The sequence below is a fragment of the Methanobrevibacter gottschalkii DSM 11977 genome, assembly GCF_003814835.1.
Classification (GTDB): Archaea; Methanobacteriota; Methanobacteria; order Methanobacteriales; family Methanobacteriaceae; genus Methanocatella; species Methanocatella gottschalkii.
In genome coordinates this window covers 519,043-576,713 of record NZ_RKRG01000001.1, presented here as the reverse complement: position 1 = coordinate 576,713, position 57,671 = coordinate 519,043, and the positions used below count along the sequence as shown (strand labels likewise).

Here is a 57,671-nt window from a genome sequence, read left to right as displayed (position 1 = left end):
GAAGAGTTTACAATAACTTCAATATCATTTGCGAATACAGTTTCATCAACTGGAACTTTAGGAACAATATTTTTCATCGGAGCACTGATATTAAGAACAACATTACCGTTTTCATCCACATTAAATTTATATCCATTACCGTTTAAATTTAAAACAGGAATGATTTCACCATTTTCATCGGCAACATAAGATATTTTAGCTGGCAAATTACATATATACTCAGTGACATTTTTCCCATCTGTAAGCTTAAATACTGGTTCTTCTCCTTCAGAAATTAAAATAATCCAATTATCTGGAGAAGGTATTTGGAAATTAGATACAGAGTTTGGAATTACGGGTTTTGAATTATTACCCCAATAATTATTGTTAAACAGGAAAGAGTTATTAAATGCATTATTACTTGCAATTTTATTGCCTGATATGAACATTACAGAATTTGAAAAAGATACTATAGAATTTCTAGATTGCATCATAATCATCAAATTAGCAATATTATTAAATGTACATCCATCGAACTTATATATTGGATTTTGAAGCATTCTAGAATATATAATGAATTGATAACCTTCGAATGAAGAATTAACTGCTTCAATATTAGATCCTGAGTAAACATTATGATATGAATAATCAGTAGTTGATTGCCATAAATACACTAATTCAAATTCATTTTTAAATGATGAATTTTTAATTATTGCATTAGTTGAAGCAATACAAGCTGCAGGACATATTTGAGTATCATAATATTCAATAATATCCAATATATTTAATGGATTTTCCCAATTATTAATTAAAACACATGTATTTTCAATAGTAGTATTTTTAGCATTGGAGATAAAATAAAATCCATTTCTAATAATATTAAATACATCTGTAATTTTAGTATTATTTATTATAATGTTCGTTCCTATTATTGGATAACCTCCAACTAAATGTTTATCAATTATTGAATTATTAATTACTAAATTTTCACATTTAATAATGCCCTTTGAAACTCCATTTTTATATAATATGGAATTATCAATGAAAATGTTTCCTTCACCATCAATTATAGCATTACCTCCACGACATTCTGTGATATTTACATTATTTAAATATAATGTTGCTCCCTTATCAACAGTGATTGGTGATGTGGAACCACTTTTAATAATACTATGTATACCTGATGGTGATGTAGAACCAATTGGAAGATCAAATCTATTATCTGGAGTCATATTAATAATAGTCAAATCACTAATAATAATTTTATTAATGCCTATGAGAATTTTTACAAAATAACTGCTATTACCACCATTTATAATTGTTTTACCAATTCCTTTACCAATTATTGTTATATTACTTGCACTTGAAATAGTTAAATTAGTGTTATTCTCACCAGAATATGTTTCTTCTCCAAGATAGATAGTAATATCACGACAATTTTCAAATGCTTTATTAACAGCATATTGAATTGTTTTAAATGGCTTAGTTTTACTACCATCGCCATTTTCATCACTACCTATGTTTGAAACCCAGAAATCAATATGATTTAATACATTATCTAATTTAATATCTAATGTTGCATTATTTATATTATTTTTTACAGAAGGATGAATAATATTTCCATTAACAATAGCTTTTCCATTACTAAAACCATCATATTCTAAAATTGCATTACTATTAACAATTTGAGAAGAACCAATATATAACTCGTTTAAATAAAATTCAAGAATTGCACCTCCAACAATTATTCCATTAACTCCATAAACACTAGCAGTTAAATTATCAGTTAAGGAAGTAACAGTAATATTATCAAAGGTAATTGTTAATTCAATAGGATATGTATATGAGTAATAGGAATTTGAACTTCTTGGAGGCAGATAAATATCAGCACCCATGCTAGCTTTATTATTTTCAAAAGTTACATTGTCAAATGAAATAAGTTCTTCATAAGTAGTGCCCAATGCATGTTGAACAGCATTTAATACAAAAACACCGCCCTTAGTAGCACTGTTATTTATGAATGAACAATTTTTAAATGAACAGGTAATTGTTATACTACCTATGCCCGCATCTGTACCAGCAGAGTTATTAATAAATTTACAATTTACTACAGAGGAATATGGTGAAATTCCAATTCCATATGATCCATCTACGTGATTATTAATATATGTATCATTTATTAAAATCATTTTATTACTAGAATAAGACGAAGCATAGAATATTCCATAATTTTTAGCTTTATTTCCATAATAGTAATTATTAAGACTCATAATGTTGTTATTAGAGTATATTACACCATAATCATATAATGCAGTATTATTAATGAATTTACAATCAAGAATAATTATAGGAGCCCAAGAACTATAAATAATACCAGTAGAATCATAAATATTTTTATTGTTAATAAAATTTGATTTTGTAATATTTCTATTATAATTATAATAAATTGTACCAGTATTGTTTGTATAAGTTAAATTATCAAATAATGTTTGATGTAAAACATAACAATTTCTTGAAGCAATATTACTATCTACAATACAATCTTTAAGATTAAGTAAATTTGAACCAGAAATTAAATTTTTATTTCCAGCACCATTAATGAATTTTAAATTTTTAACTTCAACATCACAAGTATCAACACTCAAAAACCAATTTGAATGTTCCCCATCAATAATAGTTTTATTATATTTTTTTCCGATAATTTGAAGACTACCTTTATTCGTAATTATTAAATTAACATTACTTTCACCATAATAAATTCCTTCATCTAAATATATTATGACATTGAATGATTTTTCAAATCCCGTATCTATTGCATGCTGAATTGTCTTAAATGGGTTTTCTTCACTACCATTATTTGAATCTGAACCTTTAGGAGATACCCAAATATTAACAGGACTACTAGAGATATTAATTTTTATAATAGTTAACACTTCAGTAGTTGATAACCCATCATTATATGTGATAGTTACATTATAAATGCCACTCTCAGGAACAGTAGCAAATGTGAGTTTTTTATTTTTTAAACTTAAATATGGAGTATAATTGTTATTATCACCTATAAGATTAAGTTGAATTCCACTATTAATTAAAACTAAGTTTCCTACATCATCAGTTATATTAATTGGAATATTTACACCATGATTAATTTCATTATTATGAACATTAATCTCATCAGCACCTATACTAATATTTAAATTATCCATTCTACCATTAAGCAATATATTGAATCCAGAAGCACCAGTAGAATTTAAGAATATATTTCTTTCAAATATTACATATTCTTCATATGCCCACAAATATACTGGAGCCATAAAATATTCATTTAAACACTCACAATTAACAAAATTATTATCAGTTAAAACAAGTGTACCTTCATCGGGAGCTTCTAAATAAAGGGTAACTTGATTTTGATTAATACAAGTGATATTATTAAATTTATTATTTTTAATCACTGCTTTAGCATAATTACTAGTAACTGCAATTCCATTATTTTCAGAATTAGTAATATTTACAAAAGTATTATTTTCTAAATAAAGAGTTCCGGGAGATACATCCTCATATAATAAACTAATTATTCCACCATTTGAATTAATAAATTGAGAATTAATAATTTTTAAATCACCACTATTTGAAGATGAAATTGTATCACCATTACTAGTAGAATATGAATCTTTAAAAACACAATTATCAATTGTTAAATTTCCTGCTTCCAAAAGTTCAAAAACAGAACTCCCCCGTCCTCTAAAATTAACAAATGTAATATCTTTAAAAACTAAATTAGGAGTGATTTCCAGTATAGTCATGAATTTATATGTTGATTTACCATCTATAAATGTTTTATCAGTTCCCTCACCAATAAAAGTCACATTACAATTATCAAAATAAGTATTTATTTCATTTGTAAATTGAAAATTAGTATCATTATTTTTTCCAAAAGTTCCTTTACTTAAATATATCGTTGTATTTGTAGACGAATTAACATCACCAATTGCTTTGCTTATTGAAGAATAAGGACTATTAATTGAACCTATGTTTGAATCATCCCCAGTATCGTTTACATAAATATGTTTTATATCATTTGAGGGTGAAACTTCATTAAGTATTCCCATATCTTCATTAGATATTTCATCAATAGAATTATCTGCATTCAAAGTAATTTCAGATGCATCTAAAGCATTAACAGCACTTACAATGAAAAACAATAAGACAAAAGATATCAAAAATAACTTAGAATATTTCATGATATTTAACCTCACCACAATTATTGTATTAAACTAAATTATTAATTTAACACATAATAATGAATATTAATTAATATATATTTAATTTTTTCTAAAGAAAATTTTAATAAAATAAATAATAATAAAAATAAAATTAAATTGAATAAAAAAGAAATATTAAATGAAAATTAAATCTCTTTTTCATTATCGTTGTATTTTCTATAAAATCCAACAACAAAGAAAATCCAAGCTATAATAAGCAATATATTAAATATTGAAAATTTTTGATTATTTTCTTTTTTAACTTCATTAATTATTTCGTATGCATTTGAAAAACTCTCATCAGCCCCCCCTTGAGATGATGAAGCAGAACTAGCTGATGAATCTGCAGCATTTGCATCCATACCTACTGAAAAAAGATTATTAACATTAGAACTATTGATTTTACTAACACTATTCAAATTTTTAACATTGCCTGCAATAGAAGTTCTACTATTTCCAGAATTATCTTTTGAATTGACAGCATTACCTTCACCAGACCCACCATTATTAAAACCATTTGCTGTTCCTGAAGGCCAATTTCCAGTGAATGAGAACCCTTTTGAAGAAGCACCAGAAGATTTAACATTGTTTGTTAATGTTGAACCTGTATGGACCCCCGAACCAGTTGATACACTAGATGGAATATATGAATTTACACCATTATTTTGATTTCCAATACCAGACTCATCATTATTAGAACTTCCACCACTAACATGAGGAACATGCCAATTTACTTTCTCATTCAACCAATTTTTAAATTTACTATTTGCACTATTCCAAACGGAATCATCAGGTCCATCAACAGAGCCCCACCAATTATTACGAGCATCAATATTGGAACTACTATCATACCCATATTTTCCATAAAAAGTATTACCATATGGGGCACTATTATCATAAATATTTGAATTAGTGATTGCAAAATTAGCAACTTGTGTAATAAATGCACCTCCACTAGATAACGCTTTATTTCCAGTAACTGTGACATTAAATAAACTCATCATTTCTTGTAAATGACCATAAGAATTATATGAAGTATATTTAATAGCACCACCATTTTTTGCATTGTTATTAAGTATTTCAGTATTAAATATCCTATAAGTACCAAAAGCCTCAATAGCACCCCCATATTCCCCAGCAGTATTATTATAAAACTTACAACTCTCAATTACTGAATTTTCACATTGAACACATAATGCACCACCAACAGTATTTGCTACATTATGCTCAAATAATGAATTAAAGATTGTTAATTGGCTTAAAGAACCAAAAATAGCTCCACCATTATAGTTAATACTATAATAATAATTATACATCCTATCAGAAATCATACTTAAGTTACCACAACTTGTATCTTTTGCTTCATTATATCTAAATATCGAATTTTCAATCTTCAATTTAGGCACATATCTAAATTGACTATAAACATTTTGATTAACAGCATAATAATTAGGCCCCTGTCTATTTGAATTCAATTCTATTTTAGAGTAGTGACCAATTGCGCCACCAGATTTAGCAATATTCCTCTCAAAAAGACAATTGGATATGATTAATGAAGAATTACTGAAAATTGCTCCACCATATCCCGGCCGCATATCACATAAACTACGATACTCATAACCACCAGAATCTAAAGATTTTCTTTGAATATAACAGTAATCCAATGTTTGAATAGCTAAATTTTCTAAGAAACTACTATTTTCAATGTTAAATTCATGAGATGAATCTGTAAAAATTGCCCCGCCATGAACTGCAGTATTATTAAATATTAATGAATTTTTAATTGTTGATTTTCCAAAATCAGCCAATAGGCCACCCTTATGTGCAAAATTATCAAATAGGGTGGATGAATTTATTAATAAATTACCATAATTAAGAATAGCCCCTCCTAAACCAAGATTTTCACAATCATAACTATATGAAAGAGTTGGAGTTTGTATATTTGTAAATTTAAATGTTGGGTTAGAATTATCATAATAAGAAGAACTATTATAAATAACTGAATTATTGATAATTAAAGAACCAAAATTGAAGAACAAAGATCCACCTTCAACTGAAAATCCATTAAAAATCTTTAATGCATTTATAGTCAAACTACCCTTTTCAGTTATTGTAAATAACTGATTATTTAATGCATCAATATAAACAGCTCCATCATTATTTATTGCGGTTAATGTAATATTTTTATTAACAATTAAATTAGATTCCTTATAATAACCAGGTAATATGTAGATTATAGCTCCACTTAAACTGTTCTCTAATGCTTGATGGATTGTTAAATAAGGATTTGTAAAACTACCATTACCATCTTCAGTTGAATTAATAGATACATATATAGTTACAGGAGTATTATTACAGACCAATTCAAATATTGCATATACTGCATCATTACCTCTCCTATACCCATTAGAAGTAATTAAATAGTTATTTGCAATAGTATTGGATAAAGCGTGTTTTGTATCAAATACAACTGCATATTCTCTACCATTACTAGAACTTGAAATAATTTCATTAAATTCAATTTTATTACATGAAGATGAAGAATCATAATAAATTACAGCACTATTTGATGTACCTCTACATTTAATTTCATTGTTTGAAATATTATCAAAATGAGTTTTAAAAGCATTATACACATTAAAATCGCCAGTAGATGTAACATTAATAATATTTTTTAAAATTTGAGTATTTTCTGACGAATCTGATTTAATTAATACTAAACTATCACCAGTAGCATTAATATAATTGTTATTAACCTTAGTTCCATTAGCTTTTCTAATAAGAATAAAATTAGATTTTTTAGAATCAATTAGAATATAATTATTTGTAAAAATACCTCCTGCACATCCATTAAAAATAATTCCATCTGCATTATTTAATTTAAATTCAAATGAATTATTAAAAATAATATTATTCAAACCATTATTATCCGTAATTTCACTACATTTGAACGAATTATTAAAAATATTAACATTATCTACACCATTTAAATTAATATTTGCATTAATAAAATTAAATCCATAAATTGATGATTTATTAGCATTTTCAGATAAAATTAATGTAGCAGTGAAATTATTAAGATTTTTATATGGTTTTATAATTACCGGAATATTAATATTGGTTATTTTTTTAAAAGTGAAGTTTTTAAATAAAATTATACTATTATCATTAATAATATTACTTTTTAATTTATTTTGAGAATCAAAATAAAAATCATGATTATAATCTGCAATAACATAACTATTAACATTGAAATTTTTAATAATCGATGAAGAATCTTTAATCAATATTGTTGAATTTTCAATATCAAAAATATTTCTTGAAAAACCATTTATTACTGTGGATTTTAAATAAATAGCCACATTATTTCTACCTAATTCATCAAAAACAGGAAAATTAATTGGTTTTTTGCCTGAAATAGAAATTTCATTTCTATTTATATTTAAATTCAAAGAATTATAAGCACCAATACCGCAAATACCATTACTTGATCCAACTAAATAATTGTTTATTATATCAGAAGTGCCAATCATTTGAAGTTTGATTAAATAACTCATTTCTTTAGAATTAATAACAACTAAATTATTGTCAATAGTTATGTTATATACTATTTCATTTGTATTTTCTATTGATATACCATAAGCCGAAGAATCAGATATAATATTGATCTTATTTTCTAATATATTTGTCTCAACAAGTGAATCAGCATAAATTCCTCTTGCAATTCCATTTGTTTTAATCAAAATATTATTATTAAAAATTTTAAAGTTTTTTGAAAGTTTTTTAATTATGGCACCATTAGGATTTGAAATAGAAATTGCTGTAGTGAAATTTGATTTAGAGTTCATGAAAATATTATTATTAGATATGATGCAATTTTCACCACCAATAACGGAAATTGTTGAAATATTCTTTCCCTTATTTGAAAGAATTGTAAAATCATTGTTATTAATTGATACATCATTAACCCCATCTAAAATGATACTATTATTCCCAATATTATAAAAATTTAAATCTTGAATTAATGATCCGCTTGCATTTTCAAAAAATTTAATCGAAACATTATGCAATAAATTGTACATTTTATTACTACTTAAAAATATTTTATCTGTGAAATAAATATTTTTATTAGTTAAAAATGTGAAAAATATAATTTTTTTTGAATTTGGTTTAAATTCATAATTTAAATATCCTGATAAATCAAAATAATCATAAAAGTTTGTATCATTAACAATTATAGTTTCAGTATTTTCAATAATTCCATTGATTGTATTTTCAGAAACCTTGCCAAAATAGTCACTTAAATCACCAGAAGGATTGAAATGAATACCTTCACTATTATTAGTTTCGATTTCATTATACATTACTGTTGAATTTACCACATGTCCTTCAATATAGATTGGCACATCATCACTTAAAATTATATTAGCAATTATAGTATTATTATATATTTTATAACCCGAAGATGAAATTACAATGCCTTTATCCTTTGTAGAGATGTAATTATTACATATTGTTGTATTATGTCCAAGTATACGAATTCCCATATCACCACTGAGATATAATTTATTATTTTCTATTTTACAATTATTAGATGATGCTTTAGGAAAATCGGTTGGAGAAATACCAATTCCAGTACCATACCTTGATAAATGAATTTCATTATTAACAACTGTTACATTGTCACTATGTACTAATATCGCACAACCTAAATTTTCAAATTCTATATAATTATCCGAAATTGTTACACTATGATTATACAATTGTGCATCATTAGCTTGAATATAGATTGCATTATCTTCAGAACTGCCAAAAATTTTATTTTTTTCTATTGTGACATTATTACTACATGTAAGTATAGATATTGGACAATCAATAAAAGTATTATCTTTTATCAAAATATTTTTTGGTTGTGTGAACAACATATCACTAGTTGAAATACCTGATGAACCTTTAATAATTGTATTATTAATGACTTGTGTATCTCCTGAGTAATATCCAAGAGATAAAGTTATAGCCCAAATTCCAGTTCCATAATTTTTTAAATAGTTATTTGCAATATAATTTCCATTACACTCGGCTACACCATCATCATAATCTGCATGTCCCCAAGGGTTAAAGAAAATTAAATTAGATGTAGTGAAAAGTTCATAGCCACAAATTTCAATATAATTATTAGAAATATTATTATAACAAGATCTGCCCATTACAATACAAGACGTAAGACCAGAAATTATAGTGTTATTTAAAATTCTATTATTATTCGAATAACCCATAGGCATGGCATAACAACCCTTTTGATTGCCTATGATAATTGTATTATTATAAATAAGATTATTACTTGAGTTTGTAAGCCATATTCCATGTGCTCTAGAAATTAAAATACCTCCATACTTAATATCCCCAACAGAATCATTATTGATAATTTTTAAACCGGAAATTGTAGATCCATCACTTCCAGGCAATAAATGTATTACCCCATTTGTAATTTGACAGCTAGAATCTATCGGCATTAAATTTACAGGTTTTTCAAATGCAAATAAACATTTTGAAACATTACCTATTTTTACAGTAGTTATTTTAGATGAGACAATATCAGATTTAAATTTACCAGTATAGACATTAAAATATTTATTATAGTTTTGAGGAGTGATTGAAATTTCACTTTCATCTTGTAAAACTTCTTTTGGAGCTTCATCAATTAAATTTATTTCGTTGCCTAAATTTATTTGATTTAAATCATTGTTGATCTTAATAGATGTATTTAATGTTGAATTTTCATTATTAGCACACACTGATGAAATTGATATAAATAAAATCAAAATAATTAATCCAATGATAAATATTTTATTTTTCATTAACTACACCTTCATTTAACAGTTATTTTATTTTTAACACTTAACCCAAAATAAGATGTTTTAAGTGTATATTTTCCTTTTTTAAGAACTATATTTAACTTTGCAATGCCTTTTTTATTTGTTTTAATTTTGTAAGTTATTCCTTTGATTTTAAATTTAATTGTTGCTTTTTTAGCAATCTTACCTTTAGAATTGAATACTTTAACATTATAATTAATTTTTTTACCAGCTTTTACTTTCTTATTTTTTGAAATTATTAATGTTTTGATTGTTATTTTATTTGTTTTAATTTCACCAGTCTTTAAATTATAAGTTTTAATTGTGTATTTTCCTGGTTTTAAATTAATATTTAATGACACAATACCTCTAGAATTTGTGGTTTTAACATACGTTTTTTTATTAATAATAAATTTAACTTTAGAATTTCGAGAAAAATTACCGAAGCGATCTTTAAATGTTACTGAAAATTTAGAAGACCCTTTATAATATTTTACCAAATTTTTAGATATTATTGTGGATTTAATATTAATTTTACGAGTTATTTTTTCTGTTGTTATAGGATTCTTACAAATAACATTATATACCCCTGCATTTAATTTTAATTTCCAACTTGCTGAACCAAAAGTAGATATCGTAGAATATTTAGCTCCACCAATTGTTATTACTACTTCTGTATTTTCTAATGGTTTACAATTATAATCTAATAAAAATAGTGAAAATACTGTATTTTCATTATAATAAACATCTAAGTTTTCCCCCATAATTGTTGGTAAGACTGTGATGTTATTTACAACACTTGTAAATTCATCAGGATATTCGCCTTTAAAAGTTGCATTAATGATATATTTTCCTGGATTTAACCATACTTCAAAACAAACAAAACCATCAGCATTTGTAACATCCTGATATGTCTGATTATTTACATAGAAATTAATTGTTTTATTGGACAAAGGTTCATTGTTTGTATCATATAATGCAACATAATAATGTGTACCATTGTTATATGCTTTAACAACATCTTTTGAGTAAAAATTAAATAAATCTCCATAAATTGAAATATAATTGTGAATTGATGAACTGGTTAAATTATCGCAACCATGAAATTTAGTTAATACTTCATAAGAACCTGGAGAAAATGGTATTTTTAAATATGCTATCCCATTTTCGTCTGTATTTGTAAAATAAGAATTATTTTTAATTATAAATTCGATTATTTGATTTTTAATAAATTCACCATCAACAGTAGATAAAACAACTGAATAGTAATCATCTCCACCATTATGAATTTCAATATCATTTCCAAATAATATTGTCTCTGTGTAATTTTCTAAAACTTTAATGTAGAGATTATTAGTAGTGAAACTAGGTAAATTTACACTATTTCCATTATAATAAGCATTAACAAAATAGTTACCAAATTTTAAATTAAACTTAAATGTAGCAACACCATTTACATCTGTATATCCTTTATATGTTTTTATATTAATATCATCTGAATTAATAATTTTTAAAACAATTTCAGAAGATGAAATTGGATTATCCAATAAATCAGATAATAAAACAGTATAATTTATTGTTTGATCTTCACGAGTATAAACATCATTACCTACAAGTGTTGTTGTTTTTTTCGAGTCATTAACAACTAAAATAGTTACATTACCTTTTGAAGATATGTAATTTTTATTATTAAATGAATATGTAACATTATGTGTGCCCAAATCTAAATTAAGAAGTAATTTAGCAATTCCTTTTTGATTAGTAGTTATATTATACTCATTATCATCTATCTTAATAATTACTGGGAGGTTAGCAATTGGATCTCCATTTTTATTTACAAGTTTAACTTCTAAATTTTTTGAATCGCCTTTCTTTAAAATCATGTTTGATGCTATTAAGCTTGTAGGCATTTTATAAACAAATATAGTACTTGAATTTTGAGCAAATAAACCATAATATTCATTTTTATAATTATAAGTAATATTATAAGTTCCAGGTTCCAAAGCTATTTGAATTCTAGCTTCACCAAAGACATTGCTTTCAAGAGTATATGAGTTAGACCAATCTTCAGAGTTGATTAAAACATTTACAAGTTTTCCTTCTAATGAATATGCATTTGTATCATTAAACTTTATTAAATAATATTTATCTTCACCGTAATATTGTACTAAATTAGAACCATTAATATAAACTGGATTAATAGGCACATTAGAATTTATTTCAATAGTCACAGCACTAACTGAAGAACCATACCAAATATTACCTCCATAATTAATTAACGCAAAATAAACTCCTTCAGGAGCATCTAATTTGAAATTTGCTTGACCACTAGCATCACTTACAGCCTCATAAACTTTATGAATATCTTTGTTAATTAATTCAAGAGATAGATTTTCACCGCTTACTTTAGTTCCATACATATCTTTTAAAATAACAGTGAAAACACCATTTTTAGGTAGGGATTGATAAGAATTGTGATTCATTGTTACAAAAATTGGTTCAACATATAAAATTGCAGAAGCAAATGAAGAACCATAGACTTTATCACCTGCATACACCGCTTCTAAATCATATTTTCCTGGAAGTAGATTAATATTTATTGATGCAATTCCTTTCTTGGTTATAAGACTAAATTTACTAGATTCATTTTCTTTTGATATTTTAAAGGTAATCATTTCATTAGAAATTAAATTTCCATACATATCTTTAAATGTGAACTCATAATCATTTCCTTTTCCATATAATGTTGTGTTTGGAAGTATGATATTAGTTTCAATAGGTCTTATTGTAACAAATGATATACAAGTGCTCTTTTCATACCATTCATTTCCCAGATAATCCCATTTCATTTTATAATTTCCCACATCTAAAGATAATAACACGTCTGCTCTTCCACCAACACCTGTTTTAACATCAACTGTGTTAACTAAATTATCATTTAAATCAAATATTCTTAAAATTAAATCCCTATTTAACAAATATCTTCCATGATAATCGACCAATATTGCATAAAATTTATTATTTTTACCTGAATATGTTTGGTTATAAGATTGAAGTTTAGTTTTAATAGAAGATACATTTATAGTAGCTGAAGAGTTACATTCTTCAAAATAACCATTTCCTAAATATACAACATTAACCTGATAAATACCGATTGCGTAATCTACACTAAATGATGCATCCCCACTTTTATCTGTGGTGACAATAAATGAATCAATAATTGAATTTTTGTGAGTAATTATAACATTTAAATCCTGATTTGAAATTTTATGTCCATTAATATTTATCAAAGACAAATTATACAATACATCTTTCCCATATATTACAACATTACTCATTAATATTTGAGTAGTGTTATTATAAACAGTCAAACTTGTAATTTGATTATCGACTTGAGCAAATACATTAAAATCGCTAGAAGTTAATCTAATTAAAAAAGTTGAAGCTTTATTATTAACCAAAAAAGTATTAGATGGAGTTAATTCTCCACCTTCAGTTGAAAAAATAACAGCCCTAGATGGTAAAACATGATTTAAAGGATAACTGTTTCCATTATTGTCTAATAAATTATCCAGATATGCAATAACCCTATCATTCTTATAATCCATAGTCAATATAACCCAATCATCCAATACCAATGTTCCGATGAAAACAAAAACCCTAGATGAATCTGGCTTTTGATTTGACCCCCACCAGTTGCTAGAACAATTTAAATCCCCATTATAAACAAATACATCATTACCTCCAAATGCTGCAGAATTATTTATAAATATTGAATAATGTATCTCTTTTGAACCAGATAATGCACCTCCAAATGCTGCAGAATTATTTATAAAGGTTGAATAATAAACTTCATCGCCATGAATGACCATGTCTTCATAATTTTTAGAGATGAAAGAATTATTATTAAAATTAGAATTAATAATTATTTTTGCATAAATTAGAGCTTTTGGATAATTTACATTGTAATGTATGTTAGTTTCCTCATAACGAATCCTTTTATTGCTTACAAATGTACAATTATTTATTATATTACTAAAAACTAAATTCCCAATGTTATTACAAAACGTGCAGTTTTCAATTATTGAAAATCCTGTCATGTAATTATATGAATATGTTGAAACCATAGGAGCATAAACATAATTATACTGATAATTTCTTAAAAATGTTGAATTATAAATATATGACCTTGCAGCTATTTGTTCATATCTAGGATTTAGTTTAATTAAACCACCTTTATATCCATCAACAGTACAATTTACAACAGACAAGTTAGAACAAACTGGGATTAAAAATGAATAATATGAATCATAAAAGGATGCTTCACTTCCATTGAAAAATTTAGAATTATAAATTGAAACCTTAGTAGAATTACCCACTACAACAGGACCTTCAACATTTAGAAGAGTTAAGTTATTAACAGTCACATGTTCAGATTTATCTGAAAAAACAACCCCATAAGTTGTAATGTTATAAAAGTTAGAATTCTTAAGATTTACATCACCATCAATTACATGAATTATTGGATCATAGTAGTTGTGATATCCAGAAGTAGCTTGTGTAAATGTGAGATTTTCGATATTCAACACACCTTTTTCTTGAACAATAAAAATATTTCGAGCATTTGATCTTGATAATGTTGCATTTCCAATACCAATAAATGTTAAATTTTTTAATATTTTAATATTGGCATTCCAACTTAAAGTATAATATCCCGGCAATATATAAATTTTATTTCCACTAATGGCTTTTGAAACAACTTTTTTAAGTGTTTTATATGGATTCTCTAAAGATCCATCACAAAAATAATCATTACCTTCAGTATCTGAAATATATAAATCATAATCAGAATTACCCTCACCAACAACAATTCTTAAAACTTGATTATCAACCATCGCATAAAGCATAGTATTAATGTTATTTCCATTTAATTCAGAGTAAAAAGTAGCATTTTCCAAATAACCTGAAGTTTTTGTTAAATTACCAGTTTCTGTTCTTAATTTAACTAAACGAGTTCTTAATTTAGAGGGATTATTTAAATTCCATACATCTAAGCCATTTGTATATTTACTTAAATCTATTTTAACTAAAGAATCATCATAATCCGCCATCATTACTACCCAATAATTTGAAGTGATTTTTGAAAACTCACCATTCATTACATTAGGTCCTTTATTATCCCCCCACCAATTATAATTAACATTTACATTAGAAACGACAGCAGTAATAATATTAGATAAAATACATGAATATGAAATTGTTGCATTAGAAGATAAAAATAAAATAGAAGTTAAAAAATATGATGAAATAGCTGTTAAATTAGAATAACCAATTTTTAAAGAAAAATAAAATAAATCATTATATTTTGAGAGTGTTACATTATCCCAAATTAAATTTGAATATTCAATTGTATGAGTTGTATCATCAACATCAAAATAACAATTAATATAAGTATTATTAAAAATTAACATGTCACAATCATTAGCTGTTATTAAATGAACATTTGAATTATTAAAGTAAGCATAAGAAGTTTGATTTGAATAATCCTTATTTGAAACAAATCGCTCTATAAATGAATTTGTTAGAGTCATGTTTTTATTATTATACGATGCGCCAATAGATGAATTATAAATATCACAACACCATATATTGTAAATAAATTGAATAGGAATGTTATATTTATATGGAGCTGAAAATAACTGAGAATTAGACAAATTACTTGTTTTGACATTGCTGATGCATAAATAATTTTCATTAGTAATTACTCCAACGCTTGTTTTAAAATTATCAAATGTGGAATTTGTAATAAACAATCGTCCTTGATTTATAATACAAGAAGGAGTTTCATTGTCTAAATCACAATATCCATTTTTAAATTTAATATTGTTTAAAAATAATGATGCATTAGAGTTAATTTTAAAAATACTTTGTGAAATAAATCCATTTAATCCATCAATAGTAACATCACCAATACCATTAATAGAAATTGATTTATTTACAATATCATAACCTGTAGAATTATATGTTCCGCTTTTTAAATAAATATTTGAATTGTTTGAGACTTTCCCAATTGTGTAGTTAAGAGTTTGATAGGGATTATCAATAGACCCGTCTCCACAAAAATCACTACCCTCATTACTTATGTAAATATCTGAACTATTAGTAGTATTACTTGCAAATGTTATATTAATTGATAATGCAAAAATCAATATTAATAGAAATATCAATATTTTTTTCAATTTATAACCACCCAAACACTAATGAATATATATCTATTTTAATTACTATTTAAATAAAATGGAAAAAAATTAAATTATACTAAATTAAATATAAATTGATTAAAAATAAATATTCATTTGAATTTTTTAGTTCTCTGATATTTGTTGTATGGTGGTTTTTGAGTGAAATCCTTGTGTATGATAAGATCTCCTAAAAATACATTTTATATTACTGTTTTTGGTACTTTCAAAAACTTTAGGTGGTTTTTAGGAAAATGTGTTTTTTATCCTAATATTTTAGCTTTGGGTTAAATATTTTTAAAATTCATTTTTTGTTTTGAATAATTGTTTAATGTATTTTTAGAAATTTTTTAAGAATCAATTTCGATTTTATTAAACATTAATACTATTTTTGAGTCAGTGATGTAATATATAAGTTTTTTGAATTCAGGAATTATCAATTTATTTTTTCTCTTGATTATGTAGTGATTGGTTTAAAAAGTTGTATATGTTGTTTATTGTCTCTGAATCAACTAATTTGGTTACTATAGTATTTAATTTTAAGTCGAATAAAACCAAAAGGCAGATCCAATTTTCCATTCTTTAACCCAAAGACTATCAAATATAATAATCATGAAAAATGTCCAACTTTTCATGGCTTTTTATTTCATTAATACTGACATTAAAAATGATGTTTCCTATACTTTGATGTGAAATTTCAGTGCCCATGTTCTCTTTTAATGATTTACGAATTTTATGAAGCTTTCTAAATAGATCAACACCCAATAAAAAAATTTCATCAAAAAATCTTAAGTTTCTAGTAATGTAAAATAAAAGTTAAATTAAAAAAACAAGCAATTAAAATTTGTTAAATATAAATAAAAAAAATAAGTGGAAAAATTATCCCATTTGGGTCATTTTTCCTTGAGCCGCTGCTGCAATTTGTTCAGCTTGAGCCTGAAGACTGCCTACAATGTCTGTGCATTGCTGCAAGTTAGCTAACATTTTGTCTAAGCTATCAGTTAAGTCTTTTTTTTGCCCGTTTAAAATTTCACGAGCGCCATCAGCATCTTTTTTAACAGCAAGTCCTGCTCCAATACTTACAATAATTTCATCAGTACTTTTAAGTTCTCCTTTAACGAATGAACCAGCACCAACAGGTACAAAAGCTTCGACAGATTCTTTACCTTCGATATCATCCAAAGCAGAGAATAATGCATCCACTTCAGCCATAGAAGTTCTGATTAATTCAATTTGTTGTTGAATTAAATCAGCTTGTTGTCTGTATACATTAATTTCGTTAAGAAGACTGTTTAGTTTTTGCTGATCTTCCATATTAACACCTTCAAAGTGTCTATAAAATGTCTTTTACAATAGGGTCAACAACATCTTCAGGAGCAATTTCTACGATTTCTGAAATAGAAATTTGGTTCCTGTTAATTCTGTGTTTACTTCCGAAACGTTCGTATATTTTTTCTTCGATATCCGCTTCACAAGTAGCTTTGAATTCTTTAGTAAATTTATGATATTCATCACCCATTACAAAAGTACCTTTAACTCTGTAAATTTTTGTTATCATATAAAATCCCTCAAGATATATTAATTAAAAATCATCATCTAAAAAGCCTAATGCTTCTTCAACTCTAGCCATTTCAGGACCAGTACTATCTTTAGCAACAATTGCTCCTTTTGAATTAGCAATGGAACAAGCACCCACTAAAGAAATACCTTTTCCAACAGTACCAATATCCCCTTCTACACCAAATACTTCTTGAGCAAAACTAATTTCAGATTTAACAGCATTAGAACTTATTAAAAATCCTTTATTTGTAACTTGAATCATGGATCCAATAATGTCACTTCCAACCATAGAAGTGGATTCAACATTTACATCCAAAGTTTCTTCGATAATGTTAATTGCTTTTTCAGATAAAAATGGACTTGCAAGAGCTCCCTTATCATTTGCTGCAATGATATTGCCTAATGCAGTATATTGACCGGGAACAGTAGCTACATTAATACCTAAATCTTCAAACTGTTTAATTTCCCTATCTAAAACATGTGGTGAAACAACCATTCCGTTTGAATTAGCTACAGCTAAAGATCCGATAAGACTACATCCAGAAATTGAGGATTTAACAACATCAACATCCAATGTTTCCTTAATAATATCGGCTTTTTCATCTAAAAGATTATAAGGAACAATAGCATACTCATCAGTTGCCAGAATAAATACACCAATATTTGGATTTCCAACGATATCTACTCTTTTTAACATATTGTTACCTCACGTTACTCAATAGTATGGTAGTGAACAAAGCTATTCTGCTAAAGTAGCTGTTACAACACCATCATCATCTTTAACTGCTTTTACAGTAATTTTAGAAGGTATTTTTTGGATACCTCTTTTCCAAATAGCATGATTGATAGATTCATCAATTTTGACTTCTTCAGCTTTCATGTGTTTAGTTAAGAAATTTTTAACTTCTCTAATAGCTCTAGGAGCTCTGATAGTTCTTTTAATTTCTTTAACATTTCTAAGTGGAATTGTGTAAACTCTTTCCATAATAACCCCTCATTATAATTTAAGACTGTTTCTTCTCCAATGTCTAGGTTTTGGTCTGTATCTAAGTTTACGGTTAGTTTTAGCATAAGCCCAGATTGGAATTCTCCTATTTTGTTTGTTTGCTTTTGCCATTCTTAATTTTTTAGCTAATGGTTTATTTCTACTCATTTTCTCACCTGTAATACATATAATAATTATTTTTTATATCCTATAACACGAGTTTGATAATGTTCTGGGAATATATCTAATGAGTTTCCTCCTTTCTCATCAATCAAAGTCCTTATTTCAACTTCAAAATCGGAACTGTTGTCCTTATTTGATCTTTCGTGTGAAATTTCAAACAGACTTGAAGTTATTAGTTTAACAGACTTGTGTCCGAAACTGTCAAGGTTAATATATTGAACATTTTTCCTGTCTTCAAGACTTTTGATTTGATTGATATTCAATTTTGGAGTCCTATCATCTCTTCTTGTCCCATCTGCAATAATATCAAAATCATCTGCAAGCTTTTCAACAGTTCTAGCATGAATAAACTTGATTCCATCATTCGGAAATCCGTCATTCATAATCATGTCACAAGTATCATCCAAAATGCCATAATCCATTTTCAGGACATTGTGCTTGAAACCTAACGCTTCGGCAGATTTGCTTGCTGGAATGTATGAATCGTAAACACCAAAGTTTGCAGTGCATAGTTCTACGTCAAGACCTAATCTTTTAAGCATTACTGCTACAAAAGACGAATCCTTTCCACCACTATATAATACACCAGCTTTCATCAATATTATTTCCTTGTAATTTTAATCTCTCTTTTTTGACCAGCAATTTGTCTTAAAAGAACTTTAAGCTGTTCATCAGTCACTTTTCCTCTTAAACTTCCAGACTGAGCTGATTGAATCAATTGAAGTTCAATTTGATTAACAAGTTCAGGTTTAGTTAATTTAAGATTAGACAACCTATTACGAGCTTCAGAAGTCATAATTTGAGCAATAATTTGTTTTTTCTGAGATTCAAATTTTGCTTGTGCTTCTTGCTGTTGTGCTTGAGCCATAGCTTGTTGTTGTGCTTGATTCTGCATAGCAGCTTGTTGAGCTTGTAATTCAGCCATTCTTTTTTGACGAATTTCATCTAAATCGCTCATATCAAACTCTCCAAAATATAATTAGTATTTTTCAAGACCAGGAACATCTTTAATGATTTCAGCAGAAAGTTTATCCAAGAATGATCTTCCTGCTGGAGTAACAACTCTTCCACCTTCAACTTTTTCAACAAGTCCTGCATCTTCCAATTGATGTAATGAGGTTCTAACAATAGACCCACTACCTTTTCTAAATACTTCAGGACGTACACCACGGTCTTTTTTACCACCGTAGAAAGTTCTTAAACTCATAACACCCACAGGACCATCCATATACACTCTTCTGATAATGGAAGCAGTCCTTACATACCACCAATCTACGTTTTCTGGTTTTCTTTCCTTGTGAACACCAGTTTTAACAAAATTGGACCATGCAGGGGAATTGATCTTATCATTATTTTTAAATTCATCTGCGACTTTTTTAATTAATAAATCTGCAGGTACATCAAATACAGTAGTCATATTAATTCTCCAATATTTTATTAAATAATTGTAGCTTAATCCACTGTAAATTTAAGACCTAAAAAATAGGGCCCGTAACTCTAAATTTATAATGTTTAAGGCTTTTTTTTATAAATTACAGCGACATGTCCTCTAACATCAATAAGCTTAGCTCTTGTTTGAGAGACAATATCATCTATGAATTTATCTTTATCTCTAGCGATATTTTTTGCAAATTTAAGTTTGACAATTTCATTAGAATCGAGTTGGCGTTTAATTTCATCAATAACATTTTCATTAATGCCATTCTTACCAATATTAATTGTCATAGCGGAAAGAGCTCTATTCATCATTTCTTTTTTTGATTGACTCATATTTTGCTCTCCTTTTATTCTTTTTTTCCTTATGATATGGAATTTTCATTACATGATCACATTCACCACAAAAAATGTTAACTTCAGAGTTAACTAGCCGGACGGTGCAATTGCGACCAGGTGAGAGGAAACTTTTACAATTCCTACAATATCTTCTACCCCATTTTTCAGGAATTTTAGTATTGTATTTGGTAGACAATTTCAATGCCAGTTCGACATATCGATTGGATCGCTCAGGATGGTTGATGAACTCCATCTCAGCACGATTAAAAAGAATTTCCATTCTTTCCTTAGCTATTTCAATCATCCACTTTGGTCTTTTTCCTCTACTCAAAATATCCTCTCTTTTTAGGATATAATATTCATGATTGGATTAAAATGATTTGCGCAAATTAAAACAAGAACCATAGTTAAAATTTAACCTTAGGTTAATATGAATATTAAAAATAACTATGTTTATTAACATTAATAAAGGTTTGTATATAAAGCCCTTCGGCTCTTTCAAAAACTTGTGCGATAACTAATTTTTCGATTAATCTATTCATTTAAATTTTTCAAAATAACGGATTAATTAGCTTTAAATTATAAAAATAACTCCAAATATTAAGAAAATGTTTTAAATAAAAAACTTGCAGATATTTAAATCATACAAATTTTTGAAAGAGCCTAAACCTATTATATATTTATATTATTGGAGATAATAAATGTAAACAGAAGGTGTTATTATGGATGAAAGATCATATAACATTTCAGAGTTTGCAATTGAAGGTGAAGAAGCAGTAAAAACAGTATTTTACACAACAGATTCCACAAGCGGTTCTGTATGGTGTGTAAAACCAGGTCAAGAAGTAGCTTGCCACACCCACAACAATTCCGATGACATCTGGATTTGCATACAGGGGGAAGGAGTATTCTATCCGGAACTGGGTGATGAGATTCCAATTAAAAAAGGACAGGTTGCGGTAACTCCAAAAGGACTGTGCCATGGAGCTACAAACACAGGGAATGAAGATTTCATCTTTGTAAGTATTGTTGCACCTGTTCCAGCAGATTATAATCCATTATACTCTTTTTTATTTTTTATCAATTAATTGGCACTGTCTAAAATTGTTATTATGGTATGACATTTATATTTTCTATAGTCATTTATTACTGTTTATACGCAATTTAAGAACTATTAATATTTTATATTAAAATAGATTACATATCTGTTTTTTAATTCAATTAAACATATTTTTTATCAGCAATCCATTCATCCTGATTATTTGGGCTTTTTTTGATGAGTATTATGATGAATACAATTTAGGAAATTATATGCAGATTCATTCATCAAACAAAAAGAAAAAGACCTTCAAAATCCTTAAATCATCAAAAACACCACGAATGAGAAATCAGATTATTTAGTGTTAAATCTAAATAAAATCATCGAACATGCAGAAAAATTAATCCAATTAACTTTATAAACATCAAATATAAATTTTTGGATAATTTTTAAAACAGATGTCTTTTTTTGAATGATAATATGTATTTTTTTCAATTTATAATGATTAATTCTTATTATTTTATTTTTTTTCATTTTCAATACCAGAAATCAGAGAATTAGATATTTTTAAGTTTGTTTCATTTCAACTTTAATTAATATTCATTATAATTGAAAATGATTATTTTCCATTTATTTTATAAAAAATAGGATTAGATATGTTAATATTACAAAATACTTATTAAAAATCCATATATTTATATATTAGTTATTTTTATATATTTAATTGGTCTAAGATATGAAATAATTAATTATTTATGAATAGTTAATTTGTTATATGACATTATGTTTTTTTCAGATATGTAACACATATCCATAGATCGAAATAAACTAAAGAGGTTAATTAAAATGTTCAAATTTGATAAAGAACAACATGTGTTTGACTTTGCCGGTGTAAAAATGGGCGGTCAACCGGGAGAATATCCTACAGTTCTATGTGGTACAATCTTTTATGGCGGACACAACATAATCAACGATGAACTTACCGGTGATTTCGATCATGAAAGCGCTGAAAAATTATTGAATGATATGATTAGCATGTCCGATATAACTGGGAATCCATGTATTGCACAGGTATTCGGTCAAACTGAAGAAGCAATTGTGAAATATTTAGAATTTGTTGGTGATTTATGTGATATACCCTTCCTGATAGATTCCACTTCAGCAGATGCAAGAGTAGCGGGTGCTCAATATGCGGATGAAGTGGGATTAACTGAAAGAGCAATTTATAACTCCATCAATATGTCCGCAGACAAATCTGAAATGGATGCTCTAAAAGAAACAAATATCGATTCTTCAATAATCTTAGGATTCAACCCTATGAATTCCACAGTGCAAGGTAAGATTGCAATGTGGGAAAATGGTGATGATGGCGCTTATGAAAAAGGTTTGCTTGAAGTCGCTGAAGATTGCGGCATCACCAAATTCATGATGGATACAGCCGTTACCCCATTAGGTCAGGGTGCAGGTGTTGCAGGTAGAGCTTCTTTTGCAGAAAAAGCAAAATGGGGTTATCCTGTAGGTTCCGGTATCCACAATATTCCTTCAGCATGGGATTGGTTAAGAGATTATAAAAATGAGACCGGCAATAAAACTGCATTCACAGTATGCGATATTGGAGCCAACATTCTCCAGGTAATGAGCTGTGGTGATTTCGTATTATTCGGCCCAATAGACAATGCAACAATATGCTTCCCAGCTATTGCACAGACAGACATGTTCATTGCTGAAGCAGCAAAAGATTTAAGCACAGAACCAATTGAAACACACCCAATAAATAATTTATTATAAGATATGATTGAACTTTAGCAATTTGATCATTGAATTAAAATTATTTAGTTAAAAAAATTTCCTCAGTATTGAGGTAATTTAAACATTAATAACCTATATATAAGCACTAAATACAATTATTTAGTGCTTTTTAATAATATACCCCATTCATATATTCATCGTACAAAAGCTATAAAACCATTTAAATTTCATAATCCAATAAGAAATCAATGATATTTTCGTGAATAATCCCACCTTCAGATAAGTTAACTTCATCCATACTTAAAACATATGCTCTATATTTATCTGGAACATCAAATAAAGGAGAAAATTCTCTTTCAATTGTTTCTGGTGTTGATAAGAGATAAGCTACCTGAACATAAATCTTATTATCCTGTTTTTCACAAACAAAATCTATTTCTTTATTTTTAATTTTACCAATTTTTACAGAATAACCTCTCCGAATCAACTCATTATAAACAACATTTTCCAATATCCTACCTAACCAATCACTATTATTATCAACTAAAGCATGATGAAATCCCTGATCTGCCAAATAATATTTCTCTTCAGTTTTTAACAATTTTTTGCCTATAATATCCTGACGCATTACTTTTTTACAGAACAACGAATCTTCAAGATATTTTGTAAAATTTGATATTGTATTTCTAGAAGTTTTTTTATTTTCATTTTTCAAATAATTAGTTATACTTGTTTTTGAGAATGTTTGACCGGTTGAATTCATCAGATAATAAGAAAATCTCATGAATAAATCAATTTCATTAATCTTATATCGTGAAAGAACATCATTAATTACAATGGAGTCATAAATATCATGAAGTATATTAATCTTAGTTGATTCATCTTTAATCGGAAGCAACCCAGGCATTCCCCCAAATAACAAATATTCATTGAATAGTTCTTTCAGATTCATTTCATTTAATTTCAAACCATTAATTTCTTGCTTATACTGTAAAATTTCAGCAAAAGAGAACGGATACAAATTGATTTTAACATAACGACCTGAAAGAAGTGTGGCCAATTCGTTTGACAACAGTTTAGAGTTTGACCCTGTTATATAAATATCGCAGTCAAATGAAGCCTGATAGGAGTTGATTGATTTTTCCCAAAATTCCACCTGTTGAATTTCATCAAAAAGAAGATATATTTTACCTTCAAGACCTTCGACCAATTTTAAAATAAGCTCATCCAATTGATGCGCATTAAAAATATTTTTATATTGAACCAACTCAAAGGAAATATAAATAATATTTTCTTTTTTAACACCTTTATCCTGAAGTTCTCCAATAATGCTCTTTAGTAAAGAAGTTTTACCACATCTTCTCAATCCTACAATCACCTTAATAAAATCAGATCCAAAAAGATGACGAATTTGATTTAAATATAATTCCCGTTTAATCATGAAATTCACTTCAAAATATCATATGAAATAAAATATGTTTAAAATAATATTTAAATATGCTCCCTATAGAAATCATAATACTTGTAATTTAATAATAATGCAATCTATATAAAGCATACAAATAATAATTTAATAAGAATGCACAACATATAAATCAAATACTGGAAGGAGATGATAAAATTGTTAAATCAACCAAAAAACATTAATTTACCCAATCAAGTATTTTACTATATTTTTCTCATCGGCATACATTATTTCCTTATCCTACCCATCAAAGTCCATTTCAATGTTTACTGCATTTTTGCAATCTTGTCAAGGTTTTCAAACCCTGTTTTGATATCTGTGACCTGTTGTGGAAGGGCATCAATAAACAAGCCAATATCATCTTAATGAATGTTGTTATATTTAATTTGTCTTTGAATGAGAGCTATTGAATCTTTAACATATCGGTTGAATGATATTTTTTGAATCTTGAAAATGTTGCTCTGCTTACTTCAAACTCACGGTCTTCTGAAAGCTACTTCTGACAATTTCATCTGTATCTCCTATGTTTTTCATAACAAACATTCATTAAATTTAATAATAATGATTTTCCACATAAATTATAAAAATAATGAAGATAACATAGTATAAATAAACTTTTAATCTAGCAATAACGTTCTTGTGGAATATCAAACTTATCAACAAGACAATTATAAGAACAAATAGAAGATGATTTCATGATTAGCAGTGAAGAAAAAGAGAAAATCAAAGAAGAGATAGTGGAGAAAATAAACTCTGTTTTAGAGAAAAATAACGAATCTTTCAGATTGGACAAAATAAATGTTCTGAATAAAAATGAAACCGTTAAATTTATGGGAAATTACAGAGTTTACGACAGAAAAAAATACGACACTGTTTCTAGAGAAATTAATTCTTTCTTAAAGAAATACGGAGATGTTGAAATAAAATCTAAAAAAATCAGAGACAGTGGAATGAAATTTACAACAGTGAGCTTCAATTTTGAACTATAAACGTTTCGTTATATGTACTTTACGAAACATTTAAATTAGATTTTGCATATGAAAATTCTATTGTTAATGTCAATTTCAATGCCAATATAATAAATAACTTTAAATGACTTACTTTTAAAAAAGGAGTCTGTAAAATGCTATAAGCTTTTTTGATTTTTAGTTTTTTTACAGTAGGAATTTCGCTTTTATGAAATTCATCTACTTTGAATGTTTACACCATACAAAATATTTTTCAAATACTCCTTGATTTCTGGAACATCATCATGCATAATTTCCCAAATTATATCATCAACAATATTTTCATAATTATGAGCAGTAAAATTTCCCAAACCGATTAACTGACTCCATGCGATTCCATCATATTCTTCACGAAATTTATCTGAAAATTATTTGCAAATTCACAATCGGAATAATAACTAATGCACAAGCATCTTTATATAAACTATCTGACATGTAAATCTCTTTATCATCATCAAAACGATTCAAGTAATCGTCAATACGATTACAATATCCAATTATAGTTTCAGCCCATCGATTATCTTTCTCGTTCATATAAAAGAACCTCCTCATTACGTACCACTTCAAGAAATTTTTTTATTTGAACTTCCTTTACTGATAACATCAACATGACAGTTAAATTCCTTTTCCAAATCTTGGACTAAAGAAACATATTGTAATCCTTTTAAATCACATTTATCCATTACAAAATCCAAATCACTATTTTCATTAGCATCACCTCGAGCATAAGATCCAAAAAGGCTAAAAGTATTAATACCATACTTTATTACAATTGGAATAACTCTTTTTTTAATATCATCAATATTAAAAACCATGAAAAATCACACCTTGTAACGAATTCTTATTTTAACATGTAATCATCCTTAATAAATATTTTCAAACAGTTAATTTATGAAAAAACACAGAAAAATTTTTAAAAAAAGACAATAAACGCTGTTACCCATACCATCCAGTGAATGTAACTACACAGTCATCATGAATAGCTTCATTTGGATATGCAGTTATTTTTTTCGAGAAATTCCATAACCTCTTCTTAGTAAATCCAATTCTATCATTTCCAACAAGGAAATTAATTTTTAGATAAACTCAACACTTACGCCATAACCTTTATCTGCAAAATCTGATACTATCTCATTTATCAATACATTAACATTAGATATGTTGCAATCAAACCTGATATTTGCCGAAGCAACATATTCTATGCACTGGGATTCAGCACCCTGATGATATATTGAAGACCCAACCATAGCTGTTCCACAATCTCTTTTTTGGGTTACAACTTCCTTAAATATCAGTTCATGGATTCCCATTACATTTTCAACAGAAAACTCTGCACCGGGAAGCATCTCCACATATATACTCATTAGAAGTTAATTCCTTTTTAATCAAATCCTCCAATTGGGATAAATGAGCTTCAGATTCACAGTTCAATACAAACTGAAAACCTTTATCCAACTTTATCGCTTCGTTTATTTGTGTAATCTCTTGATTGTCTCCAGAAATTCCATAAACATTACCGTGCCCAATGCTTCTTTTTTCAGTTATTACACTTTTAATTTTATTTATACAATCAACAGGTGATAATTTATTGCAAATATTAGATTTTGGAGTATGTCTGGGCATTGTCTATAATTGTCATGATGGGGCATAGTTTATTTTATTATTTGCAAGTTAATATCATCATATATGTAATTTGGAGATTTATAAATTAATTAAATCAAAAATAGATTATTCTTAGTTTTTTTATATCCTCTTAAACATAATATTTGATTAATTTAAGTGAACTATTTTGTTGTGAAGTTTATTTTTGATGAAACATTCCTATATTTTAAATTTAACAAGTTTATCAATGATAGATATATTAACTAATCGGTTAAATATCAAGTTTATACTAAATTCAAGTATTTAAAAAAAGTAATATTAAAAATAAAAGCATATAAATAATGTAAAGGGCATATTTATTATATATGACCTCAATAAAACCCTTTACAAATAATAATATTGTTGATATCTTAAATAAGCCTTTGTATTTTTTTTGATTCAAATCAGCTGAATGTGTGTAATTTAATCAGTCCAGATGATTTGGACTTTTTTCAAGAGTATTATGGTGATTACTATACGGAAATTATTTATTATGAATATAACAGGCCATTATGTCCAAATTGCAGCAGTTCCATGAATAGTAATGGCTCCAGACCTGCTAAACCAAACAAATGGGAGAAAATACGTAAAAAAACAATACATCTGTCCAGGAATGTGGAAAAACACATTTCACCAGCTTAGAAAATTTCATAAAAAAAGATATTCCAATTATACACCGAGTAATTTGCGAAAAATCACTAGAATACGAGTCTATTGAATATTTATCTTACCAAAAAAAGGTCAGAATTTATAGAACTCGAAAAAATGGAATAAAATTAAACCGTCAAACAGTATTATTATCACGAATCAATATAATTCTGATTCATTCATCACAAAAAAAAAGAAGAAAACCTCCAACAACTCCTGAAAGAATGTAAAATAGAATCTAGCGGAATATACCATTTATGATGAAGAATATTTTACACGATAATGGCATAGAAATTGTTAGATTAACCATAAATAGGTGCTGTAACCAACTTAATTAATCAATGATCAAGTAATTAATCGAGAAGATTTCGACAAAGAATTCATTGAAATCTTCCTAAAATACTCCCTAGAAGGATTACCTAAAAAAAATACTAATAACAGATGGCCATCCAGCATATCCAGCAATAATCGAGAGAATATGTATCAAACACCAACTCTGCAAATATTCCACATCATCAAAAACCACAATGACAAAGCCTACAAAAAAAATAAACAAAAATACAAAGAAGAATACAAACACTAGAAACAAAAATAGAAGAAAATAAAGTCAAAATAATAGAATTAAAGAACTTCAGCAAAGGATTAAAAGGACGAGTATCAAAAAAAAGACAAAACAAGAAAAAAAGAAGAATAAAAAAGCGAAAAAAATTAGAACAAGAAAACAAAAGATACAAAAAAGAATTAAAACAAAAAAGAAAAGAATTAAAAGAACAAGAACAAATCAACGAAAAGAATATCCAATATTTATGACACAGACACACAAAAAGGAGTAATAAGAAGATTCAGAACAATATATCAACAATTAGACCCCATTTGACGACAATACACAAAAATTCTTAAAAAAATCTAAATAAAAAAAATTCGACAAAACAACAGAATACTATAAAAACACACAAATACCTCGAACAAACAATAAAATCGAAGGATACTTCAAAATAACACTACCAAGACACTTAAAAAGAAAATACAGAACAAAAGAAGGCCTAATACGATGGATTAGACTGCAAAAAATTAGATGGACAGAAAGAAATGTTTTATACAAAAAACCAAAAAACATCCAAAACCATTCCATCAATAAAAAAACAGACATTACATCATGACAATTTTAGACAATGCCTTGTATCAGCATATTTTTCATTAATGGGCTTTTCAGATGTAAATGTTATCACATCTTTTAAGTTTTTATTTAATTCATTGAATCTTTTGTTGTTAAGAGCTTCCATTAATAGTGTTTCATTTTCAAATCCATCTTGTCCCATATAATCACTCCATAATTATATTATAATTTTGACACAAGTTTAAAATAACAATTAATGTACATTATGTACATAAAATATTAAATGTACATTTAATCAAACTTCTAATCATGAGCGACATTGTCAAAGTTAGAGGAAGACATGGTACAAAAACATTAGATATAACAATTCCTGCAAAAATTAGTAAAGAATATGATATTCATGCAGGTGATGTTTTTAAAGTGGGCATTGTTAAAGAAAATGATTCTATTAAAATAATTTATGAATTAGTATATAAAGATTAAATGGTTCGTTAATTACCCTATTTTATTTTCAATTTTATAAACATGATTTTTAATTAGAGGTTATATATGGTCGATACATTTAGCAAAGAGACTCGCAGTTATGTTATGTCAAGAATAAAATGCAAAGATACTAAACCAGAAATTATTGTTCGTAGTTATTTGTTCTCAAGAGGCCTTCGCTTCAGGAAGAACGATGAAAGATATCCTGGGAGTCCGGACATTGTCTTGCCAAAATATAAAACTATTGTGTTCGTTCATGGATGTTTTTGGCATCTCCATGAGGGATGCAAGTATGCGAGAATTCCAAAATCAAATGTTGATTACTGGGAAAAGAAACTTTACAGAAACAGAGAACGTGACAAACATAATCAGAAAGAATTAGAGAAAATGGGATGGAATGTCATCACTGTGTGGGAATGTGAATTGAAAAAAGATAAGGTTGAACAAACACTTGAGGATTTATACGCTCAAATAACTTCCAAACTGTAAATTGCTAAAATTAATGGATATTTAAATATGTAGATTACAGGCCATACAGTTTTATTTTTTAAATTTGCAATCTCGATATTGATTCTAGTGAAAAGGTTATCATTGTATAGTGAAATAGTGATAATATGAATAAAATAGAATATACTACTAGAAAATTAAATTCATTAAAACAGACTTTAATTAAAAGTTTTGAAGCTATCAATAGTACTAGCAATGACCCAAAATATTACTATGAAACAATTTGGGATTTGATGAATCAAAAATCTAACATTAAAGAAATGTTTGTTAAAGCAACATTATCTAAGCAAATTTATTTAATAAATATTTCTAGTATTTTAAGAAAAATTCAAAATAATGATGAATCTGATATTTTAGATAATTTTCTAGTAGAATTAAATAAAATGTATTTAGAGTATAACGCTATGGATAAAGAACAAATTAACATTATAATTTACACTAATATTCCCATAAAACTTAAAAGTAATGATAATCTAATCGAGACATTAAAATATTTCAATTTAAAAATTTTTGAGTTTTCAAGTTATAATTTTGAAAATGAACTTGATTTGGATGATGAAATAAAATACAAATTTAATAGTTCTAAATTTTTGATGCTTAAATATGCTGCTGATGCCAGAGATTATGAATTTGTTAAATCTGAAGCTTTGAATGCAATTTATTCCTTTTTTGGATATATAACATATATTCATAGATTAATTATGATACTGAAAAGTGGCATATTAATGAAATTACATTGGATCATAAAATAACGGACTTACAAATCAATGCATTAATTGGAACTAACTCAAAATATGAAATTTTTGAGATAGACAGACAATATGATATTATGAGTACATCAATTAAAATGGATAAATCTAAAAAAATAAATTTTAATAATCATATGCCTCATGAATGTACTCTTTTAAAAAATGTAATTGAATTAAATAATAAGGAATTATATGATAAAATAAAAGATTATTTTTGTTTGTATTATATTTCTGCTTTGGAAAATACAATTGAAAATTCATTTAGAAAATTTTGGTCACTTAGTGAAAGAATTATAAAAGATATTCATGGCGGAATGAAAGATGAAAAATTAGTAAAATATATGGGAAAATTATTAAAAATGTGCCGATATCCGGATAAAATAATTCAAAGAGTTAAATTCATCAAAATTAAACGAAACAATCTGGTTCATGAAAATATTCATGGTGAAATAACTCAATCTGATCAAGCTATTGTCAAAATCATTGCTGAAAATTTAATATTGTTTTTAATTTGTTATTTTAATGAAGTAACAGATATTGGAGATTATAAGAGTTTTTATGATTTGTAAAATCATTAATCAGAGTAATTGATTTGTATTGCGAGTTATATATGATAGTAATAGTTTGATAAAGTATTATGGATTATGCATTTTATAAATCTTGTCAAAAAGTTAATATTTTGTCAGTCACTTTAAAGTAACTCAAATTTTTCATTAAGTTTATTTTCAAAATAGTATAAATCATCTTTAACTATGATATCAATATAATCTAAGCATTGATTTTTAATAGAGTTATCACCTAAATTTTCTTCATAAATCTTTAATATTATATCAGATATTCTAGTCGAAATTGATGCATCTATTTTTCGGATATCTATGCTATTTTTTTCAAAGTAATCGATGAATGGTTTTATAGCTTTTAAAATAAATTCATCTTCTTCTCCACCAGAAATTTCATAAAAACTATTTATTAAATGTAAATAGTAGTGATTATCTAAATCTTTAGAAATATATTTTAAAATTTCATCTTTAAAATAAGAACAGTTATTTCTAGTAATTTTATCCATTACCTTAGATAAATTACTTAAAATTTCTACATCGGTTTCATTTAAAAAACATGAAATAATTTGTTTTAAAAAGGAATAATCATTTATAGCATCAAATTCTACTGAAATTGCCTCTATAACTCCTCTTCTTTTAAAAATATTATTGGAACTTACACATTTTTCTATATAATTTATGGAATTATTTAATATGGCTTTTCTAGTTAATATTCTAGACCCTATTTGATTAATGATTCCATTTTCAGATTTTAACATTTTATTAATAATATATTTAGGGGGTCTGAATTTTTTTGATTAAAATTCGGCTTAATTTGTTCTATTTTTCGTATTTTTTTCATTTATTTCGTATGGTTTGTAAAAATACATTTTTGTTAGCGTTAATTTTAATAAAAAGGGTCTTAATATCGATAAATTTAAATATTATGTGTTACATAAGTTTATTTAGTGATAAAAATGAAACACAGATTAAATTTAGATATTAAAGACCCAAATTACATTTTGTTGAAAGAAATATTTAAAATTATGGATTCCCGAGAAACTTCTGAAATTTTAGCTTCATTTGGCTTTAAAAACTTGAATAAACAAGTATTTACTTTTAAAATTATATTTATCAGCATGTTCTTTGGTTTAGATATTCCATTCATCTTGAGTGAGCTTGAATCTAAAGAAAAACTTCGTAAATACTTTAATATTTCTGAAGTTTGGAGTGCTGATCAGGTTTACAAAACTTTTATCACTTCAGAACTCCGATAATCTCATTAAAGCATTAAATCGCATTTTAAATTCAAGAAATCGTGTTAAAAGAAGAGGAAAAAAGACTTTTATAGTGGATGCCACACCAGTGAACTTAGATTTTAATTTCTACAGAAATAAAAAGAAAAAAGAACATCTAGAAACTTTGAATTTAAAATGGAGTTATTCATCATCAAAAGGATTTTATATTGGATTTAAAGCAACTGTTGTCATTAATTACGATAGTATGAATCCCGTTTGTATTTTAATCCATTCTGGAGCCCCCAAATGATGCAAAACTTTTTGACAACGTTATGGAAAATCTCCAAAAAAGACGTATAATTCAAAAAGGAGACACAGTAATTTTTGACAAAGGTTATTACAGCTATAAAAACTATCAAATAGGAATTAGCAAATATAAAAATCGTTCCTTTCATTTTTCCAAGAGACAATTTCAAAAGAACCAAACTAGATAATCAATTATCCTACCCATTACATGTATTTAAGAAAACAAAGAAAATCCTGACCGAAAAAAGATTTTACAACAACTTAAAACACGAATTACTAAAAAAACTAGACAACTGGAAAAAATTCAAACCAATAAAGGGGTAAAATTGAAGATTTCTTCAAATTACTCAAACAAGGACTCAACATGAGGCAAATACACAAATACACACCTGAATCAGTTGAAAAAACAGTATATTTAAATGTATTTTTAGGAGCACTAATCATATCGCAAGGATTCTACTCTAAAACAGCCATACAACAATTATCTGAAAACTAAAAAATTCAGACCCCTAAATATTTTTATGAAATTTTGCCAGTATACTCCACAAAATATAATATACTTTTAGCCCCTACACATACAATATTGTATCCCAACTTATATAAAATTGACATAATGCTTTTTAAACATGATTTATTAAATAACAAACACTAAAACACCAATAAGAAATGAATCAATTATTCCCTTTTAACAATCGCATCATTCGGACAATTTTCATAACATAATCCACAATGCAAACAATGTTCCGGCGGAATTTCAAACTTATCGTCAACAAAAACTGGAATCTGCTGCGGACAACATGCCTGACAAGTACCGCAAGCAATACAATCACCAGTTATCTCAAATCCCTTAACTGTTATTTCAACATCACCGAATTTGAAGGATTGTCTGAAAATAGGCTTTTGTGTCAAATCAAAGAATTCCATTTCATAATCTTCAATGCAAAAAGGTTCTAAAATATATCTCGCATTTCCCGGATAAACATTATTCATAAATGGATTGTTTTCAAATATTAAATCAATCCAATATTTTTGATTGTCCAATTTATGAGCTTCACCACTAATTCTAATGGATTTATTGTCTTTTAAGCTTAAATAACTAACCTTTGGATGATTTATTATTTCTGAATAAACATGTTTTCCACGGCCAGTTAGAAAATATATTTTATCATCTTCAATATGCATTATATCAATAATTCTTGATTGAGGATTGCCATTATCATCAACAGTGGATAAAACCGCATCAATCACATCTCTTAATTGTTTAAAACATTCTTCTTTAGTAACCATATTAACTACTCCAATTTAAATATAATCTTTCCTTGAGCCATGTTTGACTCCATCAAAGTATGAGCTTTTCCAATATCTTCCAAATTATAGAATACTCTTGAAATTTCAGGTTTGATGTTATTTTTAATAATGAAATCAAATATGTTGTCCATTATCTCCTGTGTCGGATAATTGCTGAAAAAAGAAGTCAAGTACCTGCCATTTGGGATAATCTTGATTGGATCGAATTCATCCATATACTCAATACCTCCCAAAACACCTGTAACACAGCATATTCCTCCACTGTTAATGCATTTCATTGAATCTTCAAGAGTTTTAGGGCCAATCAATTCCAGTACCTTATCACAATTTAATTTTTCAGCCAAACAACCATCATCAGCAAAGCACTCATCCGCACCATTTGACTTTAACTTACCAAATCTTTCTTCACTTCTGGACGTTGCAAATATTTCACATCCCATTGAGTTTGCAAGTTGCATTGCAGAAAGGCCCAATGCAGAGGTTGCACCTCTGATTAATAGAGTATCATCCTTTACAAGATTAAGTGACATTAAAGACCCATAGGCAGTGAAATAAGTTTCAGGAATTGCTATTATTTCCTCCAATGTCAATTTGTCAAAAACATCTTCATCAATTTTAAAGACAATTTTTTCAGGAAGTAGAGCATATTCGGCATATCCTCCATCAAAACTTCTTCCCATTCCACCCATAAGTGCAGCTATCCTATCCCCGTTTTTAAATCGAGTATTTGATGAATCAACTACTTTTCCAACGCATTCAATACCGGGAATTACAGGCAATTCAATATAATCTTCATCGGCTTCATAATCCCTTAAAATTACTTCAGCCCTGTTAATTCCAAAGCCTAGAATCTTAACTAAAACCCAACCATCTTTAACTTTAGGAATTTCAACTTCGCTGACTTTCAACTCGTCAGCATTACAAGTTTTTTCCAAAACAACTGCTTTCATTATAACACCACTTTCCAGCATTGGGGGTCTGGAGAATACATGTCATGAGTTGTTCCGTAACTTACCGCCGGACACCCTCTGCAGAATCTCAGCAATTCGCATCGGCTGCATTTTTCGAATTTTTCAAATTGTCTGTATTCATCCATATTATCACCCATGAAAATATCATATATTGATTCATTTAAGGCATTTCCAACCTTACTGTCCATTCTGCGACATGCGAATACATCACCTGACGGCAAAATTGTCAAATGACTGTTTCCACAATTGCATCCATCATAGACAATATCATCATTCAAATTTTCTGGAATCTCATATAACCCTTTTTCATATAAGAATAATGTCCATAGATGATCCTTTAGTGTAAAAAATGTTTTGCTGTCTTTATATTCATTGTATTTTTCCCATACCTTTGCCAAAAGGTTTTTATATTCTTCAGAAGTCATTTGTGCCGCTTTTTCAAGGCTTGTCGGACAATATCTTGCAAAGCTGAATAAACATGCATTATTTTCAACAACGACATCAATCAAATCTGGAATTTCATCAATGTTTGTCTTGGAAACTGTCGTCATGATGCTGGCTCTGACTCCTGCATCCTGCAAGATTCTAATTTTTTCAAGTGTAATGTCAAACGAACCGGGTTTTCTAAAATAGTCATGGGTGTCTCTTAGACCATCCAAAGACAGTTGATACTGCCTGCAGCTTAAGCTTTTAAGTCTTTTTGCAACTTCATCGGTAATATGAAAGGGGTTTCCCAGTATTGAATAGTGAATCTTCTTTTCGTGCAACATTTCAAGCAATTGCCAAAAATCAGGATGAAGAATCGGGTCTCCTCCAGTAATGCTGAAATATGGTGTCCTGTTTGTTTTCAGGCAGAATTTTAAGCAGTTATCTAAAACAATTTCCATATCCTCATATTTCATTGTTATTAATTCCTTGTCATTTTCTTCTGAAAAAATATAGCAATGCTTGCATCGCTGGTCACAGTCATCAAGGATATGCCATTGAAATGCAAAAAAATCAGCCATAAAAAACAACTCCTCAAAAAAATAGTATATAAAAAAATAAAATATTTAAGATTGAATTAATCTTAAAATCTGTCTGAACCACAAGCTGTGGTGATATCTGATCCACATGCAGTGTTAATATCAGAACCACAAGCAGAAGCAGCCACATCACTGCCACAAGCAGTGTTAATATCAGAACCACAAGCAGAAGCAGCCACATCACTGCCACAGCAGTGTTAATATCAGAACCACAAGCAGAAGCAGCCACATCACTGCCACAAGCAGTGTTAATATCAGAACCACAAGCAGAAGCAGCCACATCACTGCCACAAGCAGTGTTAATATCAGAACCACAAGCAGAAGCAGCCACATCACTGCCACAAGCAGTGTTAATATCAGAACCACAAGCGGTAGAAATTACATTTTGTGCGATTTTTGATGAGAAAAATTTCTCATTATTATTCCATGCATTAAATTTCATAATTTATCACCTTAAATTTTAATAAAAGTAAACTTTTATTTAATTATAGTATATTTCAGCAGATATAAAAAGAATAAAGTTACCTCCAAGTTACTTAAAACTAATTAATATTGATTAATGAATATTATAACAGTAGGAGACATTATATGAATAATGATAAAAAAGCAGAAAAATGCCCAATGGAACTTGCCATGGAATTGATTAGCAGAAAATGGGTTATTCAAATCTTGAGAGATATGTTTTTTGGAAAAAAACGTTTCAATGAATTTAAAGATGGAAAACCTAATCTATCTAATAAAGTTTTAAGCAATTGTCTAAAAGAAATGGAAGAAAACGGACTTATCTCTAGAAACAACGATGAAGATAAGCAAATTATTGAATACACATTAACTGATAAAGGGAAAAAACTTAATAAGGTAGTTTATGAACTCGCAATGTTTACATTAACTACCGATTTGGGCAATGAATTCTATGATGATGAAACTAAAATCGAATTAGAGAACATATTCAAAAATACATTGATAAACAATTAGGTGAAGGAATAACTCCATTAAGCAAAATCCATATAAAGTTAATGTTATACCAACACTATACAAAATATAAGCACCCACCTAAAAACAGCCAAAACAGCCAAAAAAAATAATTAATTAAAAAACTGTTTTTATGAAAATAAGAATGAATAATAATTGATTAACCTATTTAATAACCGATACTAAGTTATTATCTGATGAAACAAATATTAAAGTTTAATAGATATTATAAAGACTATAAATCATTTAAAAATCTTGTTGCCCGTATACAATACAAAAATAATGTATTTTTCGCCACTACACCATATATTACAGATAATGACCATGAAATAATTATGGTTAATCGCAAATGTTTTTTAAAGCAATAATCAAATGATTCATGAAATCATCTTTTGTTTTTTCATCCAGCTCCAAAATAGACAGATAAGGATTTAAATCCTCAAGCTCCACCAATAATAATTCGCCCTCTTTTGTTCTGCAGGCATCCACTCTTTGGATTCCGTTTTCAATGTCATTCCAAGCAATGAATTTTTCTGCAAACTCCTTATCCCTTTGGCTGAATTCATATTTTTCAAGTTCCCATCGTTTGTCCTTATTCGGAGCATATAATGCATATTCCAAGCTGTCATTGATGAAATAGAACGATACCTCATATTCAAAGTCAATTGCAGGTTGTATTAGCATGTTCACGAGGTTTTTTTCAAATAATTCACTCTTTGTTAGAAATTCCAGACCTATTGAATCTGCACCATCCTTCGGTTTAATGACATACTCTTCACAATCCGGAATCAGATTTATGTTTTCAAGATCATCAATGGTTGGAATAACAGGATATCCATCTAATGTCAAATCCAAAAGGTATTGTTTGCCTTTCATGTCCGCTTTGCCTACAAACTCATTGAAAGTCCTGATATCGTTTGAAGTTACCCTTTTGACAAATGATTCATACTCCTCCTCAAAACCAGTTACAGGACCAGTATTTCTAAAAACGATTAAATCCACATCGTTTTCAAAATCCTTTGAGTTTTTCGGATGACACAATGCAATGTCAAAATGTTCCTTTAATATTCCAGAAATATATAAATCCTCTTCAAAATACTTTCTGCCTTTGGCTTCATAGTACAAATCAGTTAAATACAGTATTTTCACATTTGTTTCCCCCATTACTAAAATTCAAAGTCTGTTGAGATTTCCAATATGCTTTCACTTTCATTCAGGACATTAACCAATCTATCATCCAAATCTGCATGATTGTCATGATAGTCAATTTCACCCAATTCACTTCTAATTGAATATGCCAAACATTCTTCATCCAAGCTAAACTGCGCATTTACATTTTCTTTATTTCCCCGAGCATCAAGCCTAATCCATTTATTAAAATCTTTTAAATACACTGTGTTTAATGCATGAATCATATAACCTTCACTTGCATCATCCGCTCTTGTAAGCAGTTGATAACTGATGCCTGATGGAATTTTATTTGCTCTTAGAAGTGCTGCAAGAAGACATGATTTTGTCCAGCAGATTCCAGTTTTATTTTCAAGCACATCACTGGCGGTTCTTGAAACTATATTTGTTTCAATATCCCATGAGTGAGGAATTTCATCCCTAACAAACATATAACATTGCTTGATGTAGTCCAGTTGATTTTCAGATTCATTTCTTATTCCTGAACATTATCTTGAATAAGTGGATTCATGTAATCAATGCTGGGTGTTTCCATCAAATATTCTTCCATACTATTCTCCCACATATTATAATAGATTAAAAGTAAAATAAAATAAAAATATTTTTTTTATAAATTAAAAAACTTCTTGAAATGAATTTTGCCAGTATACTAACTCTCTTGACTCATCGCTAGAATACCCTTCGCTCCTCGAGTAACCCTCGAAACTGGCAGCCTATCCAATGCTGGGTTTCTTCTAATCATAGACAGTATCAACTTCCCTCATAAAAGGACCGAAGGCATTGGTCATGAAAATGATACGACATTATTGTTTATATAAAATATAATATATAATTATTTCTCAAAATAATAAAAATAAAAAAGAATTAATGAAATTAAATAACAATAATTATTAATTCATGCTGAACAAAATAAAGTGAAAAAAAAGTTAAAAGTTTGAAATTAACCAGTCCATGAAATCAACTTCACCAACTGGAAAATCTAGTTTATCTTCAATCACATATGAAATTACATTAACAGTCTCTTCAATTGACAATTTGCTAACATCAATTTCAGAAATTTTATCACCATATTCTTCAAAAGCCTCTGAAGTACATACTCCCATTGCTTCGGCTTCCAAGTTTTCACGAATCTTGCTTTCAGAATAATCACGAGCTTCAAGTCTTGGACGTAGAATATCAGGATTCACTCTCAAAACTATTACTTTATCTGCTCCTGAGCATAAATGAGCCAAATGCCCTTCAAATATAATTAACTCATCACTTTCAGAAATAATCTCTGAAACTTTCTCATCAAGTGCCTCAATATCAATGATTCTATATCCTTTCTCCTCATCAATCCCTAAAACAAAATCATTTTCAATAGCCAAATCATTAATCTTAATTAACTTGCAGTTTAATTTAGAAGACAATACTTCACTGACAGTTGTTTTTCCAGTGCATGGAGTACCAGTTATAAAAATAGCTTCACTCATAATATCAAAAAAAGAAGAATTATTTTTTAAGAATAATTCTTAAAACATCTTCGTCATCAAGTACATGGTCAGGACCTACTTTTTGACCTGGGAATTTAACTGATGTTCCCCAGACCTTAGCATGACGGAAATTTTTCACAAACTCGCGGTGAAGTTTGCGGCATGCACCAATTACGGTTGTGCCTTTTTTAATGACCAACGGATCGTTCATGTCCGCCTTTCTACCTTGGGGTTTTAAATAAACCCTAACCAAATTAAGATTGTCAAAAATAATATCCTTTAACTCATCAATGTTAGTTTTTTTATCCGCAGAAATTGGAATGAAATCTGGAATGTATTTCTTGAGTTCCTCAAGGTATGAATCATCTACAAGATCCACCTTATTTAATAAGATTTTCATCGGAACATATGATTTATTTCTATCAAGAACATCAATAAATTGATCCATAGTCACATCATCACGGAAAAGTATGTCTGCATTATGCATACCATACTCATTAATGATGGATCTGATAATCTTTTCATCCAAATGAGTAAGCGGACAGGTTGATGAAATGTGAATGCCACCAAGTTTTTTCCTTTTGACAGTTACATCAGGTTCCTTTTCATTAGGTCTGATACCAATGTTTCTCAATTCATTTAAAATCACATCCAAATGCTGTGGGTTTAAAGTATCAAGAACGATTAAAATTAAATCTGCAGTTCTTGCAACGGATAAAATTTCTTTTCCTCTACCTTTACCGCTACTTGCTCCTGTAATAATTCCTGGAATATCAAACACCTGGATTTTTGCATTTTTATGTTCCATAACACCCGGAACAATATCCAATGTTGTGAATTGGTAAGCTCCAACCTTACTTTCAGCGTTAGTAATTTCATTTAAGAGAGTAGATTTACCAACTGATGGAAATCCAACAAGTACAACAGTTGCATCCCCAGTTTTTTTAACGTGAAATCCTTGACCTTTATGGCCACCGCTACTTCTTTGTAATGATTCTTCTTTTAATTTAGATAATTTAGCTTTAAGCTTACCTATATGATGTGAAGTAGCTTTATTATATGGTGTCTTTTGTATTTCATCTTCAATATCTTTTATTTTCTCCTCTATCCCCATTAAATCACCATATTAATTATAATAAAAAAAGAAAGATTAGGAAAATCCTAATCTAACTGCTAGTTAAGCACCAGCAGCCGTATTATTAAAGTTTACTTTAAACAACATCACTCCATTTTCCGTATGGACATTTTCAAAAATGTTTTGACCGGCTCCACCATATAAGTATAATCTAGTAAACATTGAGTTCGCTAGCTCATTACTCATTAAAATTGGAGTGTATTGATTCTTTTCACCAATTAAAAGGAGTGTGTAGTTTGCATCTTTTACATTTCCAACAGACTGATTCTTCATGACATATCCATCTTCAATAACCATTAAGTTTGAAATATTCAATGGATTGTATGGAGTATCATTTACCATAATCTGTTTTCCACTATCAGTATAAACAGCTTCAGTATATGCAGTAGTTGAATTGTTGCCAGAGCCTCTTTGGATTACAGCATTTACAGTCATACCCTGATCATCAAGTAATGCCAGTTTACCAGTTGAACCCGGATTAACTTTTACCTGCTCTGTTGGAACATAGTAATTGTAGTTTTCAGAGCTTTGGTTTGTAAAGTTCCAAGCACCGAAGTAACTCCACCAGCCAGCTTTTTGAAGCATATCAGAAGATGCGACAAATATTACAGGACGTGGATTTTTAGGGTGTGAATATTGGACTACCTCATTTGCTTGAGCCGCTGTTAAGTGATACTTACTTTGTAATGTTTTTTGAGCATCATCTGATTTCATTGGTAAAATATCAATTAAAATATCAACTGATTTACCGGTATCCTCGGTAATATTCACTAATGATTCAACAGCTTTATCACCTGTTGTATCAAGCATTCTAAATATACCTGCAGACAATTCCAGATTATCCGTTGTCATGGCCTGGCCAAGCCAAAATGCACGATCTCCAGATTGTGAACCTCCATCGAATGTTACTTGTTTATCTGCAGCAATCTCAAAGAGGTAACCAAAGTCCCACCAAGATGTCAATACAGTATCATCACTCTGAGTTTCATTAACCCAAGTCATTGCATTCCACATTGAATCGCTTGTGCCTGGAACAACAGATTCAGAAGTTAAGAAAGCACCACAAATACATGGAGTTACTAAAGCAAGTACAATAGCAATTATTGCAATGTGCTTTTTAATTGGAAGTTTCCTTCCAGATGTAGCTTTTGGTTTGAGCACATAAATAGATACTGCACCAATGCCCACAATAGCAACAAACACCAAAATCGCAAAAATGGAATTGACAGTAGAAACTGGAACTGCAACAAAAATAGCTGCAATTGCAGTGATAGCCAATAAAATCCTATCATCGGTTATTTTATTTCTAATATATTCCATCGCAATACTTACAAATATGCCTGTTAAAAGAGCAAATGGCAATACAATTGTAGTAATAAATCTTGAACCTCTTGTTACAGCAAGAGCAGTTACTACAAGCCATACAATAAACAAAGTACCATATAAAAGTGTTAATTTTTTATCAGATAAAATATCAGATACAAATTCAAGATTATATCTGCTTAAATCAATTTTAAGTTTACGTTTATTATCAAGTCTTTTAGATGAGGATAACCTTTCAGATTTTTGTGGTTTAACATTGGATTCTGTTTTAACAGAATTTCCCTTAATCCTGAATATGTTTCTTACGAATAAATATGCAACTGTTAATCCAGCAAATAAAACACCAATACCACCAATACCGTTTACAGCACCATTAGTGTTAGCTAAAAATAATGAATTCATACCGCTTCCAAGCATGGATGGAATTTGCATCTCTGCAACAGAAACAAGTACATTAGGGAAACCGCCAACAACTCTGGAAGCGGATTGTAATGAAAGTAATGAAAGTAAGCTTCCGAATAATCCAGTTACACCATCTAACCCTTTGAATATTGCAAGACCAATGAATCCAATAATTCCCAAAATCAAAATGGATTTTAAAGCATTTTGGTTAATAAACCAATGTAATTTACTTGAATATTCATCTTGAGAATCTTCACCAATATTAAAGTAATAACAAGCGATTAAATAAACAATTGAAAATATTCCCATAAGTCCTATGTAAAATATATAACCTGTCCATGATTGTGAGAACAATCCAATAGATATAATTGATAAAATTGCAAATAGCAATTTATATGCTATTTTTTTCGCTCTTATACTCTCTACAAAGAAGAATATGAAGAACAATGAAAATATGTAATAGAACATATCTGTATCAAAAAATCCCGGAAATGTATGTGCAAAGTAGTTTGGAGCAAGAGCTATAATAAGTGTTGCTACAATTGCACCATACTCATTAGTTAACCTTCTTGAGAAAATATACGCTGGAATTACTGCAAGTGTTGATATAATAGCTCCTGTCCAGAATGCTATTTCTCTAACTGAGTGATCTCCTCCAAAGATATCATGCAAGAAAGAAGTTACATACACAATACCTAGTTCATAATTAATCTGATTACCAGTAGGAGCATACCTGTGCATATCCCACTCACTACCATTTATTATTTGATCACCAACATAACCATGATCAATATAATCTTCAGTCAACCTTAAGTTATAATATGAATCCATTTCACTGAAATAAGGAAGACCTGAAGAATCAACATATTCTCCTTTAGCTTCATCAGTAATTAAAGGTAAATCAGCAGCAGGCATTTTAAGAGCAAAAACAACTGCGAGCAGAATTAAAATAATAAAAACTGATTTGACTATTGTCATCTTTGTTTCTTTATTCATCGAATTCCTCGTTTTAATTCGTTTAAAAAAATATTGTTTCAAATTTCAAAACAATAAATAATTATTGAAATAAATTTAAATGCAAAATAAAAATATTGAAAGAAAGAATATTTTTATTAGATTATATTTTTATTTTTCAACATTATTAAGCATTATGCATATCATAAATGTTAACAAAATTGATTACAATTTAGAAAATGTTAAAAAAAGAAAGAAATAACCTAAAAGAAATAAAAAAATATCCTCAAAAAATATGATTATAATGTATATTTGATTAAAAATAAAATAAAATTAAAAAATTATTTTAGTTTACTTTCAAGTTCATCAACGGAACATGTGAATTTGCATTTTGGAAATCCTTTACATCCAATAAATTCACCATAACGTCCCGAACGTTTTAAAAGTGGTTTGCCACAATTCGGACACTTACCAACTTCAGTAGGTTTGTGAATTTTAGTTTTATCTTTTCCACAGTTAGAATCCAAACATGCACGCTGGCGAGGTTTACCGAATGAGATTATAGGAAGTCCACATTTTTCACAAGTTTTTTTAAGGAAGTTGGTACCTTTTGGAATAGAATAACTAGTAGTGCAATCCGGATAATTAGCACAACCAACAAATGAACTTTTAGTCTTTGGAGAATATCTTTTTACAAGATTGCCTCCACAAGTGGGACAGGTTCCAATAATGTTACTTTCCTGATATGATTCATATAATTTAGAACCAATCTCATTTGAATTTTTAGTAATATCCTCTAAAATAACTTTAACATCTTTTTCCCCTTCATCTATGATTTCTCTACGAGTTGATTTATTATTGCTAATACCATCAAGTTTGATTTGCAGGTCACGAGTAAGTTCCTCTGAAGTTAAATTATTACAATAAATACTCAAAGTATCAATCATGTTTTCACCTAATTGATTCACTTCAATTTGTTGAGTGCCTGTTATGTATTTACGGTCATACAATTTATCAATAATATCTGCACGAGTTGCTTTAGTACCAAGTTCTCTTTTTTCAAGTTCTTTAATAAGTGACGCTTGATTATATCTTGCAGGAGGTTTAGTTTCTTTTTCATCAGAAATTAACTCCAGGACTTTCATTAAATCATCCTCTTTAATATCAGGGAATATTTCATCATCAATTTTTCTAAATGGATAATGTTCCATCCAACCCTTATGAGTAACTCTTCTACGTTTAAAACGAAACTTTTCACCTTCAATGTCCAATGTAGCACTCATTGTTTCGAATTTAGCTGCTTCAAAGAACACTGAAATAAATCTATAAACAATAAGCTCATAAATCTTTTTATCATCTTTAGATAAGCCTTGGGGTAAAATTCCAGTTGGATGAATTGCAGGATGTGCTGCATCATCCTTTTTACCATTGTTCGGTTTTAATTTAGATGGAAGCTGATCAATATGCTTTTTAAATTCACCATCATACCCTAATTGAGTAAATATTGATTTAAAATCAAGACTTTCAGGTAATTTTTGTGAAGAGGTACGAGGGTAAGAAGTATAACCTGAAGTATAAAGATTTTGAGCAATAGTTTGTGTTTTTTTAGGGGAAAATCCGAATACATTATAAGCTTCAGATTGAAGTCCTCCTAAGTTAAATGGTACCGGAGGTTTTGTTGTGGAATTGGAAAAGCTGATTCTATCAACAATAGCATCTTTTCCTTGACATTTAGTCATGATTTCCTCAGCTCTATCCCTATCAAAAATTTTACCATCAATATGATTGACTTCAATGTTTCCTTCAACAACAGCTTTGATTAACCAATAAGGTTCTGGAACAAAATCCTTAATTTCTTTTTCCCTTTCAACCAAAATTGATAAAGTAGGTGTTTGAACACGGCCTGCTGATAATTTTAAAAATCTGTGTTTAGCATTGCTTACTGATTTCATTAAAGCTTTGGAAATGTTTACTCCGAAATAATAATCCAATACATGTCTTGCAATACCAGTATCTACCTGATTCATATCCAATTCTATTCTATTGTCATAAGCTTCAAGCAAGTCTTTTTTGGTTAATGTGGAAAATTTCATACGAGAAACTTTATCTAAATTTTCTTGACCGCAAGCGTATTTTAATGCATTATAACCAATTAATGTTCCTTCAGTATCATAATCACAAGCATGAATATATGAGTCCGCATTTCTTCCAAGTTTTTTAATAGCCCTCACATAATCTTTAGTAAATCCGCTTCCCCTTTTATTAACTTCATAAGCCGGAGCCCAGTGAAGATCAAAGTAAACTTTATCTTTTGGGTTATCAGGAGTAAGTGAATAAAGGTGTCCGACAGCAGATACAACCGTAATATCTTTTGAACCCTTTTTGAGTTCCCAATATTTTACTTTTTTATTATATACTTTCTTTTTTGCACTTGGTGAAAGTGCTTTTGCTATTTTTTCAGCAGATGTTGGCTTTTCACATACAATTACTTCATGCATTTTATACAACCCTCAAAGTTTAAAAAAAAATAATACTGGATATAATATAAAATAGTATGTTATATAAAAATATTTTGAAAAAAGTTGAGATTAGAAAATTTAAAAAAAGTTATAATTCTTCATTATAAAAACGGTAAAAATCAGCACAGAAGTCACAGATCGGGTACTTACCATTACGATAATATCCAAGTTCCGCCTTATTCATATCAAATTTTTTACCACATATGAAACAAGTTTCAATTTTTTCTTCCGTCATTTTAAGACCTTAAAAAATAAAAAAAGAATAGGTTAGAATCTTAACCTATATTGTATTTTTGTAAGAGTAAAATCTCTTCAGTAGAGACTTTTCCACCATTTTTGAATTTAGCAAAGATTTCTTCAGCTCTTTCTTTTTCTTCACGGTTTCTATTAGATCCGCTAGAAGGTTTGTTATCATTTCTTCTTTTCTTAGGTCTATGGGAACCTAATTTTTTGTTGATAACATGAATATCACTTAAGATATTTTTAAATTCTTCATGTTTAGCAGAAGCATTTTTACGTGCTTCAATGAAATTTTTGTGTGCTTCGTCAGCAGCAGTTCTTATATCATCAGTTTTTCTGAAGTAAGTAAGCATTTCTTCATGAGCCGCTTGGGCTTTTTCAGAAAGAGTGATAACTTTTTCGTGTTCTTCTTCAGATAATTTTTTGAGTTCTTGAGATTCGCCTTGAACAGATTCATCTTCATGAATTTTCATTAATTGTTTTCTGAGATCATTTGCATTTTTAACAAGCTGATTTTCTTTTTTAATGTCTAAAACACGAGTTTCAATGATTTTATCAATTTTTTTGATTTCATTTTCTATTTTAATTTTATCGCGTTTACCAGAAGACCATTCTAAACTTTTAATTTTATTGTTAGCTTCATTACGAGCTTTTTTGGCGGATTCAACAGCTTTATTGATTTCATTACGTTCATTTCTAAATTCAATAGCTTTGTTTAAGTTTTCTTTTAAAGATGCGTTTAATTCATCTCTAATTTTACGTTGTTCTTTAGCCATTCTGTTGAAATTTTCTCTTTCTTCAGCCACTTTAGCAATTTCAGCTTCTTTTTCATCTTTTTGTTTTCTTACACCTTCCATGGTGTCAGCAAGGACAAAATCAGATTTAGGAAGAGTATTTTTTTCTTCAGCTTTTTTTTCTACAGTTTCGTTTCCAGCATTATCAGTGGTTAATTGATTAAGGATTTTTTCTGAGACTTTGCATAAGTCTTTTTCATCTATTACAACATCAGCAATTTCTTTTACAGAATCTTTTGCATTGAATGCAATTCCGCAACCTGCTGATTCAATCATGGAAATGTCATTAGCGCCATCTCCAACAGCAACTACTTCATCTAAAGTAATTCCTGCTTCTTCAACAAGCCCGTTTAAAACATCTAATTTAGAACCAGATACTAAAGGACCAGTCACTTCACCAGTTAATTTACCATCTTCGACTGTGAAACTATTAGTGTAAACTTTGTCTACACCAAGTTTATCTTTTATTTTTTCAGCCACTACATCAAAACTACCGCTAATAATAGCCACATCTAAGTTATTATCTTTTAAAGATTTGATAGTTTCTAAAGCACCAGGTATTAAAGGGAGTTCGTCAGCAACTTTTTCGATATCTTCAATAGATATACCCTCAAGAAGTTGAACTCTGTCTTTAATAGAAGTTTCAAAGTCAATTTCCCCTTGCATAGCTTTTTCAGTAATTGCAGCTATGTCTTCTTCAACATTTGCTATTTTTCCTATCTCATCTATTGCTTCACCATCAATAATAACATTATCTAAGTCAAATACTACAAGTTTAATCAATAATACCACCAATTATATTAAATCTAGCTCACTTAATCTATCGTAAGCTCTTTCGACACCTAATTTAGCGTCACTTTTAGTTTTAGCTCCAGTACAAACCACTTTACCTGAGCCAAATAATAATAAAACCACTTTAGGGTCAGATAATCTGTATACTAAACCAGGGAATTGTTCTGGTTCATATTCAGTATTTTCAAGTTCTAAAGCTACGGCTTCTAAGTTTAATGTGGATTCCAAGTTAGCAGAAGCCACAATATTCTGAATTTTAATTTCAAACTCATGAGGAATTTCAGTATCAATAGTCCTCATTAAATCTACAGTTTTTTTGATTGCTAATTTAGAATCATCTATAGATTTTGCTCCAGTACATACAAGCTTACCAGAGCTAAATATTAATGCTGCTGTTTTAGGATCTTTAAGTTTAAATACTAATCCTGGAAACTGTTCACGATTAAAATTAACCCCTTCTAAAGCTTGGGACACTTCAGTAAGAACAATGTCTTTACCAATGCTTGCAGAAGCAACAATGTTTTCAATTTTTATCTCAACATCGGTCAATTTAAAACCTCCTTAATTATTAAAAGTAGAATAGTAAAATTTAAGAAAACAAAAAATCAGTTAAATTTTTACTAATAAACTATTTAATTTAAATAGTATATAAAGGTATGTTTATTTAAATAATATATAAAAAATTTTAAAGAAAATTATAATTTTTTTAATTTTGAAAATAAGATTTTATTTATATATAAAATTAAAATAATAATAAGATAATAGTTATTTATAAATGTTACTACTTTTTAGTAACTTTTTTAAAAAAATATTAGATTATAAAGATTAATACAAAATAATTTTTGTTAATTAGATGATAACATGATAGAAGTTGAAGTGAAAGCTAAAATCACAAGCTTTAGTGAAATGGAAAAAAAATTAGAGAATATTGGGGCAACAAAAAGCAAAAAAGAGTTTCAAGAAGACATATACTTCAATAGCCCTATTGTAAACTTTGCTGAGAGTGATGAAGCATTAAGAATTAGAACAACAAAAGAAAATGACAACGTTGATATATTTATAACTTACAAAGGCCCGAAAATTGATAAAAAATCAAAAACCAGAAAAGAAATTGAAATGAAAATAGAAGATGCTGAAAAATGTTCAGACATCTTTGAAGCAATCGGTTTTAGGAAAGTAAGAACTGTCAGAAAAAATAGACAATACTATACTTATGAAAACTTCGAAATATCCCTAGACGATATTGAAGGACTTGACCCTTATATGGAAATAGAAATTGGATTAAAAGATGGAGAAGATTATTCTAAAGCTCAAAAATCTATTTTTGATTTATTTGAAAAATTAAACATAACAGAGGGCTTTGATAGAACTTCCTATTTGGAGCTTTTGGAAAACTTAAATATAACTAATTAATATATATTATATATTCAGATTAATTTTTATAAGATGTGATTATATTGCAATATTTTATCAGTCATTATAACAAAGAATATGAGTTAAATTTTCCGGAAGATTTACTCATTTATGATACAACATTAAGAGATGGAGAGCAAACCCCTGGTGTTTGTTTTAGTTTTGATGAAAAATTAGAAATAGCTAGAAAACTTGATCAATTCAAAATTCATCAAATTGAAGCTGGTTTTCCAATAGTTTCTGAAAAAGAAAAGGAAACTGTAAAGGCAATTGCCAATGAAGGTCTTGATGCTACAATTTTAGGTTTGACTAGAACTAAAACAGAAGACATTGATGCAGCTCTTGATTGTGATGTGGGGGGGATCATTACTTTTGTTGGAACTTCTGACATTCATTTAGACCACAAAATGCACATAACACGCCAAGATGCAATTAACCTATGCGAAACTGCAATTGATTATGCTAAAGATCATGGATTATACGTTGCATTTTCAGCAGAAGATGCTACAAGAACTGATATTGAATTTTTAAAAAGAATTTATTCAAAGGCAGAAGAATGTGGTGCTGACAGAGTACACATTGCAGATACTACTGGTGCAATAACACCACAAGGTATCGATTATCTTGTAAGAGAACTTGTAAAAGATTTAGATATAAACATTGCACTTCACTGTCACAATGACTTTGGTCTTGCTGTTATCAACTCAATTACCGGTATTTTGGCAGGAGCAAAAGGTATTTCCACAACTGTTAATGGTATTGGAGAAAGAGCAGGAAATGCTTCATTAGAAGAATTAATTATGGCTTTAAAAATACTTTACGGTAAAGATTACGGATTTAAAACCAAATACATTAAAGAATTGTCCAATATTGTATCAGAAGCCAGCGGACTTCCAATTCCATACAATAAACCTGTTGTTGGAAATAATATATTTAGACACGAATCCGGAATTCATGTTGATGCAGTTATCGAAGAACCCCTATGTTATGAACCATATGTTCCAGAATTAGTTGGACAAAAAAGACAACTTGTTTTAGGTAAACATTCAGGATGTAGAGCTGTGAAAGCTAAGTTAACTGAATGTGAACTTGATGTGAGTGATGATGAACTTATTCAAATCGTCAGAGAAGTTAAAAAATCCAGAGAAGAAGGAAAATATATCAATGATAAAGTATTCAAAGAAATAGTTAAAAAAATCAGCAAAAAGGAATAGATTAGGATGAATATTACTGAAAAAATATTATCTGCAAAAGCAGGCCATGAAGTAACATCTGGCGAAATCATTGAAATTCCCGTTGATCTTGCAATGTCGCATGACGGAACCTCACCACCAGCTATTAAAACATTTGAAAAAGTAGCGAAAAATGTATGGGATCCTGAAAAAATAGCCATTATATTCGATCACAACATTCCTGCAAACACAATAGGTTCTGCAGAATTTCAAAAAGTCTGTCGTGACTTTATTAAAACACAAAATATTACTAAAAACTTTATTCATGGTGAAGGAATATGTCATCAAGTTGTTCCTGAAATGGGATTAGTTGAGCCTGGGATGGTTATTGTTGGTGCTGACTCACACACATGTACTTATGGTGCATTTGGAGCATTTTCAACAGGTATGGGTGCAACTGACCTTGCAATGGTTTGGGCAACTGGTAAAACATGGTTTATGGTTCCTGAAGCAATTAGAATGAAAGTTGAAGGTGAATTAAACCCATATATTGCACCAAAAGATATAATTTTAAACATTATCGGAGAAACCGGAATTGCAGGAGCAACATACAGGACTGCTGAATTCTGCGGTGAAACTATAGAAAAAATGGGAGTTGAAGGAAGAGCAACCATGTGTAATATGGCTATTGAAATGGGTGCTAAAAATGGTATAATGGAACCAAATCGTGAGGTTATTAACTATATCTGCCAAAGAACTGGCAAAAATGAATCTGAATTAAATATTATAAAGTCAGATGAAGATGCAGTTTATTCAAAAGAAATGCATTTTGACATTGAAGGCATGGAACCGCAAATTGCATGTCCAAATGATGTGGACAATGTTAAGGGAATTTCTAAAATTGAAGGAACTGTAATAAATCAATGCTTAATCGGTTCATGTACCAACGGTAGACTTTCTGATTTAAAAGATGCAGCAGAAATATTGGAAGGTAAGAAAATTAACGATGACATCAGATTAATTATTCTTCCAGCTTCAAGAGAAATCTACAAGCAAGCAATGCATTTAGGCTATATCGATACATTTATAGATGCAGGAGCTATTATTTGCAATCCAGGATGTGGACCATGTCTTGGAGGACACATGGGAGTATTATCCGAAGGTGAATCATGTATTTCAACAACCAATAGAAATTTTAAAGGTAGAATGGGTGATCCGAAGTCTTCAGTATATTTATCTAATTCAAAAGTAGTGGCAGCATCAGCAATTAAAGGTGTTATTACTAATCCAAAAGATTTATAGTGATTTAAATGTCTGAGCCGAAAAATGAAGCAAATAGAGGTCTTATTGATAAGATAACTCAAGTAGAACAAGAATATGGTAAAAATTTCTCAAATACTCAAAAGATTTTATTAACAACTGACGGATCAATTACAGCAATATTAGATGTTTTATATGGGAAAATAACATTGTCTACCCTTGATCAGCATTTCGAGGATGCGGACGAATATCATGCTAAATTAGTCAATGTTAATAAAGGGGATGAAATTAATTACCGTGAAGTTATAATGCATAGAAACGGGAAGCCTTTAATATATGCAATATCACACATTCCGTTATCTAGATGCACTAAAGAAGTTTGTGCTGATTTAATCAGAGCAGATATACCAATTGGTAGAATCTTAAAAAACTACAATATCGAATCAAGAAGAGAAATCAATAACATATACATTGAAAAACCTAATGAAACTTTAAAGGAATTATTTGGCACTGACGAAGACATGCTTGCAAGAGACTACGTCATTATCAACCATGACAAGATATTAATGTGGATTAAAGAAGTGTTCCCAATCAGCTATTTTACAGAAATATAATTAGGTGTAGAAAATGGGTGTTAAACTAAAAGATATAATTGAACCAGAATCAATTAGTTTTAAAGATTTAGAAGGAAGAACTGTATCAATTGATGCATTCAATACACTTTTCCAATTCTTATCTACAATCAGACAAAGAGATGGCAGACCCTTAACTGATGAAAATGGAAACATCACATCCCATTTAAGCGGAATATTATATAGAAACTCATCAATGGTCGAAAAAGATATAAAACCAATTTATATCTTTGATGGAAAAGCACCCGAACTAAAAAGTGAGACTCAAGCCAAAAGAAGAGAAGTTAGGGAAGAAGCTGAAAAAATCTACAAAGATGCATTATCAAGAGGAGATGCTGAAAAAGCGCGTAAATTTGCAATGAGATCATCGAAATTATCACCTGAGATTATTTCATCTTCTAAAAAGTTATTAACATTAATGGGAATTCCTTATGTTGATGCAAAAGGCGAAGGTGAAGCTCAAGCAGCATATTTAGTTCAAAATGGAGATGCTTATGCAGTTGCATCACAAGACTATGATTGTCTATTGTTTGGAGCTAAAAGAGTTGTTAGAAATCTTGCTGTCAATTCAAATCTTGGGAACCTAGAGTTCTATCAATTGGATAAAGTTCTAAGAGAATTAGATATAACAAGAGAAGAATTAATTGACATGGGAATATTAATTGGAACTGATTTTTGTGATGGTTTAAAAGGCGTAGGTGCTAAAACAGCACTTAAATTAGCTCATAAAGGTCAATTAAAAGAAAAAATAGCAGAACTTCAAAAAGAATCAGCTCATGATTTAGATGAAGTTCGTGAAATCTTCTTAAACCATAATGTAAATACTGATTATAAAATCAAATGGGAAAAACCTCAAAAAGATAAGATTATTGAATTTTTATGCTATGAACATGGATTTTCCGAAGATCGTGTTTTAAAAGCATCAGATAAACTTAAAAACTTAAATTCATCGCAAGGAAGTCTTGATGCTTGGTTTTAGATTGATTCCCAAGTTAAAGCTTCCATCTCTATATCATACCAATCATAATGATAATATTCCGGATATTCCCCGCAAACAGCCAAAAGTTCAATAAATCCATCGTCCGGTTTAAATTCTTCAATTAATTTTTTATAAGCAACATATTCCTTTGTGCCTCCCCTATAAGGATTTGGTGGAATATGCCAAATTAAGTTTTTATCCTCATCAAAATATTGTAATGGATTTTCTATTTCACCATAATAATCCATGTCCAATATCCCTTTAATTTGAACATCTTTAACGAACCTATGAGTAACATGGAAAACAATAATACAATTATTTAAAAAATTCATTTTATTCCTCAATTAATATGGTGGGAAATCTTTGCCAAATACCTTTTCTGCATACCTCATAGCTATATGAACCTGATTTTCATGTTTTTTCAACATTTCTCTTTCAAAATGATCTCTAGAAGGTGAACTTAAAATTAAATTGAGTAACTCTTCATAGGTTTCAATTGCCAGACTCTTGTTAAAATTATATTTTTCAATAATCTCCGAGTTTAATTTTTCAAAACACGGAAATTCCAATGTTTTGCATACGGTTTCAGTGGAAAAATAAGTCATCCTAATTAATGGAGATACTGACGAAACTAGAACATGATTTCCCAGCTTAATAAGTGGAGGAATACCTGTTTTTTTATATCTCTCCATTGAAGTTAATTTATCATAATTTTTAAGATTATAGCAATGAAGCTCTGTGTAAAAATCAGGACATAGATATTCAATTAAACCTAAAACTTTTTGACCCAACTCAGATTTATAATACTCTTTATCAACAGTCGAAATATATGGAGTTTTATCAAAATTATAAAAATAGAATTGTCCAGAGGATAGATTTTCATCTTTAATTCTTTTAATGAACTTTAAAGATGTGGTACCTTCATTTCCATGAAGTCCACCAATAAATAGTTTTGTTGGACCTTCACCATTATCAATATATTTAAAAAAAGACATGAAAATAAAAATTGAAGGAATTTATGTTCCTTCTTGCCAATTAGACATATAATCTTTTTGTTTATCAGTTAATGAGTCAATTTTAATACCCATAGCTTTTAATTTCATTGTTGCTACACTGTAGTCGATTTCATCTGGTGCCTTAGTCACACCTACAGATAAATCATTTTCAAGAATATGTTTTGCAGATAATGCTTGTACAGCAAAACTCATATCCATAATTTCAGCAGGATGTCCTTGTCCACGTGCAGCTGATAAATTTACAAGACGACCATCAGCTAAAAGATAAATCTTACGTCCATCTTTAGTGGTAAACTCTTCAATACTTTCACGTACTTCTTTTACCTCAGTTGAAATAGCTTCTAAATCTGGTCTGTTGATTTCAACATTAAAATGTCCTGAATTTGCAAGCATGCACCCGTCCTTCATGTATTTGAAATCATCCCCACTTATAATATCTGAATTACCTGTTACTGTGATGATTAAGTCTGATTGCTTTACTGCTTCCCTTATGGTCATTACTCTGTACCCATCCATTCTTGCTTCAAGTGCTCTGATTGGGTCTACTTCAGTTACAATAACATCTGCACCAAGACCATCAGCTCTAAGTGCAAGTCCTCTTCCACACCATCCATAACCACAGATTGTTACTGTTTTTCCTGCGATTACCATGTTGGTTGTTCCCATTATCGCATCAAAACTTGATTGACCAGTTCCATATCTGTTATCAAATAAATATTTAGTATAAGCATCATTTACAGCAATAACTGGAAATTTTAATGCCCCATCAGCATGCATTGCTTGTAATCTGTGCACACCAGTAGTAGTCTCTTCACAAGCTCCTTTAATACGACTTAATAATTCAGTCCTTTCATTGTGAAGCACCATAATCATGTCTGCACCATCGTCAATAATTATATCGGGTTTATGATCAAGTACCATATTAATAGTTTGATAATATTCTTCATCATCTTGTTCCCTCCAACCATAAACATTTAAACCCAAATCAGCAGCACCGGCAACTGCATCATCATGAGTGGATAATGGGTTACAACCAGTCATTGCTACTTCAGCCCCACCTGCCATTAAAGTCAAACCTAAATTAATAGTTTTAGGCTCCAAATGTAAACATGAACCAATAGTAATGCCTTTAAAAGGTTGGGTCTCCAAATACTCTTGTTTAATGTGTTCTAAAACAGGCATATGTTTTTGAACCCATTCAATTTTCCTGATACCCTCAGGTGCCAAAGATATATCTTTAACTTTACTCATAAAAATTACTCCTAATAAGAATTATACAGTAATAATTATATTATTTATAACCTTTAAATTATACTATTTTTTATTTCAGAATAAAAAAATAATAAATAAAATAATACACGACAATTAAATACTTAAAAAATACCATATTATTCCAATTAATAGGCATTGAATGTGTTTTAATAAAATTTTAAATTTAAATGAAAACAACATTAATTAAACAGACGAATTGTAAAAAATACTTTTTAAAATTCAAAATCAGTATTAAAAACAGATATTTGTAAAAAGGAATTTAAAAAAACATTAATTAAATCTGTAAATTATAATAATTTTAATAAAAACCCCAAAAAACAAAAAGTATAAATATAATACAGTAATAATATATTATTGTTAGATGCCGGGGTGGCTCAGCTGGTTAGAGCGCACGGCTCATAGGGTAATAATGCAGTGCTCTGACGTATTCCTGGGATACCGTGAGATCGCGGGTTCGAATCCCGCCCCCGGCATCCTAAAAATCCCAGGAAGTTCATCTAACTTATTTTTTAAAAAACTTATTTTCAAATAATAATAATAATAATAATAATAATTTTATACTCTTTTTATCAAAATAATAAACAATTGTTAAATTACTTGAGGTTTGAAATGTTATATAATACACTTGGAAAAACTGGTCTTAAAGTATCAAGACTTGGTTTTGGAACTATGAGATTGCCTACAATCAATTCCAATGCAGATATTGATAAGCAAGAAGCATCTGAAATGTTAAGTTATGGAATTGAAAATGGAATTAATATAATTGATACAGCTTACCCTTACCACAGCGCAGGAATCGACGGTAATGGAAACAGTGAAAAATTTCTTGGTGAATTTCTAAAAGAAAACAATTTAAGAGATGAAATCTTACTACAAACAAAATCACCATCCTGGTTAATAGAAAAGAAAACTGATTTTGAATATTATTTAGATATTCAACTTGAAAAATTGCAAACAGACTACATTGACCTTTATCTCCTACATTCACTAACCGTTCCGGATTGGAATAAGGTACATGATTTGGAAGTGCTTGATTTTTTAGATGATTGTTTAAGTAGTGGTAAAATCAAACATGTTGGATTTTCATCCCATATTGAAATAGATTATTTAATTGAAATACTTGATGAATATCCTAAATGGGAAGTTGCACTAACTCAGATGAATTATCTTGATGAGTATTACCAATCAGGTGTAATGGGCCTTAATTATTTAAAAGAAATCAATATGGGGAGTATGGTTATGGAACCTCTTCGTGGAGGAAGACTTGTTCAAAACATCCCCAATGAAGTTCAAGAATTATGGTCTACAGCAGAAAAGAAAAGAACTCCTGTTGAATGGGCATTGCAATATTTATGGAATAGAAATGATGTTGATTGTGTATTCAGCGGTATGAACAGTTTAAATCAAGTTAAAGAAAATGTTAGAATTGCATCTATTGAAGATAAAATAAGTGAAAATGATCAGGAATTGATAAGGGAAGTTGCAAGAACTTATAGAACTTTTCT

Annotated in this window: 51 protein-coding genes, 1 tRNA gene and 2 pseudogenes (2 of these 54 only partly in view); 17 read left to right on the top strand and 37 right to left on the bottom strand. The window is 28.8% G+C overall.

Features of this window, described 5'->3' with window-relative positions:
- The 13 genes from EDC42_RS02870 to EDC42_RS02810 form a co-directional block, all read right to left on the bottom strand.
- A protein-coding gene (locus tag EDC42_RS02870; RefSeq protein WP_069574194.1) for a hypothetical protein crosses the window boundary here: on the bottom strand, positions 1-4,223 show its 5' portion. 1,039 nt of this gene lie to the left of the window's left edge; the window shows 4,223 of its 5,262 coding nt (coding positions 1-4,223); its start codon is at positions 4,221-4,223; its stop codon lies off the left edge, out of view.
- Between the two features lie 167 nt (positions 4,224-4,390).
- Positions 4,391-10,102, bottom strand: a complete 5,712-nt coding sequence (locus tag EDC42_RS02865) for a NosD domain-containing protein (RefSeq protein WP_069574199.1) — start codon at positions 10,100-10,102, stop codon at positions 4,391-4,393.
- A gap of 11 nt (positions 10,103-10,113) precedes the next feature.
- Positions 10,114-16,338 (bottom strand): hypothetical protein, encoded by a 6,225-nt coding sequence (locus EDC42_RS02860; RefSeq protein ID WP_069574204.1) that lies wholly within the window; start codon positions 16,336-16,338, stop codon positions 10,114-10,116.
- A gap of 879 nt (positions 16,339-17,217) precedes the next feature.
- A complete protein-coding gene (pfdA, locus tag EDC42_RS02855) occupies positions 17,218-17,652 on the bottom strand; it encodes a prefoldin subunit alpha (protein WP_069574210.1) in 435 nt (144 codons plus the stop codon).
- A gap of 19 nt (positions 17,653-17,671) precedes the next feature.
- Positions 17,672-17,896: a 50S ribosomal protein L18Ae gene (rpl18a, locus tag EDC42_RS02850; protein WP_069574215.1), complete on the bottom strand. Its 225-nt coding sequence runs from the start codon at positions 17,894-17,896 to the stop codon at positions 17,672-17,674.
- 24 nt (positions 17,897-17,920) lie between these two features.
- A complete protein-coding gene (locus tag EDC42_RS02845) occupies positions 17,921-18,595 on the bottom strand; it encodes a translation initiation factor IF-6 (protein WP_069574222.1) in 675 nt (224 codons plus the stop codon).
- A 42-nt stretch (positions 18,596-18,637) separates the two neighbouring features.
- Positions 18,638-18,883 (bottom strand): 50S ribosomal protein L31e, encoded by a 246-nt coding sequence (locus EDC42_RS02840; RefSeq protein WP_069574228.1) that lies wholly within the window; start codon positions 18,881-18,883, stop codon positions 18,638-18,640.
- A gap of 12 nt (positions 18,884-18,895) precedes the next feature.
- Positions 18,896-19,051, bottom strand: a complete 156-nt coding sequence (locus EDC42_RS02835) for a 50S ribosomal protein L39e (RefSeq protein ID WP_004032463.1) — start codon at positions 19,049-19,051, stop codon at positions 18,896-18,898.
- 26 nt (positions 19,052-19,077) lie between these two features.
- Entirely contained in the window at positions 19,078-19,662 is a 585-nt protein-coding gene (locus EDC42_RS02830; protein ID WP_069574231.1) for a DUF7411 family protein, read from the bottom strand.
- Between the two features lie 5 nt (positions 19,663-19,667).
- Positions 19,668-20,024 carry a DNA-binding protein gene (locus tag EDC42_RS02825; protein ID WP_069574236.1) on the bottom strand — a complete coding sequence of 119 codons (357 nt, stop codon included), beginning with the start codon at positions 20,022-20,024 and terminating at the stop codon, positions 19,668-19,670.
- Between the two features lie 21 nt (positions 20,025-20,045).
- On the bottom strand, positions 20,046-20,483 hold the full coding sequence (locus EDC42_RS02820; protein ID WP_069574239.1) for a 30S ribosomal protein S19e: 438 nt from the start codon (positions 20,481-20,483) through the stop codon (positions 20,046-20,048).
- A gap of 95 nt (positions 20,484-20,578) precedes the next feature.
- Positions 20,579-20,836 (bottom strand): YhbY family RNA-binding protein, encoded by a 258-nt coding sequence (locus EDC42_RS02815; RefSeq protein WP_069574245.1) that lies wholly within the window; start codon positions 20,834-20,836, stop codon positions 20,579-20,581.
- Positions 20,805-21,170, bottom strand: coding sequence for a ribonuclease P protein component 4 (locus tag EDC42_RS02810; protein ID WP_069574250.1), 366 nt, complete (start codon positions 21,168-21,170; stop codon positions 20,805-20,807). The genes EDC42_RS02815 and EDC42_RS02810 overlap by 32 nt, the downstream gene beginning before the upstream one ends.
- A 391-nt stretch (positions 21,171-21,561) precedes the next feature.
- On the opposite strand from EDC42_RS02810, the gene EDC42_RS02805 reads away from it, so the two are divergent.
- Entirely contained in the window at positions 21,562-21,927 is a 366-nt protein-coding gene (locus EDC42_RS02805) for a cupin domain-containing protein (RefSeq protein WP_123833378.1), read from the top strand.
- Positions 21,928-22,724: 797 nt separating this feature from the next.
- The gene (gene mtrH / locus EDC42_RS02800) at positions 22,725-23,666 is read left to right on the top strand and encodes a tetrahydromethanopterin S-methyltransferase subunit H (protein ID WP_069574270.1); all 942 of its coding nucleotides are present in this window, start codon (positions 22,725-22,727) and stop codon (positions 23,664-23,666) included.
- Between the two features lie 181 nt (positions 23,667-23,847).
- Here the strand turns inward: mtrH and EDC42_RS02795 are convergent, their stop codons facing one another.
- Positions 23,848-25,068, bottom strand: a complete 1,221-nt coding sequence (locus EDC42_RS02795; protein WP_069574275.1) for an ATP-binding protein — start codon at positions 25,066-25,068, stop codon at positions 23,848-23,850.
- A 719-nt stretch (positions 25,069-25,787) separates the two neighbouring features.
- Between EDC42_RS02795 and EDC42_RS02790 the strand changes: the two genes are divergently transcribed.
- A complete protein-coding gene (locus tag EDC42_RS02790) occupies positions 25,788-26,081 on the top strand; it encodes a hypothetical protein (protein WP_069574277.1) in 294 nt (97 codons plus the stop codon).
- A gap of 194 nt (positions 26,082-26,275) precedes the next feature.
- Here the strand turns inward: EDC42_RS02790 and EDC42_RS02785 are convergent.
- The 5 genes and pseudogenes from EDC42_RS02785 to EDC42_RS02770 all read right to left on the bottom strand — a co-directional run.
- Positions 26,276-26,446, bottom strand: a pseudogene (locus EDC42_RS02785) (HepT-like ribonuclease domain-containing protein); the annotation flags it as partial.
- Positions 26,447-26,456: 10 nt separating this feature from the next.
- A complete protein-coding gene (locus tag EDC42_RS09415) occupies positions 26,457-26,633 on the bottom strand; it encodes a hypothetical protein (RefSeq protein ID WP_158005576.1) in 177 nt (58 codons plus the stop codon).
- 29 nt (positions 26,634-26,662) lie between these two features.
- Entirely contained in the window at positions 26,663-26,914 is a 252-nt protein-coding gene (locus EDC42_RS02780) for a nucleotidyltransferase family protein (protein ID WP_083234835.1), read from the bottom strand.
- Positions 26,915-27,175: 261 nt separating this feature from the next.
- Complete coding sequence (locus EDC42_RS02775) at positions 27,176-27,445, bottom strand: hypothetical protein (protein WP_069574278.1); 270 nt, start codon at positions 27,443-27,445, stop codon at positions 27,176-27,178.
- The gene (locus EDC42_RS02770) at positions 27,417-27,722 is read right to left on the bottom strand and encodes a hypothetical protein (RefSeq protein WP_069574280.1); all 306 of its coding nucleotides are present in this window, start codon (positions 27,720-27,722) and stop codon (positions 27,417-27,419) included. The genes EDC42_RS02775 and EDC42_RS02770 overlap by 29 nt, the downstream gene beginning before the upstream one ends.
- Before the next feature lie 432 nt (positions 27,723-28,154).
- Here EDC42_RS02770 and EDC42_RS02765 point away from each other — a divergent pair, with 432 nt between their 5' ends.
- A complete protein-coding gene (locus EDC42_RS02765; RefSeq protein WP_123833376.1) occupies positions 28,155-28,382 on the top strand; it encodes a hypothetical protein in 228 nt (75 codons plus the stop codon).
- A 1,160-nt stretch (positions 28,383-29,542) separates the two neighbouring features.
- Here the strand turns inward: EDC42_RS02765 and EDC42_RS09410 are convergent.
- Positions 29,543-29,707 (bottom strand): hypothetical protein, encoded by a 165-nt coding sequence (locus EDC42_RS09410; RefSeq protein WP_158005577.1) that lies wholly within the window; start codon positions 29,705-29,707, stop codon positions 29,543-29,545.
- Between the two features lie 107 nt (positions 29,708-29,814).
- On the opposite strand from EDC42_RS09410, the gene EDC42_RS09405 reads away from it, so the two are divergent.
- The 4 genes from EDC42_RS09405 to EDC42_RS02750 all read left to right on the top strand — a co-directional run bounded on the left by EDC42_RS09405 (position 29,815) and on the right by EDC42_RS02750 (position 31,813).
- Positions 29,815-29,988: a hypothetical protein gene (locus EDC42_RS09405; RefSeq protein ID WP_158005578.1), complete on the top strand. Its 174-nt coding sequence runs from the start codon at positions 29,815-29,817 to the stop codon at positions 29,986-29,988.
- A 66-nt stretch (positions 29,989-30,054) separates the two neighbouring features.
- Positions 30,055-30,477 carry a very short patch repair endonuclease gene (locus EDC42_RS02760; protein ID WP_069574284.1) on the top strand — a complete coding sequence of 141 codons (423 nt, stop codon included), beginning with the start codon at positions 30,055-30,057 and terminating at the stop codon, positions 30,475-30,477.
- 125 nt (positions 30,478-30,602) lie between these two features.
- Positions 30,603-31,247, top strand: coding sequence for a hypothetical protein (locus EDC42_RS02755; RefSeq protein WP_069574288.1), 645 nt, complete (start codon positions 30,603-30,605; stop codon positions 31,245-31,247).
- Positions 31,232-31,813 (top strand): hypothetical protein, encoded by a 582-nt coding sequence (locus tag EDC42_RS02750; RefSeq protein ID WP_069574290.1) that lies wholly within the window; start codon positions 31,232-31,234, stop codon positions 31,811-31,813. The genes EDC42_RS02755 and EDC42_RS02750 overlap by 16 nt, the downstream gene beginning before the upstream one ends.
- Positions 31,814-31,935: 122 nt before the next feature.
- Here EDC42_RS02750 and EDC42_RS02745 read toward each other — a convergent pair whose 3' ends face one another.
- Entirely contained in the window at positions 31,936-32,562 is a 627-nt protein-coding gene (locus tag EDC42_RS02745) for a hypothetical protein (RefSeq protein WP_069574293.1), read from the bottom strand.
- 198 nt (positions 32,563-32,760) lie between these two features.
- Between EDC42_RS02745 and EDC42_RS02740 the strand changes: the two are divergent.
- Positions 32,761-33,823 (top strand): annotated as a pseudogene (locus EDC42_RS02740) (transposase).
- Positions 33,824-34,002: 179 nt separating this feature from the next.
- On the opposite strand, the gene EDC42_RS02735 reads toward EDC42_RS02740, so the two are convergent.
- The 4 genes from EDC42_RS02735 to EDC42_RS02720 are packed head-to-tail and all read right to left on the bottom strand — an operon-like array spanning position 34,003 to position 37,073.
- On the bottom strand, positions 34,003-34,614 hold the full coding sequence (locus EDC42_RS02735; protein WP_069575638.1) for a pyridoxamine 5'-phosphate oxidase family protein: 612 nt from the start codon (positions 34,612-34,614) through the stop codon (positions 34,003-34,005).
- A gap of 5 nt (positions 34,615-34,619) precedes the next feature.
- Positions 34,620-35,585, bottom strand: a complete 966-nt coding sequence (locus tag EDC42_RS02730; protein WP_069575637.1) for a zinc-binding dehydrogenase — start codon at positions 35,583-35,585, stop codon at positions 34,620-34,622.
- Entirely contained in the window at positions 35,585-36,613 is a 1,029-nt protein-coding gene (acgM, locus tag EDC42_RS02725) for a radical SAM/SPASM domain protein, ACGX system (RefSeq protein ID WP_069575636.1), read from the bottom strand. The genes EDC42_RS02730 and acgM overlap by 1 nt, the downstream gene beginning before the upstream one ends.
- Positions 36,614-36,626: 13 nt before the next feature.
- Positions 36,627-37,073: a hypothetical protein gene (locus EDC42_RS02720; protein WP_123833375.1), complete on the bottom strand. Its 447-nt coding sequence runs from the start codon at positions 37,071-37,073 to the stop codon at positions 36,627-36,629.
- A 146-nt stretch (positions 37,074-37,219) separates the two neighbouring features.
- Here EDC42_RS02720 and EDC42_RS02715 point away from each other — a divergent pair, with 146 nt between their 5' ends.
- Positions 37,220-37,606, top strand: coding sequence for a winged helix-turn-helix transcriptional regulator (locus EDC42_RS02715; RefSeq protein WP_069574999.1), 387 nt, complete (start codon positions 37,220-37,222; stop codon positions 37,604-37,606).
- A gap of 336 nt (positions 37,607-37,942) precedes the next feature.
- Here EDC42_RS02715 and EDC42_RS02710 read toward each other — a convergent pair whose 3' ends face one another.
- The 9 genes from EDC42_RS02710 to EDC42_RS02675 all read right to left on the bottom strand — a co-directional run bounded on the left by EDC42_RS02710 (position 37,943) and on the right by EDC42_RS02675 (position 48,971).
- Positions 37,943-38,752, bottom strand: a complete 810-nt coding sequence (locus EDC42_RS02710; protein ID WP_198923032.1) for a hypothetical protein — start codon at positions 38,750-38,752, stop codon at positions 37,943-37,945.
- Between the two features lie 17 nt (positions 38,753-38,769).
- Positions 38,770-39,222 (bottom strand): transglutaminase-like domain-containing protein, encoded by a 453-nt coding sequence (locus tag EDC42_RS02705; protein ID WP_198923034.1) that lies wholly within the window; start codon positions 39,220-39,222, stop codon positions 38,770-38,772.
- 495 nt (positions 39,223-39,717) lie between these two features.
- The gene (locus EDC42_RS02700; protein ID WP_069574997.1) at positions 39,718-40,263 is read right to left on the bottom strand and encodes an adenylate kinase family protein; all 546 of its coding nucleotides are present in this window, start codon (positions 40,261-40,263) and stop codon (positions 39,718-39,720) included.
- A gap of 19 nt (positions 40,264-40,282) precedes the next feature.
- Entirely contained in the window at positions 40,283-41,377 is a 1,095-nt protein-coding gene (locus tag EDC42_RS02695; protein WP_069574996.1) for an OBG GTPase family GTP-binding protein, read from the bottom strand.
- A gap of 63 nt (positions 41,378-41,440) precedes the next feature.
- Positions 41,441-44,119, bottom strand: a complete 2,679-nt coding sequence (locus EDC42_RS02690) for an STT3 domain-containing protein (protein WP_069574995.1) — start codon at positions 44,117-44,119, stop codon at positions 41,441-41,443.
- A gap of 299 nt (positions 44,120-44,418) precedes the next feature.
- A complete protein-coding gene (topA, locus tag EDC42_RS02685; protein ID WP_069574994.1) occupies positions 44,419-46,575 on the bottom strand; it encodes a DNA topoisomerase I in 2,157 nt (718 codons plus the stop codon).
- Positions 46,576-46,684: 109 nt separating this feature from the next.
- Entirely contained in the window at positions 46,685-46,831 is a 147-nt protein-coding gene (locus EDC42_RS09400; protein ID WP_170151643.1) for a hypothetical protein, read from the bottom strand.
- Between the two features lie 40 nt (positions 46,832-46,871).
- On the bottom strand, positions 46,872-48,413 hold the full coding sequence (gene serB, locus EDC42_RS02680) for a phosphoserine phosphatase SerB (protein WP_069574993.1): 1,542 nt from the start codon (positions 48,411-48,413) through the stop codon (positions 46,872-46,874).
- 12 nt (positions 48,414-48,425) lie between these two features.
- Positions 48,426-48,971 (bottom strand): TATA-box-binding protein, encoded by a 546-nt coding sequence (locus tag EDC42_RS02675; protein WP_069574992.1) that lies wholly within the window; start codon positions 48,969-48,971, stop codon positions 48,426-48,428.
- A 312-nt stretch (positions 48,972-49,283) separates the two neighbouring features.
- On the opposite strand from EDC42_RS02675, the gene cyaB reads away from it, so the two are divergent.
- Genes cyaB through fen form a run of 5 tightly spaced genes read left to right on the top strand, consistent with a single transcriptional unit; the run spans position 49,284 to position 53,878 of the window.
- Complete coding sequence (gene cyaB / locus EDC42_RS02670) at positions 49,284-49,835, top strand: class IV adenylate cyclase (RefSeq protein WP_069574991.1); 552 nt, start codon at positions 49,284-49,286, stop codon at positions 49,833-49,835.
- Positions 49,836-49,879: 44 nt separating this feature from the next.
- Complete coding sequence (locus EDC42_RS02665) at positions 49,880-51,049, top strand: homocitrate synthase family protein (protein WP_069574990.1); 1,170 nt, start codon at positions 49,880-49,882, stop codon at positions 51,047-51,049.
- 6 nt (positions 51,050-51,055) lie between these two features.
- Positions 51,056-52,309, top strand: a complete 1,254-nt coding sequence (hacA, locus tag EDC42_RS02660) for a homoaconitase large subunit (protein WP_069574989.1) — start codon at positions 51,056-51,058, stop codon at positions 52,307-52,309.
- An 8-nt stretch (positions 52,310-52,317) separates the two neighbouring features.
- A complete protein-coding gene (locus tag EDC42_RS02655; protein ID WP_069574988.1) occupies positions 52,318-52,881 on the top strand; it encodes a chorismate--pyruvate lyase family protein in 564 nt (187 codons plus the stop codon).
- A 13-nt stretch (positions 52,882-52,894) separates the two neighbouring features.
- The gene (fen, locus tag EDC42_RS02650) at positions 52,895-53,878 is read left to right on the top strand and encodes a flap endonuclease-1 (protein WP_069574987.1); all 984 of its coding nucleotides are present in this window, start codon (positions 52,895-52,897) and stop codon (positions 53,876-53,878) included.
- Here the strand turns inward: fen and EDC42_RS02645 are convergent.
- From EDC42_RS02645 to EDC42_RS02635, 3 genes are read right to left on the bottom strand one after another with little or no spacing between them, the layout of a single operon-like run.
- On the bottom strand, positions 53,875-54,210 hold the full coding sequence (locus EDC42_RS02645) for a hypothetical protein (RefSeq protein ID WP_069574986.1): 336 nt from the start codon (positions 54,208-54,210) through the stop codon (positions 53,875-53,877). The genes fen and EDC42_RS02645 overlap by 4 nt on opposite strands.
- 12 nt (positions 54,211-54,222) lie before the next feature.
- Complete coding sequence (locus tag EDC42_RS02640) at positions 54,223-54,873, bottom strand: DUF2119 domain-containing protein (RefSeq protein WP_069574985.1); 651 nt, start codon at positions 54,871-54,873, stop codon at positions 54,223-54,225.
- A 21-nt stretch (positions 54,874-54,894) separates the two neighbouring features.
- A complete protein-coding gene (locus EDC42_RS02635; RefSeq protein WP_069574984.1) occupies positions 54,895-56,145 on the bottom strand; it encodes an adenosylhomocysteinase in 1,251 nt (416 codons plus the stop codon).
- A 384-nt stretch (positions 56,146-56,529) separates the two neighbouring features.
- Between EDC42_RS02635 and EDC42_RS02630 the strand changes: the two genes are divergently transcribed.
- Together EDC42_RS02630 and EDC42_RS02625 are read left to right on the top strand one after the other, a co-directional pair.
- Positions 56,530-56,639: transfer RNA gene (locus EDC42_RS02630), tRNA-Met, on the top strand.
- Between the two features lie 136 nt (positions 56,640-56,775).
- Positions 56,776-57,671 carry the 5' portion of an aldo/keto reductase gene (locus EDC42_RS02625; protein ID WP_069574983.1) on the top strand. It continues 271 nt past the right edge of the window, so the window shows 896 of its 1,167 coding nt (coding positions 1-896); the start codon lies at positions 56,776-56,778; the stop codon falls past the right edge of the window.

Excerpts from the sequence above, each read along its gene's own strand:
- EDC42_RS09405 (WP_158005578.1), top strand. The coding sequence starts at position 29,815 with ATGAGCGACATTGTCAAAGTTAGAGGAAGACATGGTACAAAAACATTA.
- cyaB (WP_069574991.1), top strand. The coding sequence starts at position 49,284 with ATGATAGAAGTTGAAGTGAAAGCTAAAATCACAAGCTTTAGTGAAATG.
- EDC42_RS02700 (WP_069574997.1), bottom strand. The coding sequence starts at position 40,263 with ATGAGTGAAGCTATTTTTATAACTGGTACTCCATGCACTGGAAAAACA.
- EDC42_RS02775 (WP_069574278.1), bottom strand. The coding sequence starts at position 27,445 with ATGCTTCCCGGTGCAGAGTTTTCTGTTGAAAATGTAATGGGAATCCAT.
- EDC42_RS09400 (WP_170151643.1), bottom strand. The coding sequence starts at position 46,831 with ATGACGGAAGAAAAAATTGAAACTTGTTTCATATGTGGTAAAAAATTT.
- EDC42_RS02635 (WP_069574984.1), bottom strand. The coding sequence starts at position 56,145 with ATGAGTAAAGTTAAAGATATATCTTTGGCACCTGAGGGTATCAGGAAA.
- EDC42_RS02865 (WP_069574199.1), bottom strand. The coding sequence starts at position 10,102 with ATGAAAAATAAAATATTTATCATTGGATTAATTATTTTGATTTTATTT.
- EDC42_RS02815 (WP_069574245.1), bottom strand. The coding sequence starts at position 20,836 with ATGAGTCAATCAAAAAAAGAAATGATGAATAGAGCTCTTTCCGCTATG.
- EDC42_RS02795 (WP_069574275.1), bottom strand. The coding sequence starts at position 25,068 with ATGATTAAACGGGAATTATATTTAAATCAAATTCGTCATCTTTTTGGA.
- EDC42_RS02845 (WP_069574222.1), bottom strand. The coding sequence starts at position 18,595 with ATGTTAAAAAGAGTAGATATCGTTGGAAATCCAAATATTGGTGTATTT.
- EDC42_RS02805 (WP_123833378.1), top strand. The coding sequence starts at position 21,562 with ATGGATGAAAGATCATATAACATTTCAGAGTTTGCAATTGAAGGTGAA.
- topA (WP_069574994.1), bottom strand. The coding sequence starts at position 46,575 with ATGCATGAAGTAATTGTATGTGAAAAGCCAACATCTGCTGAAAAAATA.
- pfdA (WP_069574210.1), bottom strand. The coding sequence starts at position 17,652 with ATGGAAGATCAGCAAAAACTAAACAGTCTTCTTAACGAAATTAATGTA.
- EDC42_RS02780 (WP_083234835.1), bottom strand. The coding sequence starts at position 26,914 with ATGGTTTTTAATATTGATGATATTAAAAAAAGAGTTATTCCAATTGTA.
- EDC42_RS02770 (WP_069574280.1), bottom strand. The coding sequence starts at position 27,722 with ATGCCCAGACATACTCCAAAATCTAATATTTGCAATAAATTATCACCT.
- acgM (WP_069575636.1), bottom strand. The coding sequence starts at position 36,613 with ATGGCTGATTTTTTTGCATTTCAATGGCATATCCTTGATGACTGTGAC.
- EDC42_RS09410 (WP_158005577.1), bottom strand. The coding sequence starts at position 29,707 with ATGGGACAAGATGGATTTGAAAATGAAACACTATTAATGGAAGCTCTT.
- EDC42_RS02655 (WP_069574988.1), top strand. The coding sequence starts at position 52,318 with ATGTCTGAGCCGAAAAATGAAGCAAATAGAGGTCTTATTGATAAGATA.
- EDC42_RS02840 (WP_069574228.1), bottom strand. The coding sequence starts at position 18,883 with ATGGAAAGAGTTTACACAATTCCACTTAGAAATGTTAAAGAAATTAAA.
- EDC42_RS02690 (WP_069574995.1), bottom strand. The coding sequence starts at position 44,119 with ATGAATAAAGAAACAAAGATGACAATAGTCAAATCAGTTTTTATTATT.
- EDC42_RS09415 (WP_158005576.1), bottom strand. The coding sequence starts at position 26,633 with ATGAACGAGAAAGATAATCGATGGGCTGAAACTATAATTGGATATTGT.
- EDC42_RS02790 (WP_069574277.1), top strand. The coding sequence starts at position 25,788 with ATGATTAGCAGTGAAGAAAAAGAGAAAATCAAAGAAGAGATAGTGGAG.
- EDC42_RS02705 (WP_198923034.1), bottom strand. The coding sequence starts at position 39,222 with ATGTTTGTTAGGGATGAAATTCCTCACTCATGGGATATTGAAACAAAT.
- EDC42_RS02640 (WP_069574985.1), bottom strand. The coding sequence starts at position 54,873 with ATGTCTTTTTTTAAATATATTGATAATGGTGAAGGTCCAACAAAACTA.
- mtrH (WP_069574270.1), top strand. The coding sequence starts at position 22,725 with ATGTTCAAATTTGATAAAGAACAACATGTGTTTGACTTTGCCGGTGTA.
- EDC42_RS02755 (WP_069574288.1), top strand. The coding sequence starts at position 30,603 with ATGAATAAAATAGAATATACTACTAGAAAATTAAATTCATTAAAACAG.
- EDC42_RS02735 (WP_069575638.1), bottom strand. The coding sequence starts at position 34,614 with ATGGTTACTAAAGAAGAATGTTTTAAACAATTAAGAGATGTGATTGAT.
- EDC42_RS02695 (WP_069574996.1), bottom strand. The coding sequence starts at position 41,377 with ATGGGGATAGAGGAGAAAATAAAAGATATTGAAGATGAAATACAAAAG.
- fen (WP_069574987.1), top strand. The coding sequence starts at position 52,895 with ATGGGTGTTAAACTAAAAGATATAATTGAACCAGAATCAATTAGTTTT.
- EDC42_RS02820 (WP_069574239.1), bottom strand. The coding sequence starts at position 20,483 with ATGACTACTGTATTTGATGTACCTGCAGATTTATTAATTAAAAAAGTC.
- EDC42_RS02835 (WP_004032463.1), bottom strand. The coding sequence starts at position 19,051 with ATGAGTAGAAATAAACCATTAGCTAAAAAATTAAGAATGGCAAAAGCA.
- hacA (WP_069574989.1), top strand. The coding sequence starts at position 51,056 with ATGAATATTACTGAAAAAATATTATCTGCAAAAGCAGGCCATGAAGTA.
- EDC42_RS02645 (WP_069574986.1), bottom strand. The coding sequence starts at position 54,210 with ATGAATTTTTTAAATAATTGTATTATTGTTTTCCATGTTACTCATAGG.
- EDC42_RS02830 (WP_069574231.1), bottom strand. The coding sequence starts at position 19,662 with ATGAAAGCTGGTGTATTATATAGTGGTGGAAAGGATTCGTCTTTTGTA.
- EDC42_RS02720 (WP_123833375.1), bottom strand. The coding sequence starts at position 37,073 with ATGAAATTTAATGCATGGAATAATAATGAGAAATTTTTCTCATCAAAA.
- rpl18a (WP_069574215.1), bottom strand. The coding sequence starts at position 17,896 with ATGATAACAAAAATTTACAGAGTTAAAGGTACTTTTGTAATGGGTGAT.
- EDC42_RS02730 (WP_069575637.1), bottom strand. The coding sequence starts at position 35,585 with ATGAAAGCAGTTGTTTTGGAAAAAACTTGTAATGCTGACGAGTTGAAA.
- EDC42_RS02745 (WP_069574293.1), bottom strand. The coding sequence starts at position 32,562 with ATGTTAAAATCTGAAAATGGAATCATTAATCAAATAGGGTCTAGAATA.
- EDC42_RS02760 (WP_069574284.1), top strand. The coding sequence starts at position 30,055 with ATGGTCGATACATTTAGCAAAGAGACTCGCAGTTATGTTATGTCAAGA.
- EDC42_RS02825 (WP_069574236.1), bottom strand. The coding sequence starts at position 20,024 with ATGAGCGATTTAGATGAAATTCGTCAAAAAAGAATGGCTGAATTACAA.
- EDC42_RS02715 (WP_069574999.1), top strand. The coding sequence starts at position 37,220 with ATGAATAATGATAAAAAAGCAGAAAAATGCCCAATGGAACTTGCCATG.